Origin of the sequence: Synechocystis salina LEGE 00031 (assembly GCF_015207985.1) — a bacterium.
Classification (GTDB): Bacteria; Cyanobacteriota; Cyanobacteriia; order Cyanobacteriales; family Microcystaceae; genus Synechocystis; species Synechocystis salina.
In genome coordinates, this window is sequence record NZ_JADEVV010000005.1 from 57,672 (window position 1) to 109,695 (window position 52,024).

At 47.7% G+C, this 52,024-nt stretch carries 50 protein-coding genes, 1 tRNA gene and 2 pseudogenes (1 of these 53 running past the window's edge); 30 read left to right on the forward strand and 23 right to left on the reverse strand.

The genetic code is table 11. The features are described from left to right. Positions 1–145, reverse strand: partial view of a PBP1A family penicillin-binding protein gene (locus tag IQ217_RS02685; protein WP_194018829.1) — the 5' portion only. It extends 2,105 nt beyond the left edge of the window; the window shows 145 of its 2,250 coding nt (coding positions 1–145); its start codon is at positions 143–145; the stop codon falls past the left edge of the window. A 156-nt stretch (positions 146–301) separates the two neighbouring features. Between IQ217_RS02685 and IQ217_RS02690 the strand changes: the two genes are divergently transcribed. From IQ217_RS02690 to IQ217_RS02700, 3 genes are all read left to right on the forward strand, one after another. Beyond that, positions 302–919, forward strand: coding sequence for a hypothetical protein (locus IQ217_RS02690; RefSeq protein ID WP_228024083.1), 618 nt, complete (start codon positions 302–304; stop codon positions 917–919). Positions 920–1,081: 162 nt separating this feature from the next. Next, positions 1,082–2,023: a hypothetical protein gene (locus tag IQ217_RS02695; RefSeq protein ID WP_194018831.1), complete on the forward strand. Its 942-nt coding sequence runs from the start codon at positions 1,082–1,084 to the stop codon at positions 2,021–2,023. A gap of 70 nt (positions 2,024–2,093) precedes the next feature. Then, positions 2,094–3,470, forward strand: coding sequence for a helix-hairpin-helix domain-containing protein (locus tag IQ217_RS02700; protein ID WP_194018832.1), 1,377 nt, complete (start codon positions 2,094–2,096; stop codon positions 3,468–3,470). Between the two features lie 198 nt (positions 3,471–3,668). On the opposite strand, the gene IQ217_RS02705 is transcribed toward IQ217_RS02700, so the two are convergent. The 4 genes from IQ217_RS02705 to IQ217_RS02720 form a co-directional block, all read right to left on the reverse strand. Further along, entirely contained in the window at positions 3,669–4,934 is a 1,266-nt protein-coding gene (locus tag IQ217_RS02705) for a M23 family metallopeptidase (protein WP_194018833.1), read from the reverse strand. A 123-nt stretch (positions 4,935–5,057) separates the two neighbouring features. Continuing rightward, the gene (locus IQ217_RS02710; RefSeq protein ID WP_190597726.1) at positions 5,058–5,252 is read right to left on the reverse strand and encodes a heavy-metal-associated domain-containing protein; all 195 of its coding nucleotides are present in this window, start codon (positions 5,250–5,252) and stop codon (positions 5,058–5,060) included. Between the two features lie 53 nt (positions 5,253–5,305). After that, on the reverse strand, positions 5,306–6,313 hold the full coding sequence (hpnA, locus tag IQ217_RS02715; RefSeq protein WP_194018834.1) for a hopanoid-associated sugar epimerase: 1,008 nt from the start codon (positions 6,311–6,313) through the stop codon (positions 5,306–5,308). A gap of 130 nt (positions 6,314–6,443) precedes the next feature. After that, complete coding sequence (locus IQ217_RS02720; protein ID WP_194018835.1) at positions 6,444–7,310, reverse strand: aspartoacylase; 867 nt, start codon at positions 7,308–7,310, stop codon at positions 6,444–6,446. Between the two features lie 237 nt (positions 7,311–7,547). On the opposite strand from IQ217_RS02720, the gene IQ217_RS02725 reads away from it, so the two are divergent. Both IQ217_RS02725 and IQ217_RS02730 read left to right on the forward strand, forming a co-directional pair. Next, on the forward strand, positions 7,548–7,991 hold the full coding sequence (locus IQ217_RS02725) for a hypothetical protein (RefSeq protein ID WP_194018836.1): 444 nt from the start codon (positions 7,548–7,550) through the stop codon (positions 7,989–7,991). 73 nt (positions 7,992–8,064) lie between these two features. Beyond that, complete coding sequence (locus IQ217_RS02730; RefSeq protein ID WP_190597722.1) at positions 8,065–9,630, forward strand: serine/threonine protein kinase; 1,566 nt, start codon at positions 8,065–8,067, stop codon at positions 9,628–9,630. A gap of 261 nt (positions 9,631–9,891) precedes the next feature. Here IQ217_RS02730 and nblD read toward each other — a convergent pair whose 3' ends face one another. The 3 genes from nblD to IQ217_RS02745 form a co-directional block, all read right to left on the reverse strand. Continuing rightward, the gene (nblD, locus tag IQ217_RS02735; protein ID WP_190597721.1) at positions 9,892–10,092 is read right to left on the reverse strand and encodes an NblD family protein; all 201 of its coding nucleotides are present in this window, start codon (positions 10,090–10,092) and stop codon (positions 9,892–9,894) included. Between the two features lie 179 nt (positions 10,093–10,271). Then, positions 10,272–11,102, reverse strand: a complete 831-nt coding sequence (locus tag IQ217_RS02740; protein ID WP_194018837.1) for a hypothetical protein — start codon at positions 11,100–11,102, stop codon at positions 10,272–10,274. Positions 11,103–11,279: 177 nt separating this feature from the next. Further along, the gene (locus tag IQ217_RS02745; RefSeq protein ID WP_190597719.1) at positions 11,280–11,498 is read right to left on the reverse strand and encodes a hypothetical protein; all 219 of its coding nucleotides are present in this window, start codon (positions 11,496–11,498) and stop codon (positions 11,280–11,282) included. A gap of 854 nt (positions 11,499–12,352) precedes the next feature. Between IQ217_RS02745 and IQ217_RS02750 the strand changes: the two genes are divergently transcribed. The 5 genes from IQ217_RS02750 (at position 12,353) to IQ217_RS02770 (ending at position 15,727) form a co-directional block, all read left to right on the forward strand. Then, positions 12,353–12,871 carry a phycocyanin subunit beta gene (locus IQ217_RS02750; RefSeq protein WP_010871861.1) on the forward strand — a complete coding sequence of 173 codons (519 nt, stop codon included), beginning with the start codon at positions 12,353–12,355 and terminating at the stop codon, positions 12,869–12,871. A gap of 110 nt (positions 12,872–12,981) precedes the next feature. After that, the gene (gene cpcA, locus IQ217_RS02755; protein WP_010871860.1) at positions 12,982–13,470 is read left to right on the forward strand and encodes a phycocyanin subunit alpha; all 489 of its coding nucleotides are present in this window, start codon (positions 12,982–12,984) and stop codon (positions 13,468–13,470) included. A 114-nt stretch (positions 13,471–13,584) separates the two neighbouring features. Further along, a complete protein-coding gene (locus tag IQ217_RS02760) occupies positions 13,585–14,406 on the forward strand; it encodes a phycobilisome linker polypeptide (protein ID WP_190597718.1) in 822 nt (273 codons plus the stop codon). A 45-nt stretch (positions 14,407–14,451) separates the two neighbouring features. Beyond that, positions 14,452–15,327, forward strand: coding sequence for a phycobilisome rod-core linker polypeptide (locus IQ217_RS02765; RefSeq protein ID WP_190597717.1), 876 nt, complete (start codon positions 14,452–14,454; stop codon positions 15,325–15,327). A gap of 148 nt (positions 15,328–15,475) precedes the next feature. After that, positions 15,476–15,727 (forward strand): phycobilisome linker polypeptide, encoded by a 252-nt coding sequence (locus tag IQ217_RS02770; RefSeq protein ID WP_190597716.1) that lies wholly within the window; start codon positions 15,476–15,478, stop codon positions 15,725–15,727. A 225-nt stretch (positions 15,728–15,952) separates the two neighbouring features. Here IQ217_RS02770 and serS read toward each other — a convergent pair whose 3' ends face one another. The 3 genes from serS to IQ217_RS02785 all read right to left on the reverse strand — a co-directional run bounded on the left by serS (position 15,953) and on the right by IQ217_RS02785 (position 18,382). After that, the gene (gene serS, locus IQ217_RS02775) at positions 15,953–17,245 is read right to left on the reverse strand and encodes a serine--tRNA ligase (RefSeq protein ID WP_194018838.1); all 1,293 of its coding nucleotides are present in this window, start codon (positions 17,243–17,245) and stop codon (positions 15,953–15,955) included. Positions 17,246–17,335: 90 nt separating this feature from the next. After that, the gene (locus tag IQ217_RS02780) at positions 17,336–18,085 is read right to left on the reverse strand and encodes a DUF1995 family protein (protein WP_194018839.1); all 750 of its coding nucleotides are present in this window, start codon (positions 18,083–18,085) and stop codon (positions 17,336–17,338) included. 33 nt (positions 18,086–18,118) lie between these two features. Beyond that, positions 18,119–18,382: a TIGR02450 family Trp-rich protein gene (locus tag IQ217_RS02785; RefSeq protein WP_190597713.1), complete on the reverse strand. Its 264-nt coding sequence runs from the start codon at positions 18,380–18,382 to the stop codon at positions 18,119–18,121. Positions 18,383–18,524: 142 nt separating this feature from the next. Here IQ217_RS02785 and IQ217_RS02790 point away from each other — a divergent pair, with 142 nt between their 5' ends. From IQ217_RS02790 to IQ217_RS02805, 4 genes are all read left to right on the forward strand, one after another. Continuing rightward, positions 18,525–20,105 (forward strand): polysaccharide biosynthesis/export family protein, encoded by a 1,581-nt coding sequence (locus tag IQ217_RS02790; RefSeq protein WP_228024064.1) that lies wholly within the window; start codon positions 18,525–18,527, stop codon positions 20,103–20,105. A gap of 88 nt (positions 20,106–20,193) precedes the next feature. Next, positions 20,194–23,541 (forward strand): DEAD/DEAH box helicase, encoded by a 3,348-nt coding sequence (locus IQ217_RS02795; RefSeq protein WP_194018840.1) that lies wholly within the window; start codon positions 20,194–20,196, stop codon positions 23,539–23,541. A gap of 177 nt (positions 23,542–23,718) precedes the next feature. Further along, positions 23,719–25,362, forward strand: a complete 1,644-nt coding sequence (locus tag IQ217_RS02800) for a BRCT domain-containing protein (RefSeq protein ID WP_194018841.1) — start codon at positions 23,719–23,721, stop codon at positions 25,360–25,362. Between the two features lie 297 nt (positions 25,363–25,659). Beyond that, positions 25,660–26,088, forward strand: a complete 429-nt coding sequence (locus IQ217_RS02805) for a (2Fe-2S) ferredoxin domain-containing protein (RefSeq protein ID WP_194018842.1) — start codon at positions 25,660–25,662, stop codon at positions 26,086–26,088. Between the two features lie 129 nt (positions 26,089–26,217). Here the strand turns inward: IQ217_RS02805 and IQ217_RS02810 are convergent, their stop codons facing one another. Next, entirely contained in the window at positions 26,218–27,072 is an 855-nt protein-coding gene (locus IQ217_RS02810) for a DUF1350 family protein (RefSeq protein WP_190597709.1), read from the reverse strand. Positions 27,073–27,235: 163 nt separating this feature from the next. Between IQ217_RS02810 and IQ217_RS02815 the strand changes: the two genes are divergently transcribed. The 4 genes from IQ217_RS02815 to IQ217_RS02830 all read left to right on the forward strand — a co-directional run bounded on the left by IQ217_RS02815 (position 27,236) and on the right by IQ217_RS02830 (position 32,674). Next, positions 27,236–28,396 (forward strand): SpoIID/LytB domain-containing protein, encoded by a 1,161-nt coding sequence (locus IQ217_RS02815; RefSeq protein WP_194018843.1) that lies wholly within the window; start codon positions 27,236–27,238, stop codon positions 28,394–28,396. Between the two features lie 12 nt (positions 28,397–28,408). After that, complete coding sequence (locus IQ217_RS02820; RefSeq protein ID WP_194018844.1) at positions 28,409–29,047, forward strand: alpha/beta hydrolase; 639 nt, start codon at positions 28,409–28,411, stop codon at positions 29,045–29,047. Positions 29,048–29,056: 9 nt separating this feature from the next. After that, positions 29,057–30,007 carry a 7,8-didemethyl-8-hydroxy-5-deazariboflavin synthase subunit CofG gene (gene cofG, locus IQ217_RS02825; protein WP_194018860.1) on the forward strand — a complete coding sequence of 317 codons (951 nt, stop codon included), beginning with the start codon at positions 29,057–29,059 and terminating at the stop codon, positions 30,005–30,007. Between the two features lie 189 nt (positions 30,008–30,196). Further along, positions 30,197–32,674, forward strand: a complete 2,478-nt coding sequence (locus IQ217_RS02830) for a plasma-membrane proton-efflux P-type ATPase (RefSeq protein WP_194018845.1) — start codon at positions 30,197–30,199, stop codon at positions 32,672–32,674. Positions 32,675–32,722: 48 nt separating this feature from the next. Here the strand turns inward: IQ217_RS02830 and IQ217_RS02835 are convergent, their stop codons facing one another. The 3 genes from IQ217_RS02835 to IQ217_RS02845 form a co-directional block, all read right to left on the reverse strand. Then, a complete protein-coding gene (locus IQ217_RS02835; protein ID WP_194018846.1) occupies positions 32,723–32,863 on the reverse strand; it encodes a hypothetical protein in 141 nt (46 codons plus the stop codon). After that, positions 32,853–34,079, reverse strand: a complete 1,227-nt coding sequence (locus IQ217_RS02840; RefSeq protein ID WP_228025670.1) for a Fic family protein — start codon at positions 34,077–34,079, stop codon at positions 32,853–32,855. Before IQ217_RS02840 ends, IQ217_RS02835 begins: the two co-directional genes overlap by 11 nt. Before the next feature lie 104 nt (positions 34,080–34,183). Continuing rightward, on the reverse strand, positions 34,184–35,260 hold the full coding sequence (locus tag IQ217_RS02845) for a glycosyl transferase (protein ID WP_194018847.1): 1,077 nt from the start codon (positions 35,258–35,260) through the stop codon (positions 34,184–34,186). A gap of 103 nt (positions 35,261–35,363) precedes the next feature. Between IQ217_RS02845 and IQ217_RS02850 the strand changes: the two genes are divergently transcribed. Beyond that, entirely contained in the window at positions 35,364–36,017 is a 654-nt protein-coding gene (locus IQ217_RS02850) for a TetR/AcrR family transcriptional regulator (protein ID WP_199309616.1), read from the forward strand. A 125-nt stretch (positions 36,018–36,142) separates the two neighbouring features. On the opposite strand, the gene IQ217_RS02855 is transcribed toward IQ217_RS02850, so the two are convergent. From IQ217_RS02855 to IQ217_RS02865, 3 genes are read right to left on the reverse strand one after another with little or no spacing between them, the layout of a single operon-like run. Further along, positions 36,143–36,655, reverse strand: a complete 513-nt coding sequence (locus tag IQ217_RS02855) for a GNAT family N-acetyltransferase (RefSeq protein ID WP_194018849.1) — start codon at positions 36,653–36,655, stop codon at positions 36,143–36,145. Positions 36,656–36,690: 35 nt separating this feature from the next. Next, complete coding sequence (locus IQ217_RS02860) at positions 36,691–37,116, reverse strand: salt stress protein, Slr1339 family (protein WP_194018850.1); 426 nt, start codon at positions 37,114–37,116, stop codon at positions 36,691–36,693. Positions 37,117–37,132: 16 nt separating this feature from the next. Continuing rightward, positions 37,133–37,735, reverse strand: a complete 603-nt coding sequence (locus tag IQ217_RS02865; RefSeq protein ID WP_190597699.1) for a vWA domain-containing protein — start codon at positions 37,733–37,735, stop codon at positions 37,133–37,135. Positions 37,736–38,016: 281 nt separating this feature from the next. Between IQ217_RS02865 and dcd the strand changes: the two genes are divergently transcribed. Then, the gene (gene dcd, locus IQ217_RS02870) at positions 38,017–38,598 is read left to right on the forward strand and encodes a dCTP deaminase (protein ID WP_190597698.1); all 582 of its coding nucleotides are present in this window, start codon (positions 38,017–38,019) and stop codon (positions 38,596–38,598) included. A 19-nt stretch (positions 38,599–38,617) separates the two neighbouring features. On the opposite strand, the gene cax is transcribed toward dcd, so the two are convergent. Further along, entirely contained in the window at positions 38,618–39,736 is a 1,119-nt protein-coding gene (cax, locus tag IQ217_RS02875; protein WP_194018851.1) for a calcium/proton exchanger, read from the reverse strand. A 185-nt stretch (positions 39,737–39,921) separates the two neighbouring features. On the opposite strand from cax, the gene IQ217_RS02880 reads away from it, so the two are divergent. The 8 genes from IQ217_RS02880 to IQ217_RS02915 all read left to right on the forward strand — a co-directional run bounded on the left by IQ217_RS02880 (position 39,922) and on the right by IQ217_RS02915 (position 45,867). After that, positions 39,922–39,994: transfer RNA gene (locus IQ217_RS02880), tRNA-Ile, on the forward strand. Between the two features lie 217 nt (positions 39,995–40,211). Next, positions 40,212–41,021 (forward strand): 30S ribosomal protein S2, encoded by an 810-nt coding sequence (gene rpsB, locus IQ217_RS02885; RefSeq protein ID WP_190597695.1) that lies wholly within the window; start codon positions 40,212–40,214, stop codon positions 41,019–41,021. A 153-nt stretch (positions 41,022–41,174) separates the two neighbouring features. Further along, positions 41,175–41,831, forward strand: coding sequence for a translation elongation factor Ts (gene tsf, locus IQ217_RS02890; protein ID WP_194018852.1), 657 nt, complete (start codon positions 41,175–41,177; stop codon positions 41,829–41,831). Between the two features lie 225 nt (positions 41,832–42,056). Continuing rightward, the gene (ndhN, locus tag IQ217_RS02895; RefSeq protein ID WP_190597693.1) at positions 42,057–42,542 is read left to right on the forward strand and encodes an NAD(P)H-quinone oxidoreductase subunit N; all 486 of its coding nucleotides are present in this window, start codon (positions 42,057–42,059) and stop codon (positions 42,540–42,542) included. A 200-nt stretch (positions 42,543–42,742) separates the two neighbouring features. Continuing rightward, a complete protein-coding gene (locus tag IQ217_RS02900) occupies positions 42,743–43,675 on the forward strand; it encodes a cation diffusion facilitator family transporter (protein WP_194018853.1) in 933 nt (310 codons plus the stop codon). Between the two features lie 101 nt (positions 43,676–43,776). Further along, positions 43,777–43,959, forward strand: coding sequence for a photosystem II assembly protein Psb34 (gene psb34 / locus IQ217_RS02905; RefSeq protein WP_190597691.1), 183 nt, complete (start codon positions 43,777–43,779; stop codon positions 43,957–43,959). Positions 43,960–44,057: 98 nt separating this feature from the next. After that, a complete protein-coding gene (locus IQ217_RS02910) occupies positions 44,058–44,501 on the forward strand; it encodes a DUF29 domain-containing protein (RefSeq protein WP_190597690.1) in 444 nt (147 codons plus the stop codon). A 16-nt stretch (positions 44,502–44,517) separates the two neighbouring features. After that, positions 44,518–45,867: a GTP-binding protein gene (locus IQ217_RS02915; protein WP_194018854.1), complete on the forward strand. Its 1,350-nt coding sequence runs from the start codon at positions 44,518–44,520 to the stop codon at positions 45,865–45,867. A gap of 64 nt (positions 45,868–45,931) precedes the next feature. On the opposite strand, the gene IQ217_RS02920 is transcribed toward IQ217_RS02915, so the two are convergent. Next, a complete protein-coding gene (locus IQ217_RS02920) occupies positions 45,932–46,453 on the reverse strand; it encodes a photosystem I assembly protein Ycf3 (protein WP_190597688.1) in 522 nt (173 codons plus the stop codon). Between the two features lie 107 nt (positions 46,454–46,560). After that, positions 46,561–49,422: a cation-translocating P-type ATPase gene (locus IQ217_RS02925; protein WP_194018855.1), complete on the reverse strand. Its 2,862-nt coding sequence runs from the start codon at positions 49,420–49,422 to the stop codon at positions 46,561–46,563. A 152-nt stretch (positions 49,423–49,574) separates the two neighbouring features. On the opposite strand from IQ217_RS02925, the gene rpe reads away from it, so the two are divergent. Next, positions 49,575–50,267 carry a ribulose-phosphate 3-epimerase gene (rpe, locus tag IQ217_RS02930; RefSeq protein ID WP_194018856.1) on the forward strand — a complete coding sequence of 231 codons (693 nt, stop codon included), beginning with the start codon at positions 49,575–49,577 and terminating at the stop codon, positions 50,265–50,267. Positions 50,268–50,412: 145 nt separating this feature from the next. Here the strand turns inward: rpe and IQ217_RS02935 are convergent, their stop codons facing one another. Next, positions 50,413–50,742, reverse strand: a complete 330-nt coding sequence (locus IQ217_RS02935; RefSeq protein ID WP_190597685.1) for a MoaD/ThiS family protein — start codon at positions 50,740–50,742, stop codon at positions 50,413–50,415. Between the two features lie 331 nt (positions 50,743–51,073). Between IQ217_RS02935 and IQ217_RS02940 the strand changes: the two are divergent. Next, positions 51,074–51,796 (forward strand): annotated as a pseudogene (locus tag IQ217_RS02940) (DUF4007 family protein); the annotation flags it as partial. A 39-nt stretch (positions 51,797–51,835) separates the two neighbouring features. On the opposite strand, the pseudogene IQ217_RS18775 reads toward IQ217_RS02940, so the two are convergent. Beyond that, positions 51,836–52,024 (reverse strand): annotated as a pseudogene (locus tag IQ217_RS18775) (IS1 family transposase); the annotation flags it as partial.

The window sequence follows — 52,024 nt, forward strand, 5'->3', positions numbered from 1 at the left end:
GGGAATCTTTGCCCGATTCCTGCAGACGAATTTTGGCCACCCTCGATCCTTTTTTGAGGGCCACCTTTTGGCTATTGCCGCCCTGGGAAAGGTTAGTTTGACTTTTTTTAGGGACAGAAGGGGCTTTGCGGGAACGGGTAGCCATGGCAAATTAGGGCAAAAGCAGTCCAATTTTAGACCGAATACAGTGGTGAAATCAGAATCAACTATTTCTATGCAGACGCATTTATTGCCAAAAAAGGTTGCCTCCTGGATTGCAAGCTTCAGTCTGGCGGGGCTCTCCATTCTAGCCTTAGACCCTATGGCCAGCCGGGCCGATAGTCCCCTGACTTCCACGGATCTAGCCGGGGCCTACTCCGATATTGCCGCGGTGGCATGGGCCCAGCAGTATCGCATCATGTCCCCCCTCATTGTAGATTTTCTCCTTGGCGATCGCCCTTTGGGGGAAAAGGCCGCAGTGATCAACGCCATCGGATGGAATATTGACGGCACTAATAACGCCGAACAATTTTTAGTGGCCCTGGCCAGAAAAAAGGGAAAACCCCCCACCCACCTTGATTTAGGAGATTTAACCCCGGAGGAGTTATTCCTGGTCGGTTATCTGCTGGCTTTGGACGATTATCTAAATCTCGGCCCCCTCAGTGCCCAGGGCGGCAATGACCTCTGGCGATCCACCCCAGTGCAATTGCTTTCTAAGGCGGCCTATGCCCTGCCGGAGAATTTCACGGTGCAATTTGTCCGCTCCTTGGTGACGGGGCAGGCCTGGTTTGGTTCTTCCTGGTGCGCCCTGTATCTAGAGCCGGCCAATGTGTTGGCGAATTTTTCCCCGGAAAAGCGTAATTTACGTCCCCAAGCGGTGCAAAATGCCATGGAATACCTGAATTTATACGAATCCTATTGTTTACAGGGAGATATTTAGTTATTTGCCCACTGCCCACCATCGGGAAAACGGTTTGTAAAGTTTTGAGAAAATTTTAACGACGTTGGCGGATTATCGCAGTACCTCACCGGGGAATTTTGCCGATATTCCAGGTGATCGGGGTAGAATCCAAGCAATAGTTCCTGTATTTTGCTCGCCGTTATGTCTAAGCAACCTTCCCCCGGTGGCCTAACTAGCCTCAGCGTTGGTGATGTGGTTTCCGGTGGCCTAAGGGTTTATCGAGACCATTTCAAATCCTATCTCTGGCTGGCTGGTCAAGCTTACCTTTGGTTGTTGGCACCATTTTTGATCACAGTTTTAGGAGTGACAATTCTGGCCGGACTGGCGGCGATAATGGAACCGATCGCCTTAGCAGGGCTGATCATTTTGGCGATCGCCATTTTGTTGGTGCCCTGGGGTTATTGCCTGGGCAAATTCTTCGCCGTCCAGGGGGTATTAGCTAGGCTAGTTTTCTTTGAAGTAGGGGAACAACCGGAAACGGTGGCGGCGGCCAAAATTCAGTTGATGCCAAGATTTTGGCGATTTCTCTGGGTTAGTCTGCTCACGTCCCTAGTGTTTTTTCTGTTCCTCATTCCGATTATGTTGGGCTATGGCGTTGTCTTTGCCGTGTTTGCCTTTCTCTTCACCGCTAATGACCCTGGTGTGGTTTCTATTCTGTTGGCGGCATTATTAACAATTGTTTGGAGCCTAATCTCCCTTTACATTTACATTTGGGCCTTTGCCCGCTTAGCTTTGGTGGACGTTTGTTTGGCGTTGGAGCCTACCCTTAGTCCCCTCAATGCCGTAGGCCGCAGTTGGGCTTTAACTAAGGGTTATGTTTTGAGCTTACAGCTAATTTTCTTCCTCGCTTTTTTGATTACTCTGCCCCTTTCCATGGTGACCAATCTTGGTTCCATTACCACCCTCATTCTCGATATTGACCCGGTTTGGGGATCGGTAATTGATGTTCCTTTGAGTTTAATTATCAGTGTTTTAATTGTACCTTTCTGGCAAGCAATTAAAGCCTTGGTTTATTATGATCTCCGTACCCGAAAAGAAGGGTTAAATTTATCATTAGATTTGCCGACGATGGATAGTTTTTAATCATATTGCTCAGAATTGAAAAAAGTTTCCTTAAATTTTAAACACAAGATTTGACATAATTGCTGTCCCCATGGTTAAAGTTATCGGCCGTCGCTCCCTCGGAGTGCAAAAAGTATTTGATATTGGTCTCCCCCAAGACCACAATTTTCTCCTAGCCCATGGGGCGATCGCCGCCAATTGTTTTAACAAATCCCATTCCACCGCCTACGCCTACGTCACCTACCAAACGGCTTACTTAAAAGCTAATTATCCGGTGGAGTACATGGCCGCCCTACTCACCGCCAGTAGTGATAGCCAGGACAAGGTGGAAAAGTATCGGGAAAACTGCCAGAAATTAGGCATCACTGTCGAACCACCGGATATCAATCGTTCCCAGCGCCATTTCACCCCCCTAGGAGAATCTATTTTATTTGGACTTTCCGCTGTGAGAAATTTGGGGGAAGGGGCGATCGAGCAAATTATTACCGCCCGGGATAATTCCGAACAAAAACGCTTTAAATCCCTAGCGGATTTCTGCACTCAAGTGGATTTACGGGTCGTTAACCGTCGGGCGATCGAAACATTAATCATGGCCGGGGCATTCGATGGCGTGCAAACCAATCGCAACCAACTTCTCCATGATTTAGAATTGGTCATTGCCTGGGCCCAAAAGCGGGCTAAGGAAAAAGAAACAGGACAATTAAATATCTTTGACAGTCTAACCGCAGGGGAATCGATCAAAGCTCAAGAAGCCGCCAATAATGGTTTTGAACAGGAACCTTCTGCTCCCCCAGTGGCGGAATTTTCTCTACAAGAAAAGCTGCAACTAGAAAAAGAACATTTGGGCTTTTACGTATCGGAACATCCCCTCAAATCGGTACAACGTTCTGCCCGATTACTATCTCCAATTAATTTAATTGATTTAGATCAATATAAAGTCCGTCAGAAAGTTAGTGCAGTGGCAATTTTGGTGGCAGTGAAAAAGATTATTACCAAAAAAACTGGTCAACCCATGGCATTTTTGACATTGGAAGATATGTCGGGACAATCGGAGGCGGTGGTGTTTCCGTCCAACTATGAACGTTTACAGGATGTATTAATAGAAGGCAGCCAACAAATGATTTGGGGCAAAGTTGACCGTCGGGATGATCAATACCAGTTAATTGTGGAAGATTTGGAACCAGTGGAAGAGGTAAAAATGGTCATGCTCGATCTCACTCCCCAGGAGATTACCAACACCAGTACCCAAGCCCAACTGAAGCAAATTTTGCAAAGCCATTCCCCCCAAAGGGAACAGATGAGAATACCAGTGGTGGCCTGCATCAATGAAGGGCCAACTAAACATTTCATTCGTTTTGGGGAAAACTACTGGGTGAATGACTACGGTGCTGCGGTGGCATCCCTCCAGGAATTGGGTTTTCGAGCCCGGTTGGAGCCATTGTTACCCCAAAGCCAGAGTGTTGGTTAGCAGTAATTTTGTGGCTGATTTAATTGAAAATAAGACGAAACTGCTGGCTAAATTTTCTGTCGACTTAAACAAATTACGGCAAATTTTGAATCAATCATGGTCAAACAAAAAATCCCCGAGTTGGATGCACTCAGGGAATTGAAGCTGAAACAATGGGAAATAAAATAAATCAGCAGTTTTACTATGGTTGTTCGTTGTCTAACTTTGGGGATGTGAATCAGTTTGGGATTGGGCGTATTTTTGGGCCGCCATCAAATTAGCTAAAGCGGCTTCCAAATGGGGCCCTGCATCAACTGCCACCCAACCATCGTTAGTCAGGTGTCGCCATTCAAAGTGTAAATGGGGCCCAGTGGAGAACCCCGTGCTACCAATCCGGCCGATCACTTCGCCCCGAGCCACCTGCTGTCCAGTTTGTACAAAGGCTTCCGATAGGTGGGCATAACGGGATTCCTGGGTTCCATCTAAGTGGCGCAGGGTAACCATCAAACCATAGCCGCCGGACCATTGGGACGCTTCCACTATGCCGTCATAGGCCGCCAGCACCGGAGTGCCCATGGGAGCGCCGATGTCAGTGCCATTGTGCATACGCCCTTGACCACTGATGGGATGAATGCGCCAACCAAAGGCGGAGGTAATGGGATTAACACCAGCAACGGGGAACATGAGGTCAGTACCTTGACCCGGCTCACCTTGGGGAGAGTACAATCCCGTGGCCCTACTGTATTCCGGTAGCGGAGCTAGGGCGATTTGAATGCCCCGATTAGCCATGGGATCAAGGCTGAAAACTTGATTGGCCCCCACGGGCTGCCCGATCGCCAGGGAACTGATTTTGGGTTGAATATTGAGGGGATTGAGGGGAGCAACGGAGCTATTAGTGGGAGCCGTATTGCGGGCATTGATCCTCTGGCGACGGGAAGTTAGCGTCGTGGGGGGATTAACCGGACTCGATTGCTGACGGGCCACGGGGACACGGTTGCCTGTATTGCGATTGGCAGCGGGATAACGGGTGTTGAGGGGGGCCTGTTGCCCAGAGCGGGGAATGAATTCCACCTCCGTCCGAGTGGGCAAGTTGGGGGCCGCCGCAGTGCCTTGGGGAGCAGCATCAATATAACTATTCTTTTGCAAACCTTGACGTATTTGGGCCGGTTGGCTGGATACGGGAGCTGGGGGCAAAATGGTCGGTGCAGCCAGTTTGGGAGCTGCCGGTTTTGTGGCCGCCGGAGCGGGGGCCGGAGTAGATTTACTTTGCACCGGAGTGGGCGCCTTTACCGGGGCTGGGGGAGCGGCGGAAGTTGCAATGGGGGCTGAGCCTGAACCCTCCACTTCCAAATTTCCCGTAGTGCTACCGGGTAAAGACCAGATCAAACTACCAAGGACGATCAGCCCGCCTAGGGACAGATTGTAGAGGCTGTAATCTCGGCAGGGCTTACTTTTTAGGTCTTTCACCTTCCATTGGGACTGCATTGTTCAGATCCTCACACACATACGGGTTGCAAAATACTCCCTCGATTGTAGAGGGTTGGGTTATAAATGCAAACCAGAACAGCCAGAACGAAAAATTGTCACTGTCTGGATCGCCACCAAATTTCATTCAACTTCGTGCCCCGCCGAGGCGATCGCCGCCCGCAGTAATTCCTCTGTCACCGCACTGGTGATGGTAACTTGCTTGCTGGCCACATCCACTTGCACCGTTGCTTGGGCATCTTCATTTTGCACAGCTTTAGTGACGGCTGCGGCACAGGCTTCACAAACTATGGTGGGTACAGTTAGTTGAATGGTCATGGAAAGTTATGAAAAAGTTATGAAAATTTAAATCGATTATGGGGGGGAGGATGTCAATGCGGCTCAACATAGCCCTGGTCTTGGAACCAATGCACCGCATCTGCCAAGGCCTGGTTGATGGGGGACTGGGGTAGACCCAATTCCCGCACCGCTTTACCAGCATCGTAATACATCTCTTGGGCAGACATTTTAACCCCGTCCATGGGCACCGACGGCGATCGCCCCAGGGGAGCAAGAACTTTTTCTTCCACCCAGGCCACCGCCAGGGGTAACCAAAGGGGCACTGTATTTTTGGGAGCTGACAACCCCGTAATGGTGGCTAGGTGGGCCAAAATGCCCTGGAGACTGATATTTTCGTGCCCGAGAATATAGCGATCGCCCCTGGTCAGAGCAGTTTTTCCCTTTTGCCAAGCTAGGAGATGCCCCGCCGCCACGTCCCGCACGTCAATTAAATTTAAACCAGTGTTAACGTAGGCTGGCATTTGTCGCCGCAGAAACCGCAAAATTATTTCCCCCGTGGGGGTGGGCTTAACGTCCCAGGGGCCAATGGGGGTGCTGGGGTTAACAATGACAATATCCTGTCCCTGCTGGGCCGCCGCCAACGCCTCCTGTTCCGCCCAATATTTCGACTGTTTGTAAGCCCCGATTAATTTTTCCACCGGACTTTGATAGGTTTCGTCGGCGCTTTGCCCTGCCCCTTTCACACCGATCGCCGCGACGGAACTGGTGTAGACGGTGCGCTCAATGCCCGCCTTTTGGGCACAGGCCAGGATATTTCTGGTGCCTAACACATTGCTGTGATAAAGAGTCTCCCGGTCTTTTTGCCAAAGGGAATAGTGGGCTGCCACATGGAATAGACCCCGACAGCCCTGCATTTGCCGATGGAGATCAGCATCATTCAAATCCCCCACCACCCAATCGATGGGTAAATTTTGTAAATTATCGGGACGACTGGAAGCCCGCACCAAAGCCCTTACTTGATAACCCTGGGCCAACAGATGCCGGACTAAATTGGCCCCGACAAAGCCAGTGCCCCCAGTGACAAAAAAACAATCCACCATGGCTATCCAGTGATTAACATGCCCATAATGCCATCAAAGGTTAGCCTATATTCCCCACTCCGTCGATCGCCGGGATAACTTCTTGCTATTTTTTTAACCTAACCACTGCGCAAAAATTATCATCAAGCCATCAAATAGCAATGGTTTTCCGCTGGGTTAAGGCCATGGCGATACCCTTTTCCACATAGGCCGCTTCGCCAATGAATACAGGGTAAACCGTTGAAGCTCCCCGATAGGGAGTGACATTACCCCGACGATGGTAAAACAATGGTGTGCCCGGTTTAATCGCCTGGTAATCCCGGATATGGGGCGCAATTTCCGCCACAATTTGCCCCTGGGCATCCCTGGGGTAGTCGATGGTTTCTATCTGTTGATAGACGGTGCAATTATCCGCCGAACGCACATTACCGGAGGTTAATGCCTGGAGATAGGCCAAAATTCTGGTTAGAGTCCGTTGGGTTTTGGCGATCGCCCCTTGGTCATAAACTCCCTGGGGCACGGGGCCAAACTCAATGGTTAAGCCTAATTCACACAGGCCACGAATATAGGGCAAATCCTTTTGGGGGGCGTACTGCAACACCCGAATTTCCTCATCCTGGGCGCTGAGGTGGGCCGCTAGGTTGAGGAGCAGAGGATGGGGGCAGTTTAAGATTAAAGTGGTGCCCATGGCCGCCGTAGTGGTGTGCAAATCCACAATAAAATCAATGCCCGCCAGGGAAATTTGATGGGCCAGCTGCCGGGCCCGCAACTGTTCATAGCCCATCAGATAGGGGTTTTTGCGGTCCTGGGGCCGAAAGCAACGGTTCAAATCCTGGTGAATATACCTACGATTAGCGGCGATCGCCCGGGGATTAGCCAAAAAATAATGACACTTCAATGCCGGAAAATACTGAGCAAAATCTTTCTCCTGCCACCGACGCACCACCTCCACCCCTGTTCGTTCATTACCATGCACCCCCCCCACAATGGCTAGGGAGCGGACTGCTGAATTTATCATTCCCCACTTAGTCCTATAAAAACTTAAGATCCAATAAAATGTCCTTATATTGTAACTTTGACTACTGTTCTAAAACAACAATATCATTGTTTTTATCTGTTTTTTAACAGTTTTTAACTAAACCGGGGATGACCAAGCTAAAGGTCGGCAATTGTAGTGTGGATTTTTTGTAATATTTCCTTAGGTCACTGCCAGAATTAGGGACAATGGAGTTGCATAAAACAGGAGAAAAACACCTTGGCCCACACTTTCCTATTGGAGCCAGGCCGATGGCATCTAGCGGGCTTTTGGCTGGAGCGTGATCAACCCCCCCTGGAAATCAAGGGAGGTGCCCTGATAGCCTGGAATCAAGAAGATTGGTTTACCATGGTGACTAAGTTTAGCTTTCCCGGCGGTGGCCACCAAGATATATCCTGTCAATATCGGGGTCGCCTCAACGGTGGGGAGTCCCAATACACTTACGTTTTGCAACACAGTCAACTAGGTAGAGTAGAAGGGGAAGGCTGGATTTCCAACCATGCTATTGTTCAGCGCTATTGGGTCCTAGGCGATCGCCAGCGACAGAGTGGCTTTGAAACCTTTTACCGCTTCAGTGATCACCGTTATTATTTAGCTAGTGGAATGCTCACTGGCCACTACTTGACCAGTACAATGGAAGCCACCCTGGAAAGACAGGGCTGAGGCTAGGGATCCAGACTAAATTGCTTGTTGCTCGAAAATTAACGTCACCGCTCGTCGCTGAGATATTTGCGCTATGACCCCTGACTCCCGTCACCGCCGCCTATTGGCCAATCGCTATCAACTGGTTGAGTTGGTGGGTAGTGGAGCTATGGGCCAAGTTTACCGAGCTGAAGATAAGCTCCTTGGGGGAGTAACCGTCGCAGTCAAATTCCTTTCCCAAGCCCTGCTCAACCCCCGCATGAAGGAACGGTTTGAAAGAGAAGCTACTATTTCAGCCCTATTGGGGGAAAAAAGCATCCACATTGTGCGGGTGCGGGATTACGGGCTGGACGAAAAGGAAATCCCCTTCTACGTTATGGAGTACCTGCAGGGGGAAAACATCAGTGACGTAATTAAATACCGACCCCTCAAGGTGGAGCGCTTTTTAAAAGTAGCTAGGCAGATTTGCTTTGGTCTGGATTGTGCCCATAAGGGAATTATTTACCAAGGAGAAGCCTGCCCCGTTGTCCACCGGGATATTAAGCCCAGTAACGTACTCTTGGTGGAGGATCCAGCCCTGGGGGAACTGGTTAAAATTCTCGATTTTGGTATTGCTAAACTAGTACAAGCGGCGGAGGAATCGAAAACCCAGGCCTTCATGGGGACCCTCGCCTATTGTTCCCCGGAGCAAATGGAAGGCAAGGAGTTAGACAGTCGTTCGGACATCTACAGCCTGGGAGTGATGATGTACGAAATGCTAACGGGGGAAATGCCCCTGTTCCCCGACAATTCTTCCTTTGGGGGTTGGTATGAAGCCCATCACCACACTAAGCCCCATCCCTTCTCTGCCCGCTATAAAATTCCCGCTTCCCTCGAAGCCTTGGTGATGAACTGCCTGGCTAAAAGTCCCAAGGGTCGTCCCCAATCGGTGGATGTGATTATCCGAGCGATCGATGCCATTGAAACAGAAATTAAAGCTCCCCCCATTTCCGATACAGAGAAAACCCAGATTGCGCCCCATTTATTAAACAGTGACATGGAAGCCACGGTGGTGGCCCAACGGGGTACGGGAACAGCTCCAGAAAAACGATTGCCGCCAGTGAGTGAACTCTATAAGCAATTAGACTGGCCCTCTGACAAACCAAAACAAAAAATTGTTTTTCCCCATGTGCTCAACGCCGCTGAAGGAAAATTGGCCAGTTTGTGGGTGATGTTGAATCAAGAGGATATCCTCACCCGTATGTCCAGCATCCGCTACAACCAATTTTTGCTGATGACTTCGCCCCATCCCATGGTGCTGTGGATTACGGTACTCTATCATCGGGAATATGGCCCCCGTTGGTTGCCCTGTTACCTTGATTTAAAGACCACATCGGGTCAAAATTTTGCCCAAATGTTGGGGCAATCCGGTACCTATTGGTTGCTATTTTTTGCCTTGGAAAATCCCACTCGCTGCCAGCACATGTTGACCGCCACCGTTGCTCCCAATCAGTGTAAGTTGCTCAAGGAGTGGGCCCAGTCTAGTCAATCTCTGCCCGGCGGTAAGCCCCAGGTGACTAAACGGTTGCTCAAACAGGAGTTGGACCGGCTTAAACCTAAAATTGAGGCGAAATTGTCCCAGGTTAAACCATCCTTCAACAAAGAAGTGTCGGGACTGTAGGGCGATCGCCAAAATTACAATTTCCCACGGCCCAGAATGGGTCAAATTGTATCTATATAAAGCCCTTTGCCATAGAAGGCTGCCTGGGCCCACATCTAGTCAGATTGACCATATCCCCCACAATCAGCAAGGCCATAGCAGACCAATATTCAAACGAGAGCCCAGCTCCCCCACAGCCAAAGCTAGACACAAACATGGGAAAACTGGGCAAGATTTGATTTATTTATTCGATCAAAAACAATCCGGGCGCAAAGAAAAGCACTAATCGTAATAATCTTGGCTGGAAACATTACCGATCGCCGCTTCATCTTGATTGATGCAACTGGTGTTACGGGCAAAGTTGCAGACCCTGGCCCAGAGCCGGGCCCTCGTTCCCGCTGGCCCAGAAGAAAAAACCACCTTAGAGCCATTTTCAATGGTGACGCCACATACGGGACAGGTTTCTGCGGGGAAAACACTCATGAGTATTTATTCCTAGTGAATGAATTAGAAGCTACGTTAGGGGATTTAACCAGAGTAGACCGTCACAAATGTTACTGTTTACCCGATTAATTTTAAGAAATTTTAAGTTATATTGACAAAAATGTCACTTTATATTCCAAAAGTGACAATCCATACGAGGTTATCTGGTTTGGCGCTACCTACCAACTAGCACTGCGCCAGTTGCCGTTGCCGTTGTTGTTAGTGGGCACCGTTTGCCCTTGACCATTGCCGATGCGGAGGGGCGATTGCAGCATCAGGGTCAAATCTCGGCTGGAAACAGTTAACAACTCCTCTGTGCCACCACCAAGAATGCCTGCCGTGGGTAAGCCCCAACCGGCCAGGGCCCCCGCCGCTGCTCCCCCCAACACTTCCAGGGGCGTAATGCGGCGATCGCCAGTGGTGCCGGAAATGATCGTCGCCGTGCCAGCCCCAGCCAAGGTTCCCATAATTACATCGGAAGTACTCGCCCCCTTATTGACCGTTTGAAAACCTACCAGTTCACGGGAACGGGCATTGATGGGAATATACTCACCGGTATTGAGCACCAACTGCTGGGCCACAAATTGCATTGCATTGCCATTGGCGATCGGGCGGAACTGACCAATAATTTCACTGCCAGCGGGAATAACCGTAACACCGTCGGATTGACGGAGGGCCGTTGTAGTGCGGAGACTGACTGCCCTGGTTTCTCCCCTTTTTAAAGTGATCTGTCCTTGGTCAACCGCCACAGGAATCATCGTTTGGGCCGGCACTTCCACATTGTAGAGTTGGCCGATGTTATAGCTAGAACGAGGAGCGTAGGGATAGGGGTTATTGTCATTCCATCGCTTGGAATTTTGGGCGGCATTGCCACGATTGGGACGGGGACGGGCTTCCACTGGGCTAGTGAAACTAGTAACCAATCCCCCCATTAATAAAGCAGTAGTCAACAAAGCAGTGGAGCGACGGGCTTGCCAATGCAGCTTAGGGAACGAAAAACTATTAAACATCCTAATTTCCTCACCTGATTGCGGATATGGGTTGTGGGAAAAATTTCCCTCACTGCATCCAGATTAGGTAAAGGAAAAAGGAATGTCAGTCCCCGTTAACATGGAAGCGTTGAGTAGAACATTGAGCAGTAAAGTGGAAAAAAAGGGAGTTCTCTACCCAGGCAGGCCCATCACTCATCAACCACGCTTTTGTTTGACCTGCCCCATCGATAGGCGGCGGACATAGGTTATTCTTCCCATACGGCTGGCCACAGAGCGAACAATTTCGGCCCTAGTTTCCTGGTCAACCGTCAGCTTATTCGGTACAGAATTTAATGATTTTTCCAGGTCGGCAATTTTACGCTTGAGGGCAAGATCACCGGGCAGACTAAAACAATCAGCAGTACAATCAAACATGATTAAAAAAAGACTTGAATGTCACTAACTACATCCAGTCTTTGTCATGACCAGTCTTTCCACCAGAGAAACTATCACATTGGCCAAGTGATTTAGGTCACAGACAAACCCCAGGGTCGTTACTTATATTCAATTATTCAATGCCATAGGATAATTTGCTCTGGCGATCGGACTGGCAATTCCTCCAAGCCCCAGAAAAAATAGAGTTATAGCCGCGGTGGAGTTATTTAACCCATCAGCAAGGCAAATCAAACACTGCCCCTACTTCATTGTAAAATAAACTTAACAAAACTATCCCCACCCACAGAAGCCAGTAATTGGGTATCAAGACGAGGAGAAAAGAAACAAAAAAATAAAGCAGACCCTGATTCCATAGAAAGCTATCTTCTTTGCCTCGGCGGAAACTAAAAACGAGAAAAGTTCGCACCGAACATCAATCATAGAATTTTAGCCCTAGAACATAAGCTGAACAGAAATTGTTGTCCTCTCTCCGCATCCAGGACAAACTGAGAATCGCCTGCAACATTACTTAACAAAAAAGCAGGAATAAAATTAACAAGACGTAACAGACAGAAGTCCCATCAGCGTTGTATAAAGTTAACTGTGGGATCGCAAAAGCATTCAAGCCTAGGCGTTGAGCTGTTTGAGCATCCCGGTGGCCCTATCGCTGCCTCCGTGTTCCTCCCTGGATTTATTTAGGTAATATCTCTCATAAATCCCCGGGTGGTTAACGAAAGTTCATGGAGATCAGTAACAATAACTCCAGGGTCATTACTTTGGACTCCCTCAGTTTATCCGGGGGAATTGTGTTTAAGAAAATCCCAACTCATAAAGTCAAGTAGGAGATTAATTCAATGTTCGACGTATTCACTCGGGTTGTTTCCCAAGCTGATGCTCGCGGCGAGTACCTCTCTGGTTCTCAGTTAGATGCTTTGAGCGCTACCGTTGCTGAAGGCAACAAACGGATTGATTCTGTTAATCGCATCACCGGTAATGCTTCCGCTATCGTTTCCAACGCTGCTCGTGCCTTGTTCGCCGAACAGCCCCAATTAATCCAACCCGGTGGAAACGCCTACACCAGCCGTCGTATGGCTGCTTGTTTGCGTGACATGGAAATCATCCTCCGCTATGTTACCTACGCAACCTTCACTGGCGACGCTTCCGTTCTAGAAGATCGTTGCTTGAACGGTCTTCGTGAAACCTATGTTGCCCTGGGTGTTCCCGGTGCTTCCGTAGCTGCTGGCGTTCAAAAAATGAAAGAAGCTGCTTTGGATATCGTTAACGATCCCAATGGCATCACCCGTGGTGATTGCAGTGCCATCGTTGCTGAAATCGCTGGTTACTTCGACCGTGCTGCCGCTGCCGTAGCCTAGTTTGGTTATTTTAAAAACCAACTTTACTCAGGTTCCATACCCGAGAAAATCCAGCTTAAAGCTGACATATCTAGGAAAATTTTCACATTCTAACGGGAGATACCAGAACAATGAAAACCCCTTTAACTGAAGCCGTTTCCACCGCTGACTCTCAAGGTCGCTTTCTGAGCAGCACCGAATTGCAAATTGCTTTCGGTCGTCTACGTCAAGCCAACGCTGGTTTGCAAGCCGCCAAAGCTTTGACCGACAATGCTCAGAGCTTGGTAAATGGTGCTGCCCAAGCCGTTTACAACAAATTCCCTTATACCACCCAAACCCAAGGCAACAACTTTGCTGCGGATCAACGGGGTAAAGACAAGTGTGCCCGGGACATCGGCTACTACCTCCGCATCGTTACCTACTGCTTAGTTGCTGGTGGTACCGGTCCTTTGGATGAGTACTTGATCGCCGGTATTGATGAAATCAACCGGACCTTTGACCTCTCCCCCAGCTGGTATGTTGAAGCTCTGAAGTATATCAAAGCTAACCATGGCTTGAGTGGTGATGCCCGTGACGAAGCCAATTCCTACCTCGATTACGCCATCAATGCTCTAAGCTAGTCAGTTTTTAATTCTAGCTGGCCTGGAAGGGTGGGGAAGTGTTAACAACTGGTTGACAATATTCCGCTTTTCCAGGTCTTGTCGTATTTATTGACACTTATCTAGGAGAATAAAATGACTAGTTTAGTTTCGGCCCAGCGCCTGGGCATTGTGGCAGTGGACGAGGCTGTTCCCCTCGAACTTCGTTCCCGTAGTACAGAAGAACAAATAGATGCCGTTATCCTGGCGGTTTACCGTCAAGTTTTGGGCAACGACCATCTCATGTCCCAAGAACGGCTGACCAGCGCAGAATCTTTGCTCCGGGGCAGGGAAATTTCGGTCAGGGATTTTGTGCGGGCTGTGGCTCTGTCGGAAGTGTACCGGCAGAAATTTTTCCATTCCAACCCACAAACCCGTTTTATCGAGCTTAATTATAAGCATTTATTGGGACGGGCTCCCTATGATCAGTCGGAGATTGCTTTCCACACTGATCTCTATCACCAGGGAGGCTATGAGGCGGAGATCAATTCCTATATTGACTCCCTGGAATACACGGAAAGCTTTGGAGATTGGGTTGTTCCCTATTTCCGTGGTTTTGCTACCCAACGCAACCAAAAAACCGTTGGTTTTAGCCGTTCTTTCCAGGTGTATCGGGGCTACGCCACTAGTGATCGTTCCCAGGGGAATGGTTCCCGGTCTCGATTGACGCGGGAGTTGGCTCGCAATACGGCTTCTCCGGTTTATTCCGGTTCCGCGGCCGAGAGTTTGCGGGGAACTTCGGCGGGCAGTCGCAACCAAATGTATCGTTTGCAGGTGATTCAAGGGGCGGCCCCTGGTCGTGGTACCCGAGTGCGCCGTGGTAAAGCTGAGTATCTAGTTTCCTACGATAATTTGTCTGCCAAATTGCAACAAATTAATCGCCAAGGAGATACGGTCACAATGATTTCCCTTGCCTAGAATCAGGATTTTTTGTCAACCTAGTTAGTAAAAGGAGATTATTTAGTGGCAATTACAACCGCAGCCTCCAGATTGGGGGTGGCTCCCTATAACGAGTCCCGCCCTGTGGAGTTACGCCCTGACTTTAGCCTTGATGATGCCAAAATGGTGATTCGGGCTGTGTATCGTCAGGTTTTAGGCAACGATTACATCATGGATTCCGAGCGCCTCAAGGGTGCCGAGTCTCTTTTAACCAATGGCTCCATCAGTGTGCGGGAATTTGTCCGTACCGTGGCCAAGTCCGAACTTTATAAGAAGAAATTCCTTTATAACAACTTCCAAACCCGGGTCATCGAACTCAACTACAAACATCTGTTGGGCCGTGCTCCTTTCAGTGAAGATGAGGTGATTTTCCATCTCGATCTCTATGAAAACCAGGGTTTCGATGCGGATATCGATTCTTACATTGATTCGGTCGAATACCAAGAAAACTTTGGGGAAAATATTGTTCCCTATTATCGTTTTAATAATCAGGTAGGCGATCGCACTGTGGGCTTCACCCGCATGTTCCGTCTCTACCGTGGTTATGCCAACAGTGACCGCTCCCAGTTAGAGCGCACCTCTACCCGTTTAGCGACGGAGTTGGGGCAAAATACTGTTTCGGCGATCGTGGGACCCAGTGGCAGTAATGCTGGTTGGGCCTACCGTCCTTCTCGGGCGGGCAATACCCCGGCAAAAGCGTTGGGCGGTACTGTTCCCTTTGGTCAAGCAAGCAGACTGTTCCGGGTGGAAATTACGGCCATTTCTGCGCCTGGTTATCCCAAAGTGCGTCGTAGCAATAAGGCAGTGATTGTTCCCTTTGAACAACTCAACCAAACATTACAACAAATTAATCGTTTGGGGGGTAAGGTTGCTAGTATTACCCCAGCTAGCTTGAGCTAGATTTTTGTTTAGTTCAGGAGGAGAAGTGGCTTGACTTTATTTTCCCTCTGGGGAGTAACTTGGGGTCGCTTCTCTTTTTTTATTTTTGTAGATGATTTTGCAAACTAGCAAATTAAAAATTTAGTGTTTAGGAGTTTTTAGAATCGCCATGTTAGGTCAATCTTCTTTGGTGGGTTATTCCAATACCCAAGCAGCTAACCGTGTCTTTGTCTATGAAATTAGTGGACTCCGCCAGACCGATGCCAGTGAAAACATCAACCATGATATTCGTCGCAGTGGCAGTGTGTTTATTAAAGTTCCCTATGCCCGTATGAATGAGGAAATGCGCCGCATTTCTCGTTTGGGGGGAACAATTGTTAACATCCGCCCCTATCAAGCCGATAGCAACGAAGACAACTAGGTTATTTTGTTAACTGCGATTTGGGCTGGGTATGAAATATTTTACTTAGTCAAAAGCTCTAACTAACAATGACTAATCTGTTTTTCTGATTGAACTCCAAACTAAAATAGCCTTCAGGTCAGTCCATTTATTTCATTATTAATGAAAATTTGTCAGCGGTGGTTTATCAATAGGTAGTCCACCGCTTTTATTTTGGCAAAGAATAATTAGAATGCAGCGATGGAGTCAAAGATAATCTCGTTTGAGGAAATCCTGTAGGACGACGGGAACCTTAACTTGGCCGGTGCTGGGTTCGTAATAATTTTCCAAAATTGCCGCCATGGTGCGCCCGATCGCCAAACCAGAACCGTTGAGGGTATGAACAAATTGGGTGCCTTTTTTGCCTTTTTCTTTGTAGCGAATGTTGGCTCGGCGAGCTTGGAAATCATGGAAGTTGGAGCAACTAGAAATTTCCCGGTAGGTGTTGGCTGATGACAACCAAACTTCTAAGTCGTAGCATTTAGCTGCCCCAAAACCTAGGTCACCCGTGCATAGTTCTACTACTCGGTAGGGTAATTCTAAAGCTTGGAGAATGGCTTCTGCGTCGGCCACTAGGATCTGATGCTCGACAGCGGACTCCTCTGGTTTAACTAATTTGACTAATTCGACTTTGTTGAATTGATGGAGACGAATAAGCCCCTTAGTGTCTCGACCATAGCTCCCAGCTTCCCGCCGAAAACAAGGGGTATAAGCACAATGTTTGATGGGCAGTTGTTCCAGGTCTAAAATTTCATCTCGATAAAGGTTGGTCACCGGTACTTCGGCGGTGGGAATGAGCCAGAGGTCATCTTCCCGGCATTGAAAACTTTCTTCGGCAAACTTGGGCAATTGCCCCGTTCCCAGCAGAGAGTCGCTGTTAACTAAAATGGGGGGCATAATTTCCTGGTAGCCCACCCCGATGTGCCTTTCGAGCATGAAGTTAATCAAGGCCCGCTCCAAGGCGGCCCCGGCTTTCATGAGAGAAATAAAACGACTCTGGGCTACCTTGACTCCCCGCTCACTGTCAATAATGCCTAATTTTTCGCCAATTTCCCAATGGGGTAAAATACCTTCTTTTTCTGCTCTTAGATACTGATCTCCCCAACGTTTTACCTCAACGTTATCGGTTTCGTTAGCCCCTATGGGGGTGGTTTCACAGGGTAAGTTTGGTAGTTCCAGTAACAGCTTTTGCAACTGCTCTTTGAGGTCTTTTTCCTGCGGTTCCAAATCCGCTAATTGAACTTTGAGATTATTGCCTTCTTCCCGCAAAGTTTGAATCTCTGTGCCCTTGGGATCAGCTCCTTGGCCAATTTTTTGCCCAATTAATTTGCCAATTTCATTACTACGACTTTGGAGCAGGGTTCGTTCACTTTCCTTGGCTTTCTGTTCAGTGGCGATCGCCAAAATGGGTTGGAGATCATAATCAGTGCCGCTTCCCCGTTGATTGAGACGATTTTGGACAGCGGTGGGATTTTCACGAATTTGCTTAAGGTCTAACACGAACGAACTCTACTTAAAATTCTGAATTTTTTGAACCATTAACGGCCAACCCCATACAGTTTAAAACGTCGGGGCGGACTTCTAACCGGACTATTGACTGAGGGCTTTGAGAAAACGATTCAGATTGGCCATGATGCCCCCCCGTTTAGGACTGGGGCCCGTACTTTCCGAGCCGGGCTCCTGGGGATTGTTACTTTCCATTAGTAGGCGCTCCAAAGCTTCTCCTACCGGTTTTTCGGGTAATTCTGTTAAAAGTTCGTACTCTTCTCCCTTTTCCAGCAATACCTGCCATGGAGAAGGGTGGGAGCGCAACACGATTGCCCCTTCCAGGGGACGGAAATAGTAGGCACTGAAGAGGGTGCTTAAAAACCGTTGCCGCAGTTGTCGGGCTGCATAGCCAATGCCAACAATGGAAACATCTTCAAGTTGGGGAATGAGCAAAATCACCGGGCGATCGCCGGCCAATTCGCAAAGTTTTTCCACGCTCTGAACTTCCACCGCAGAGGGGGACACCACCAAAAATACCTGGTCAGATTCAGCAATTTTGCGGTCGATGGGGGTGTAACGACTGCCTAAATCGCCGATCTGGAAAGAAACTTCGCCCCAGTCCCGTTTGGCTAGGGCTGCCGCCCCGGTGTCGGGAAAAATGATCCGTAGCCCCAATCCTTGGTCGGCAAACAATTGGCTAAATTCCAAGGCAATGGCCTGGGCTTGGAGGGCAATTTCCGGCACTGATAATTCCACCTGGATGCGGCGGTAACCGTCATCTAGGGCCCTTTGGGTGGCGGCGATCGCCTCGGTGATGGCCTCGTCAATGGTGGAGGGAACGGGGAGGGACATGGTTAGGGGCGGTGATGGTTAGTGACTCGCAGGCTATTTTAGCGTTATCTGATCTTCCCCATCCTTTTCCATGGCTTGGAGAGGTTGCCAGCCCGATCGCCAGAGCAGATCATCTTTAAGTTGTTGGGCATTAAGCCAAAAGCGGACTTTGGGATCACAACTAGCCACCATTTCCGCAAAAACCCACCGACCTTCCTGCCGGCGATTGGCCACCTGGAAGTGTCGCCAGCCCCAGGTTTTTTGTTGAGCTGTCCATTTGGAACCGAGGAGATGGGGAAATTTTTGCTTGCGGGCCATGGGGAAAGTCAACGAAAAGCTGGAGGACAATTTTCACGGTGGTTTCCCCAACATATAATATGTACCTACGATATGCCCAGGCCATTGGGCTAATCCACCCCAAATGGAAACTAAAAAGGCAATAATTGTTTCTTGTAGTGGGATGAAAAACTTACTTTTGACTGCTTTGGAATTTTCTCCATTGGTGAATGCGATGCTTCCCTTGAATGTGCTTAATCCCAGTCAATCTTTACCCTCGAAGTTAGGCGGCGCAGCATTATTAATTGCCGCGGCCTGGGCGGGTTTGGGGACCCCGGAAGCATTGGCCCAAATTGGTAGTCCTGCCCCTGGTCAGTTACAGCAATTTACGTCCCAAAATACTCCTTCAGTGCTGCCTCCAGAGAGTGAATATACCCTCGGCCCGGGCGATCGCCTTAGGGTGGACGTTTTTCAGGTACAAGAATTATCGGGGGAATATCAGGTTCTGGTTGACGGCACAATAGGTTTTCCCCTTATTGGTACGGTCAGGGTGGCCGATCTCACCATCCCAGAGCTGAATCAACTTTTGGCTAATCAGTATGCCAGATATATTCGCCGTCCCCTAGTTACGGCCATTCTCACCAGCCCCCGTCCCCTCAACATTACCCTTTCTGGTGAAGTCAATTCCCCTGGGGCTTATGCCTTGGCGATCGAAGGCGGACAGAAATTTCCCACCCTCACCCAGGTCATTCAACAGGCCGGTGGTCTCACTCCCGTATCAGATATCAGTCGAGTACAACTGCGTCGACAAAAGGGTAACTACCAAGAAAACTACAGCATTAACCTGTGGGAACTGCTACGGGAAGGCAACTCCCGTCAAAATGTAACCCTGCGGGACGGGGATATTGTGGTTATTCCCAGCAAAACTGCCACAGATCCCAGGGAAGTCCGACAATTAGCCGACGCAAATTTTGGTATTCGTTTTGAACAGGAAATTAACGTAGCGGTGATTGGGGAAATTTTTCGTCCTGGTTCCTATAAACTCTCCCCTGCCATTCGAGCCTCTAGTATCACCGAAGTGAGTGGTGACAACACCAACACCAATAGAAACACAACGGGTAGCCGTGCCAACGTAGAAAATACACAACCAGTGCGTTTGACCCAGGCAATTCAGGAAGCTGGAGGTATTAAATCCCAAGCTGACATCCGTAACGTGGAAGTGCGGCGGGAAAATCGGGATGGAAATTTTGAGTTAATTGTGGTTAATCTCTGGGAACTGTTGGACGAAGGTAACCTAGATAAGGACGTTATTCTCCAAAATGGCGATGTCATTACTGTTCCCCAAGCTAAGGAACTATCGCCAAATGAATTTGAGGCGATCGCCACCGCTAATTTTTCGCCCCGGTCTATCACGGTCAATGTTGTGGGAGAAGTTCGTCGGGGAGGGGCTATTCAACTCCAACCTAATTCCACTTTGAACCAAGCAATCCTAGCAGCCGGCTCTTTTGATCCGGTGAGAGCTGATAAGGCCAGTGTTGATTTAATCCGTTTAAACCCCGATGGTACAGTTACGAGGCTTAATATTGCTCCAGATTTTAGTCTCAACATCAGTTCGGATAGAAATCCCACTCTGAGAAATAATGACGTGGTTTTAGTTAATACCAGTGGTTTAACCCAAGCAACTGATACGCTCAGAGAATTGTTTAGCCCCATTGGTGCACTTCTAGGAGGAGGAATTCCTAGTCTCATCAATATTCTCAATTGATAACTTAATGTAAGTATCTTGGCAATTTTTCTTGTAATCTTCTGTTTTGCAAAGATGCTTGAGACTCATTAAGTCCGGAAATTATGCTATGAATGAAAATGACAGAATTACAGAAATATGCCAAGGATTACATGCAATTGGTCGTTCGAGAGTAATCTTGCAGGATGACTTTTTCACGATTTCGACATTTTTTTATCAGTCGGTCAAAGCATTGACTGATTCAGAAAATATAGTCTTTAAAAATTTTTATGCCAGGTTTAGATATTGTCTTAGTAATCTAAATTTAGATGGGCAGGATGTCAGTAATCTTGATGCTTTTCGCCGCTTTATCCGCAGGGGGTTTTCTGAGAAAGTCAATCAAATGGCAATTGAACAGGGAATTTTATTACTCCAAAGAGTGTGTTTAGCGGCGGTCAAAAATTCTGAATTGCTAGAATTTACTATTGACAATAATCAATATAACAATCAATATTTCACAACCCTTTCCCAAGCAAGGCGATCGCCCCGGATAAAATACCTAAAACTTTTATACACTGGGCATCATCAGAGTAAATCCCGACGAGCCTTCCGTCTCTATGGCTTTAGCTTAGATAATCTGCAAACAAGCATTACCCTAGAGTGTGATTGGTTTAATGCTCCCCACTTATTTTATTTAACAGATTTATTAAAGGAAGATACGTTAATTGCTTGCCATAATTTAGTACCAGTAGCCGAAAACAAATACCAAGCTAATTCAGAATCATTAATCGTCATTGAGCCAGACTTTTTGGTGGATGCCAGCGCCATCAGCGAATGTTTTGGCAACAAAAATACGAGTAGCGATATTTTTTGGCTCAATAAATTAGTAGGAGAACTGGCTGGAGCTCCAGCTTTTAAGGGGACTATTGTTGGTTACTACCTAGATGAACTGGTCAGAAATGAACAGATTGATATTGCTAAAATTTTTGCAGATTATAAGAAATCAGATGCTTTAAGGTGTGCCTATCTTGGGGAAATAGAAATGGTCGATATTCAAACATCCATCACCCAAGAACATCTGCCTAATATTGCTAGTTTAGTCAAGAAATTACATCAAGAAAATCTTAGTATTTGGATTGAGCCAACTTTTTTTTCACAGCATTATGGTTTGCAAGGACGATTAGATTTATTAACTATCAATCCAAAGGGCTCTAAAGATATTATTGAGCTTAAAAGTGGTGGCGCTCCCTATCCAGGCAGAGAATGGAAAAATCATAAAATGCAAGTGGTGGCATATAACATGATGCTGGAAAGCACCTATGGTAATTATTTAGGAAATAAGGAAATATTTTATTCAAAATCAGACCAACCCCGTAGAAATATTGTCAGTGAATCCCAAGAAAAAAATGAATTGATTAAAGTCAGAAATGAAATAGTTAGTAAAATTTACCAACTAGCCAAGGGCGATTTTACCAGCTTAGATAAACTTAAAACTAATGGGGCGGGAGAGTTACCAGAGTATAATCAACGACGTTTAAACCGTTTTCAACAAGGCTATCAACCGGGTAGATTAACCACAAATTATTATCAACAATTAATTTCCTTTACTCTCAGGGAATTAATTAACAACAAAACATCAGATTATCAACAGTCTGAATTGGAGGATAAGCATCAATCGTCCACAGGATTTGCTAGTTTGTGGTTGGACGATTTTAATACCAAGCAAAGTAACTATCAACTACTTTATGATCTTAGAGTAATGGAAGTTGACAAACGGAAGAGCTATCTTTCTCTGGTACTGACCCAGTCCGATATAGCCCATTCATTTCGAGCCGGTGATATGGTAATTATTTACCCTAAAATAAACGGGGAGTATGAACCTTTGAAGCAGCATATTTTTAAAGGTTCCATTAAAATCATCAACCAAGAACAGATTGTAGTTTCTTTATTTAATAAACAAACTGATTATTCGTTTATTGAAAAATATGACTTTTGGGCTTTAGAGCCAGATATTTTTGAGCGTAACTATTGGAGTAGCATAGCTTGCCTCTTAGAAGTGTTAGCCTGCTCCATGGAGAAAAAACAACTGCTTTTAGGGCACTTGGAACCGCAAATATTATCGATAAATTATCAAGAAAACGATTTTTTAACTAGTAATCAAAATCAAATTATTTGCCAAGCCCTCGAAGCTAAACATTATTATTTACTCCAAGGTCCACCAGGCACAGGAAAAACCAGCATATTTTTGGTCAACTACGTGCAAAATTTACTCAAGTTAGACAAGAAAAATATATTCATCTTGGCTTTTACCAACAAAGCCGTAGAACAAATATGTAAGGCCCTTAAAAACCCACGCCATGAGGAGCCCATAGATTACCTCCGTTTAGGCAATAAAACCATAGTTGATGAAAATTTAGTCGCTAAGAAATTAACTGGTAACAATGCGGATCAATGGCGGAAATTTCTGCAGGAAAGTCGGATTTTTGTTGCCACTGTTTCAACTTTTAAAGATAAGTATTTATTACTCAGGGAATTTGTTGGTGAATTTGACCAGCTAATCGTTGATGAAGCTTCCCAACTAACAGAGGCTGATGTGGCAGGGATAGTGGCACTGTTCAACAAGTTTGTGCTGATTGGCGATCAAAAGCAATTGCCAGCAGTTATTACACAAGGTGATAGGGATTGCCTAGTTAAAACAAAAGAATTCTTACGTTACAACATACATTTTACAGATTTAAGAATGTCTTTGTTTGAAAGATTAATTACCAATGCCAAAAATAAAAAATGGGGTCATTGCTACGGTCAGTTAACTGAACATTACCGTATGCATAGAGATATTGCTTTGTTAATCGCCCATCATTACGATCGCCAGTTGGTGGAGCAACGGGGGCAACAGAGGGAAATGGAGCCGGACTATGGAGTTCATGGAAATTACTTATTAAAAGAATTAAGTAAAAGCAGAACCGTTTTTGTGGAAACGCCATCCGAAATCGGTCTGCAACGGAAAAACACTAACGAAGCTATTATTGCGGCGGAAATTGTTAAAACTTACTGGGAAAATAATCTTTTTTCTGCGGCAGAAATTGGTATTATTGCCCCTTTTCGAGCTCAGGTGGCAGAAATCAATCAACAGTTGGAAAGAATTTTCGGTAATGCTGATTTACCAATTGTTGTTGATACAGTGGAGCGATTTCAGGGGGATGAACGGGAATTAATTATTTTTTCTACTACCATTTCCTGGTCCAAACAAGTAAAAAATATCCAAAGCATTGCTGACCACGATCGCCAAAATACAGACCGTAAATTATTAGTCAGTATTTCCCGTGCTAAAAGCAAACTAATTATTTTAGGCAACTCATCCCAGTTGCAATTTGCCCCCGCCTATAGGGAACTAATTAAACACATTGAACAAACTAACGGACTGATTGATCTGGCAGTAGGAAGGGAAATAATAACCTGCTCTGGCTCAAATCCCTAGCATAGGGACGAAGTTGGGTAAGTTCAGGCCAGGGCCCCCTTTTGACGGCACCTCGATTAAGTTTTGCGACTATTTCTCCCCATCCCTCCATAAAAGGTTCCCAAACTTGCTATAAGAGGATCTAGAGTCCAGTCCAGTGACGATTGGCATTGATGTTCTTGATCGAGGAGACGGTGGATGACCCCATTGGAATTGAGCTACCCCTTAAGCGGATTGGTTTTGGCCCTAGGCAGTGGCATATATGTCTGGAATAGTCGTCGTGCCCTGGAAAAAAAATTGGCCCAGTCCCAACCTGCCGATCAACCGTCAACCATAACCGCCAGCTCCCCAACTCCGGCGATCGCCAAGGAAGTCAGCTCTAACCATGACGATGGCGAGGAATCTCCGGAGGCCATCATCCATACCAAGGGGAAACTGCGTCGCCTGGAGAAGGATTTACAGTCCATCCAGAACAGCTTACAAAACGCCCTGGCTGAAAGGGATCAGTTGACAGAAAACTACCAAGCCCAGGAGAAAATGGTGGCCGCTCTGCAACATCAGCTGGCCCAGTACGATGACATCCAGACCGAAAAATTGGTGGGCCTGCAAAAGATCAATCAGGAATTGCTCCAGGAAAATACCAACCTGTCCGATCGCCTCAAGCAAGCGGTCAATGAAGTGGCGGAAACCCGTCCTAAATTGGTGCAGTTGCAGTCCCTAGTGACCAGAAATCAACAGTTGAGCGACCAACTCACCCATGTAGAACAAAATCAGGCCAAGGCGATCGACCAACGCCTAGCCTCCCAGGAAAAGCTCTGGCAACAAAAACATCAAGAAGAGCAAGCTCACTGGAACAGTCGAGTTTCCCAGTGGGAGCAGCAGGTGTGGCAACTGACCACTGCACGGGATCAGGCTCAACAGGAATTGCAGACTGCAAGGCAACAAAGCCAACACTTCCAGAGCCAGGTGGAAAATTTACAAGCCGACCTTGATCGCCTCAGTCAACAGGAAGAGCAATGGCAAGGGGAACGGAGTCAACTCACCGTTAAACTACATCAACTGGAAGAAGCGCAAAAAGAACTAGCCCTAGCCAATGCCGAATTAAAAGTCAAACTGGAAACCACCCAGGCCGAAGGCGATCGCCTTAAAGCGGATAAAAAAGAACAGGCTAACGCCCTGCAATCTGCCCAGGGGGAAGTGACCCAACTGCAAGAGGAATTGGCCACCTTGAAAGAGGCCATAGCCAAAACCCAGTCCCTGACTCCGGAAGTGCCTGCTAAAGCTAAAGTCGCCGCAACTAACCCCGCTCCGGTAAAACCGGCCGAGCCCCCCACCTCAGTGGCCGTTGCAGTTGAGCAAGAATCAGCCAAACCGGCCAAGGCTGAAAAAGTTGACCCTACCCCCGCTAAAACTGCGGCAAAATCCGAACCCCAGCCCGCCAAAGTTGCTAAAGCGACCGTGTCCCAGCCATCTGAATCAAAAACAAAGTCTAATTCAGAGTCAGAGTCTGTAGAAAAAGCCCCGGTTAAAGTGGAAAAAACTCCGGTAGAGGCACCCCAGGAAGAATCGAAATCAGAGCCGACCCCAGCGGAAATTGACCAGAACGGAGTCCATCCCCTGGCCGAGAAAAAAGTTGTCATCCTCGGTACCCTCAACGCCATGAACCGGGAGGAAGCTAAAACTAGACTCCAAAATGTGGGGGCTGAATGCACTGGCACTCCCAGTGGTAAAACCGATTATGTGGTGGTAGGCAAGGCCCCCGGCGCGAAACTAAAAAAAGCTCAGAAGCTCGGCATTGCCCAATTGTCGGAAGCGCAATTCTTGGAACTGTTGGGCGAATAGGGCAAAGTTCATAGGTGGCCTTGGATTACCCAGTAAATTCCCCAAACATGGTCGATTAAACCTGTTACCTCCCCTAGTCGCTCTAATGGATCTTTGGGAGGTGTGGGGCCACTCGCAAAAAAATCTCAGAGTACAAACCAAATGACCGCTAAACCCAATAGGGTCAATAGCATCATTAAATGGTTCATCCAGTCATCAAAGTTCCAATCTTTAAACATAATAATTTGGGGGGGTAAGGCCATTGAGCTTAATTCCCTCCAACTATACGGTGATTATTCAGTTTTGGCCCCCATTTCCATGGACAAGTCCGCTTCCATAACCTCCCCAGAAACCATCGTTGATAGTTGTCAACGCCTCGGCATCGATCGCATTCAACGGCACCTGTTTCTTTGCTGTGACCAGACCAAACCGAAATGCTGTAGCAAAGAAGATAGCCTCGCCACCTGGGATTATTTGAAAAAACGCCTACCGGAATTGGGGCTGGATTGCGCCCAGGCCAGTCAAACAGGGCATATTTTCCGCACCAAGGCGAACTGCCTAAGGGTTTGCCAACAGGGGCCGATTTTGCTGGTGTATCCCGATGGGGTTTGGTATCGCAATGTTACCCCCACCGTGATGGAAAAAATTCTCCAAGAGCATATTGTGCAAGGTCATCCGGTGGAAGAATACCGTTTTTTCACCCATGCACTTCCGGTTTCTGAAGACAACGATGGGACTGGCCATTGAGCTTGGGGACTGGGCTATGCTGACCTTTCACTTTGGCACCCCTAGGACATAGCCCGACCAGGAAGAATTATTGGATATTGCAGTCTAAGTGCTAACTGAAGGAGACTAGGAACTTTCGAGCATCATCTGTCAGTTACTAGAATTGTCAAAATGACTATAAAAACGAGCCGGTTCTAGCCAACGGAGAATTTCCTTTTGCAGTCGCCTTAAATCCTGGGAAAGGGAATTTTTTAACCATTGCCCCACCGCATCCAGGGGGGAAAATTCTTGACCCGTTTCCCATTGAATGTCTTGCCCTAAAGGGGTCAGGTGGTTACCTGGAAGGGGACAATAGGCCACTAGGTCGGCGGTTTGCTGATTTAAAATCGGCCGGAGCCCCAGGGTTTGGTCAATGTCATCGTTGGAAAATTTGATTAATAAATTCCGTCGCACCCGGTAGCTTTCCGCAATTAAAAGGTTAGTTTCCTCCGGCGATGGGGTAAATTCAAAGTTTAAATCCACCTGGAGATTGAACTGTCTCAGTTGTTTTTGCACCCCGGTGAGGAATTTATCTAGTTGCAGTTGGGCTAATTGCTCCCCAAAGGGAATGGCCTGTTTAACCGGATAGTTATTAAATGCAACGAGGATATTACCGGCCCGTTCCACTTCATACAAACTGCCAATGAGCAAATGGAGCTTACAACCCAGGCTATGGCCTAAGCCGTACACCGGCAATAAACCATTGGTGATTTCCCCCTGTTTTCGCAGTCTTTCCAAAATAATTTCAAAACGATTCAGCACACTGCGGGCGATCGCCTGGTGGTCGAAGGTGTTGAGAAAAGGGGTGGCCACCACCACATAACCAGCTTTGCCCAGTTCCGTTAATAGCCAACGATAGGCCACATTGGGGGCAGTACCCACAAAAGCTCCCCCGAGAAAATGCACCACGGCGATCGGTTGGGGTGGCACTAGAACCCAACTGCCGGAAATTTCACGCCATTCCATCGAAGTCTATTTCCTCTACAAAAAACTTGCCCAGTGGATAACCACCGTTATTTTAACGATCTTTCCCCCTTTGGTCGGCACTGTAACTGGCTTGGCAAAATCCCCGGCAACAGCTACCTTGGTTAGGATTGACCGGTAGATTGTGCTGTGAGGAAAATTTGTCATGGAATTGACGACAAAAACAGGGGGTTCCCTGCCGACAAACTTACGGGCTCTCCTCCCCTGGTTACAACTAATTGGTAAATCTAGTTTTTTCGGTTTAATTATTTCCCTGGCTTGGACTTTATCCGCCCAGGCGATGGAATTACGGGTTGCCATTAATAAAGGGGTGAGTAATGTCAGAGTGGGCAGTTCCACCCCGGCCCTGGTGAAAAATGGTGGGGGGGCCACCATTGGTCGCTTGGATTCCCTCGTCCCCGCCAATGCCACTGCCTCTGGTCGCAACATTAACCTAGCTGGCATGCAAGCTTCCCAAATCACCATTGAACCCAGCGGTGACGGCCGCATTTGGATCGGCGATCGTTGGTATCGGGGTAAGGTGCGTTTAATCCGCCAAGGCAATGGGGTAAGTGCCGTTAATCTGGTGGATATTGAGGAGTATTTGTACAGCGTGGTGGGTTCCGAAGCCATTCCATCCTGGCCTCTGGAAGCCTTAAAGGCCCAAGCCGTGGCCGCCCGTACCTACGCCATTTACCAAACCAGCAAAGATAGTAACCGTTACTATGACCTGGACACCACCACAGCCACCCAGGTGTATAAGGGGGTCAATAATGAATATGTCAGCACCGTGGAGGCCGTAGAAGCCACCCAGGGCCAGGTGATGACCTACAATGGCAAAGTAATTTTGGCTGCGTTCCATGCCGCTTCTGGGGGCCATACGGAAAACGTTGAGGATGTGTGGATGTCGCCCCTGCCCTATCTACGGGGGGTAGTGGACTACGACCAAGGTTCACCGGTGTTTAGTTGGAACCAGACTTTTAGTAACCGTGATTTGAGTCGTCACATTGGCGGCATCGGCACTATCACCGGCCTGACTCCCCTAAAAGTTACCCCCAGGGGTCGCATCGCTTCCATCCAAGTCAATGGTACCGGGGGGCGCAAAACGTTAACGGGCAATGCCATTCGTCAGGCTTTGAAACTCCGGAGCACCCTGTTCACAGTGTCAAAAAATGGGGATAATTTCACTATCACCGGCCGTGGTTCTGGCCATGGCATCGGTTTGAGTCAGTGGGGAGCCTACGGCTTAGCCCAAAAAGGCACCCCCTACCAACAAATTTTGTCCCATTATTACCAGTCCGCTAGTTTGACCCAGTTAAATCGCTAGGACTGTCCTGCCATGGCTTTAGATTTTTCAGCCCATCCCGCAGCGGATCTCTCGGCGATCGCCTATCCTGACCGAGGAAGTTCGCCGTCGGAGTCTGACCGTTTGTTGGTGATGCTCCATGGTTGGGGGGCCGATGCCAGGGATTTGGCAGATTTAGCCCCCATGTTGGACTTGCCGAATTATCAGTGGCGCTTTGTCAATGCCCCCTTTGCCCATCCCCAAATTCCCGGCGGGCGGGCTTGGTATGATCTGGAAAATCAAAGTTTTGCAGGACTAGCCCAGGCAAAGCAGAGTTTAAGGGCTTATTTGTTGAGTTTAGAGGCAGAAACGGGTATTCCCCTAGCTAGAACCGTGTTGGGGGGCTTTTCCCAAGGAGGAGCCATGGCCCTGGATGTGGGTTTGACCTTACCCCTGGCAAAGATTTTCTCCCTGAGTGGTTATCTCCATTTCCAACCTGAAACTCAACCCTCCCTCACTGCCCCCATTTTGCTCATCCATGGCAGTGCCGACCTAGTGGTACCAGTGGCCATGGCTCAGCAGACTAGGGCCGAACTAGAACGGATTGGAGCGGCAGTGGAATACCAAGAGTTTCCCATGGGCCATGAAATTCCGCCAATGGTGTTGGCTCGGTTGAAAGCTTTTTTGAGTTGAAAGTTGAACTTGCTCACCATCACCTACAGTCCCGCCCATACCCTGGTGCCCACCTACGAGTGCTTTAACCGCTGTAGCTACTGTAATTTTCGGCGGGAGCCAGGGGAAGATAGCTGGTTAACCATGGCAGCGGCTCAACAAAAACTCCAACAGTTGGCCGGTCTGGGGGTGAGGGAAATTTTAATCCTAGCCGGGGAAGTGCATCCCCAATCCTCCCGCAGACAAGCTTGGTTTGAACTTATTTATAACCTGGGCAAAATAGCTCTGGATTTGGGTTTTTACCCCCACACCAATGCAGGGCCCCTCAGTCGGTCAGAAATGGCTCGTTTAAAGGAAGTTAATTTTTCCCTGGGGTTAATGCTGGAACAGATTTCTCCCCGCCTATTAACTACAGTTCATCGCCAAGCGCCGAGTAAAGACCCCCAACTCAGGCTAGAACAGTTACAGCTAGCGGGGGAATTGGCCATTCCTTTTACCACTGGACTGTTATTGGGTATTGGGGAAACTGACCAGGAAGTGGCCGACAGTTTAATGGCGATCGCCAAGGTGCAGCGACGATATGGCCATATTCAAGAAGTGATTTTGCAGCCCCACAGCCCTGGGCAAAGACAAACGGATGGTATTCCCGCCTATGGCAGCCAAAAATTGGTGGAAGTGGTGACCCTAGCGAGGGAAATTCTACCCGCAGAAATTACTTTGCAAATTCCGCCTAATTTAGTGGCAAATTTTAGTGCTCTACTAGCTTGTTTAGCCGCTGGGGTCAGGGATTTAGGCGGCATTGTTCCCATTGATGAAGTTAATCCTGATTATCATCACCGATCAGTGGAGCAACTAAGCCAGTTGCTAAAAGAGAATAGTTATAATCTTGAACCACGATTTCCAGTCTATCCCGCTTATTTCAATTGGCTAGATCCCTCTCTACAAAGATGTTTGCCCGACTCAGTGGCAGCCAAGGGCTAAAAATAAATGTTTGCTAATTATTAGCATTGTTAGCGATCACAGCAGAGAAACAATACCCATTTAGGCTCAAAATTCCCATTTAAATATCTTCACAAACAGTTATCAAAATTAACTTTTCTATTAATTTTTCCCAGTCATAATCGTCAATAATAGGTTCATAGTAATTCGGTCTTTGACCTTAAACGAGCTATGACTAATTCCCCGGCGCAGACTAAGTCTCCTTCCCCCGAAGAGATTTTAAGTAAATTGAATACATCCTCCCAGGGATTAAGTACCGCCGAAGCCCAGAATCGTCTCTCTCAATACGGTTACAATGAATTAGCCGAGAAAAAAGTTAGTAATTTAGAATTGCTGTTGTCCTACTTTTGGGGCCCCATGCCCTGGATGATTGAGGCGGCGATCGTTCTCTGTGCCTTGGTGGGGGACTGGGTAGATTTTTTCATTATCTTTGCCTTGTTAATTGGCAACGCCATGATAGGTTTTGTGGAAGAGAAATCAGCAGGGGATGCGGTTTCAGCCCTCAAGGCCCAGTTGGCCCTCAATGCCAATGCCAAGCGAGACAATAGGTGGCAAACCATACCGGCGCGGGAATTGGTGCCTGGAGACATTGTCCGCATTAAAATTGGTGACGTTTTACCGGCGGATCTTGAACTCTTAAATTGTGATAAGGTCTCCATCGACCAAGCGGCCCTCACGGGGGAATCTCTGCCGGTGACTCGTTCAGCCGGGGAAGAAGTTTATTCCGGATCAATTCTGAAGCGGGGTCAGGCAGAGGCAGTGGTCAGCGCCACGGGGGTAAATACATTTTTTGGTAAAACCGCTAAGTTGGTGGCGGAGGCGGAAAATACGGATCATTTACAGGAAGCGGTCCTCAAGCTTTCCGATTATTTAATTATTGTTAATCTCTTCTTGGTGGCGGCCATTCTAGTGGTGCGGGTCCACGAAGGGGATAATTTTATTCGGGTTTTGAAGTTTTGTTTGGTGCTGACGGTGGCTTCCATTCCCCTGGCGACCCCAACGGTGCTAGCGGTAACCATGGCCATTGGCTCCCAACTGTTGGCGGCTAAGAATGCCCTGGTTACCCGTCTGTCGGCGATCGATGAGTTGGCGGGGGTGGATATGCTTTGTTCCGACAAAACCGGCACCCTCACCCTCAACCAACTGAGTTTGGGAGATCCCTATCTGTCGGAGGGGGTGGATAATCAACAACTTTTGCTAGCGGGGGCTTTGGCTTCTAGTCGGGAAGATAATGATCCCATTGATTTGACTATCATCAACGGCTTAGCTAATCAGGATATTCTCCACGATTTTACCGTTGGCCATTTCATTCCCTTTGACCCGGTGAGTAAACGCACCGAAGCAGAAGTAACTGATGGGGAGGGTCGCACATTTAAAACCAGCAAGGGAGCCCCCCAAGTCATCCTTGATTTAGATGCCAGGAATCAGGCCTTTGCCGGGGTGGTTAATCAGGAGATTTTAGCTTTGGCCAAACGGGGCTATCGAGCTTTGGGGGTGGCCCGCACCGATGACCAGGGAGAATGGCAATTTCTGGGCATTATTTCCCTATTTGACCCGCCCCGGCCAGATTCCCAAATAACCATAGAAAATGCTAAACGTTTGGGCATTCCCCTCAAGATGATTACGGGGGATCAGGTGGCGATCGCCAAGGAAACCTGTCATCAGTTGGGGTTAGGGCAAAATGTATTGAATGCTGAACTGTTTCGCCAGACCCCGGCCAGTCAATTGAGCCAACTGGGGGCGCAGATCGAAGAGGCCGACGGCTTTGCCCAGGTGTTTCCTGAGGATAAATTTCACATTGTGGAAACCTTACAAAAACGGGGTTTCATCGTGGCCATGACGGGGGATGGGGTCAATGATGCTCCTGCCTTAAAACAGGCCAGTGCTGGTATTGCCGTTTCTGGGGCTACGGATGCCGCCCGGGCCGCCGCCGATATTGTCCTGCTGACACCGGGTTTGTCGGTGATTATTGACGCCATTGAACTGAGCCGCCAAATTTTCCTGCGGATGAATAGTTATTGCATCTATCGGGTGGTGGAAACTGTACGGATTTTGATTTTTATCACCATGGCAATTTTTGTCTATGGAACCTATCCGGTGACAGTGATTATGTTGGTGTTGCTGGCCCTAATTAATGACGGCTCCATGGTAACCATCGCCTATGACAACACAAAAATCCCTAAAACTCCCCAGCGCTGGAATATGCCCTACATCATTAGTCTCGCTACGGCGATCGGATTGGTGGGGGTGGTGGAGACCTTTTTGCTTTATTACTACACCGAAAAATATCTGGGACTTCCCCATGAAATGGTGCAAACCCTCATTTATCTCCATCTAGCGGTGGGGGGCATGATGACCATTTATGTGACCCGAGTACGGGGCCCTTTCTGGTCCATTCCCCCGGCCCCCAAGATGTTGATGGCCACAGGATTATCCGTTGCCATTTCCACCCTTATGGCCTGTTTTGGTATTCTTATGACCCCCATCGGTTTGATGTGGACCCTAGCCAGTTGGGGCTATGCTTTCCTTTGGTTTTTAATCTTTGACTGGGTGAAATTATGGCTTTATCGTCTGCTAGATTCTAAACAGGTGGTAATTTTAGGTTCCCGTTATCTCAAACGTTGGCAAGGGTTAAAAAACCGTTCCTAAGCATGGTTTACCAAAATCCCCTGACCTTTTCCGAGTTGGGGGGCAAACTCAACTAATTTGGGCAACAATTTTTTCCGCAATCTGGCGACCCCAATGTTGCTGGCGATCGCCATGGACGATTGCAAAAGCACAGAGGCGCTTAGGGTTGTTAGGTTGCAATATATGCATTGACTCAGTACTAATCGCCATAGGCAATTTCCAAAATATTTGAGGCGAAATAGATTTTTGGACGTGCCTGAATGTCGGATTCCATAAGAACATTTGCACTCACCAAGCGTTCTATGTCTGCGCGTGCAGTGTTGTAGTGTATTCCACACATTTCCGCAAATTGAGAAATGGTAATGGCTGGTGATTCAAATAAGTGATCGATGAGACGATTAAGTCGAATATTTCCCCCTGCTTGATTTAGTAGATCCATATACTGACTACGAAGTGTAAGAAGCTTATCAAAGCGCCTGAGTGCATCCTTTGATTGTTCAATTGTTCCACGTAGACAAAAGGCAATCCAATCTTGCCAATTTCCCTTAGTACTGACTTGAAATAAGAGATCGATATATTCATCCTTATATCTATCAAAGAAAGCACTTAGATATAGCCAAGGTCTACTGAGTTTACACTGCTCATGAATCATTAGCGATAGTAAAAGCCTACCTACTCGACCATTTCCATCAAGGAATGGGTGGATTGCTTCAAACTGGTAATGTACCATGAAACACAGAATTAGAGGCTCAGTATTTTTTTCTTTATGGATAAATGTTTCCAGATCATATAGGCATGGCATAACTTCATTGGGTGGAGGGGGGATGAATCGCCTATCCGAACCTATATGAACCTGAGAACGACGAAAATTACCTGGATCTCTTTGAAATCCACGAACCCCTGATAGGAGTGTCTGATGCATCTCTCGAATCAAGTTCAGACTAAGAGGTCTTAATTCTAAAAGGCGCAAGGCTAATTCTAATGCTCTGTTATAGTTCCAAACCTCCTGCCAAGAGTTTACTGGGTCGTTAACTGACTTTGGCTCTCTAGGCTCAATCTCAAACAGCAGCAGTTGTTGAGGCGTAGCATATGTCCCTTCCAAACTAGATGATCGCAATGCTTCACGCCTCTGCAATGGACGCAACAGTAAATTGTAATTTGGCATGTACCTACCAACCCCATCCAGTCTGGCTAACTCCTCTCTCGCTTGAAGCAACAAAGCCCAAATATCGGGAGAAACCGTCCACTCATCAGGTAATGGATCGGGAATAAATGCCCAATCTTTATTGTTTTCCACTGAAATCTCTAAAAGCCTACCGGGAGCGCTTTCAGTAAAGGTAGATCTGTCCATAATTGCAATATTACACCAAAAATTGAAATTGAATCGATTGAATTTTAATTTTTGGCACTTTTTTGCAATTCGCAAGTCTGAATTTCAATTTTGAGTTGCCAAGAGCTCTCTGGCTGAGGTTAACCCCAGGTTTATGGTTTAACAAAATTCCCTGACCTTTTCCGAGTTGGGGGACAAAATCAACTAATTTGGGCAACAATTTTTTCTGCTATCTGGCGATCGCCGTGTTTGTCTAACTTCTGAGTCAACCTAGGTTTTTTGGGGTTTTCCAACAAAAAATCCCATTTCCCGGCAAAAAACTGCTGGTGGGGCACAATTTGGTGCTCTCCGTAGTTCTGTAAACCTGCCAGTAAAACCTGCGCTTCCGCAAAACCATCCCTGGTGAGGGAAATAATGGGCACTTCCCATTTCAAAGCCTCGGCAAAGGTGCCAAAACCAGGCTTGGAAAATATTCGCCCACAAAGGGGCATTAGATCCACGGGGCGATAGGTTTTGTCCTTGATAATGATCAGGTTATCTAACCTAGGGGCTTGGGCGTCAAAGGTAATAAATTGATAGTCAGGAAACTTTGTTAACACTTGATAGGGAATAGCTTCTAAACCTAAACCGCCAAAGGTTAGCAAAATAGTTTTGTCTTTGGTAGTTTTAATCGCAAACTTTTCCTTCAATATTTGCTCGCTGTAGCGGGGATCTCCCCCTAGTAATCCTGTGGCAATTTTCCTGGGAAAAATTTCCATTGGTTCGGCTAAAGGTAACTGAAATAATAAATCACATTGCCGATAATCCCGTTCAATTTTTTCGATAACTTCCCCAAATTCATCGCCCCAGTCCCGATAAATAAAATTCCAACCGAAATTACTACTCATCCAACAGGGCAGATCCGCTCGATGGGCGATCGCCACTGCTAGGGCTGGAATGTCCGCCAGCACTAGATCCACCCGATTATTCCGTAAATAATTAGACTCCGTGGCCACCAGGGTATTTTCCCGGCGATAAATATTCTCTAAGGCTTGTCGGGTAGCGTTTTCATCCATTTGTAAACTGTCGGCCTGCACCACCCCCACATCAAAAGCCACGGGACGGTGGATAAAGGGTTTTTCCAGATAACATTCCAGCAACCAACGGGGGCTACGGGTGGCCATAATTACCAACACATCAGGGCAAAGTTCCTGGACCCGGCGGGCAATGCAGGCAGTCCGCACCGCATGGCCAAAACCATGGCCCGTAATTGCACAGTAGAGGGTGGGACGTTTCATGCAAAAAGGTGAGAATTATGAAGATTTCTGTTGACCAGTGGGGCGATCGAGATTTTTCCCGCACAATAACAGTAATAGCTGGGTGAGTTTAGAGGTAAAGTCCATGCAGAGCAAAAAGTATTACACCGCCCCATCAACCTTTACCAATCCGGCTGAAGCTTCCACCCATGATCGCATTTTGAAGGGAGCTTTGAAATTATTTGGCACTAAGGGCTATGAAGGTACCACCACCAAGGATTTGGCCCAGGCGGCCAATGTGGCCGAAGGGACTTTGTTCCGTTATTTCACCAACAAGAAGGCCATTTTGGTGGAAGTAGCCACCGCCGGCTGGATAGAAATTCTCACTGACCTGCTGACGGAATTAAGTGAGATGGGCAGTTACAAGGCGATCGCCCAGGTAATGAAACGGCGTATGTTCCATTTACGAGAAAATAAATATTTATTGCAGGTCTGCTTTGTGGAAGCCCAATACCACCCTGAGCTACGGGAAAAAATTCAGTCGGAAATTATCGACAAAATGACCGATGTGGCGGAGGCATTTTTCCAAACTGCCATGGACCGGGGCATTTACCGGCGGATGAATCCCAAAATTGTGGCCCAGGTTTTCTTAGGCATGTTTGCAGTGGCGGGTTTTTCGGAACAAACGGTAATTGACCCCCACGCGTCCCCCCAGGCTTTGCAGGAAATGGCGGAAGGGTTAGCTGATATTTTTCTCCATGGAGTATTGACCAAAGGCGAAAAAAATACCAGCCATTAATGCAATACAGCAATAGCTCTCTTTTATCAGTCTAGGTGTATAAAGTGAAGATACAGCTACCGTTTCTTTGGCTTTACGGGGAACTACCATCTGCCACTTCTAGCTTTCCGCTCTTGTCTTCTATTCTATCTTCCCTTTTCTGATAAAAGAGCGATATCTGGTAACTTTTTTTGCCAAAATAATGCTTTACCCATTTGGGGGTTTAGCTCGTAGCTACCAAAGCCAAACGACCTGTAAGCTGATTGGGCAACATGATTTCCTTCAAGTACTTCTAAGGTGAGTTTACAACAGCCTAAATCTAAGGCAATGGCTTCTACTTTTTGCAACATTAGTTTTGATAATCCCTTACCACGATAGGGCAAAGAAACAATAACATCATGAATATTTAGTAATGGCTTACAAGCAAAAGTAGAAAATCCTTCTAGACACACAATAAGACCAGCAGGCTGAAAATCAACAAAGGCAAGAATGACATGGGCAGAAGGTCTTTTGGCAAGTTCTACAGGCAGATTTGCTTTAACATAATCAGATAATCCTTCTCCTCCTCCCATGGGATCACGGGCATATTCATCTATCAATTGAATCATTGCTTCCGCATGGATAGTTAAATTAAGGTCTGCTTTTACAATGTCAATCATTTTTGTGATTTTAATAATACAAGACTATGTTAATTTTAGGTTGATTCGTTATTTAATAAGGCAATGGCCGCGGCTAAGGTAGATGGATAATGCTTAGCTAAATCTGCAAACCAAATTCCCTCACCGGACAGTGGGTCAAGTTGGTCTAGCCATTGTTGTGCTTTTTGAGCAATGATTGCCTGTCTTTGTTGCTCTTGGCGATCGATTAAATTTTTTAGTTCTGGATTTAAAGCTTGGGGCGATCCTTTGATTATAGTTGGGATTTGATCCGTTTTTTCAGGAAAGTAATTAATCTTAAAACCTTGCTTTAATTCATTTAAAATTTTATCTAAAGTTGGATGCTGTTGCTCTTTACTCAAGGTAGGGTCTATCGTTGGATTATTAGATATTATGTCTGGTTCTTGAATATATTTTTGGCGGAGGTCAGCCAGTATAGAGTCAATGGAATCGGAGTCGTTCATAATAAAATCTCTAGTTTTAATCCTCAATAGCGTTTAATAAAACTTCAGTTAATGTTAAATCTTCCATTTCATCAAAAGTTACTGTATCGACGATATCAAACTTGGCTCCTACTTCCATTAATTGATCATCAAGGGCTTGAAGAAATTTGGTAGCACTGGGGTCATTACCGATTTGCATGAATGAAATGGCCAATTCTTCATCTGCATCTAGACATTTGCTGGCTTGGATAATGATTTCAAACACGGATCTACGATCATTCGGTTCTCCATCCGTAATCACTAAAATAGTTTCACCTATTTGGGCTTGATTAGATTTTTTTCGTTGTAAAAAATTATTGATCGCATCCTGTAGCACGGCGGTGAGATTAGTGCCCCCTACTGGCTCATTTTCTTGGAAAATTTGCTCTACTTTAGATGCGTTGACGTTATCGTAACGACGAAATTTACCGGAGAAGGTGTACACGGTGATCCCATCATCATCTAGCTGATCACACTTTCTGGCTAGGGCGAGGGTTGATTCTTGAACTAGCTCCCATCGGCTTTTTTGGAATTTTGGCTCGATGATAGACATGCTACCGCTTTTATCAATAATGAGTGTGTAATCCCGTTGGTTTGGCATCTTGAACCTGCTTGTGAAATGAACTTGTTGTCAATTATAGAAATTTTTCAGTCTGTCAGTAGCATAATTTTGATTTTTCTACGACTCTACCAATAAATTGGAGCATTCAAAATTATTTGATGAACTCAGAATTTACCAAGGATGATAAACATTTTTAGCCTTTTTGATGATTAATTATTCCGTTGACCACATCACGACAAAACTAGCTTTAATTATTCTCGTCGGCGATCGCCATTGATCCGGCTATAATGATTGCCGCTTTATTTCCTTGAACTTTGTCCATGATCAAAAATGACATTTGGATCCGCGCCCAGGCCGCCCAAGGCATGATTGAGCCTTTTGAACCCCAGCTAATGCGGCAAATAGAGGGGGAACCGGCTATTTCTTTTGGTCTAAGCAGTTTTGGTTATGATATTCGACTTTCGGCGGCGGATTTTCGCATTTTTCGTCATATTCCGGGCACTGTAGTTGACCCCAAAAACTTTAATCCCCACAATTTGGAAGCAACCCAACTCCACAAAGATAGCAGTGGCAGTTATTTCATTTTGCCGGCCCACTCCTATGGCCTAGGGGTGGCAGTGGAAAGATTAGCGATCCCCGCCAATGTCACTGTGCTTTGTATCGGTAAAAGTACTTACGCTCGGGCTGGCATTATCGCCAATTTAACTCCGGGGGAAGCGGGGTGGTGTGGTCACCTCACCCTGGAATTTTCTAATTCCTCCAGTGCCGATTGCCGTATTTACGCCAATGAAGGCATTGTGCAACTGCTCTTTTTTGAAGGGGAAAACTGCGACATTAGCTATGAAACCAGAAGGGGCAAATATCAAAATCAGCCCCAATCGGTCACATTACCCCGGGTTTAGGGTTGCCAAAAACTACGCACTAGATCAGGGTGGGATGGAAGTAAAAAGCTAGGGCCACAATGGCATAGGTGGCCAGCAATAGGACCCCCTCTAACCAATTGGAACTGCCGTCACCACTGATGGAGTTGACAATCAACACCGCCACCAATACCGCCACCAACTCGAAAGGATTGAAATTTAAGTCCATGGGTTGACCGATCGCCCAGCCGACGATGACCAGGACTGGTGCCACAAAAAAGGCAATTTGCAGGCTCGATCCCATCACCACAGACATGGAAAGATCCATTTTGTCCTTCATGGCCACAGTGACGGCGGTGGCATGCTCAGCGGCATTACCAATAATAGGTAGGAGAATTACCCCAGTAAACAGGGCAGTTAATCCCAGGGACTCTGTGGCCACTTCAAGGGAGCCCACCAGTAATTCCGACTCCACGGCTACCCCCAGGGTGACGGCCAGTAAAACCCCCGTCCAAAGCCAAAGATTTGGTTTTTCCTCTTCTGTGGGAGGGGACGGTTCCGCCATGGTTTCGCCGAGTTCCGGCATTTCCATATTTTCAGCCAAACCCACATCGTACAAATAGGCGTGGGTTCCCATGGAAAATACCAGAGAAAGCAAGTAAACCCCGATCAACACTACGGCTACGGCCACGGACAAATTTTGCAAAACCGTTTCCGTCACCCCTGTGGAGGTATATTGCAACGCTGTGGGCAAAAGAATGGCCACTACGCCCAAATTCATGGTGGAGGCATTTAAACGGGCGGCGATCGGTTGGAAATTCTGTTCCTTATAGCGCAATCCCCCCAGGAAGACGGCAAAACCCATTACCAGCAGTAAGTTGCCAATAATTGATCCCGTCAGGGTGGCCTTAACTACATCGATCAATCCCTCCTTGAGGGCAATGTAAGCCAAGATTAGCTCCGTGGCGTTGCCGAAGGTAGCATTGAGCAAGCCCCCCGCATTGGGACCGATGACCACAGCGATTTCCTCCGTGGCGGTGCCCATGAAGGCTGCTAGGGGCACAATGGCCAAACCCGCCAAAATGAACACCGTCGTTTCCCCCCACCCCAACCAGTGGGCGGCGAAGGAGAGGGGACAAAAAACTAACAGAACAAGAAAAATCTTACTTTTGGTGGACATAACCTGGCGATCGCCATTGCAATGGTTTTTTGGATAGCTCGATTCATTATGCCCCAGGAAATTTCAAAATCATCTTGATCTCAAAAGATTAAATAATCGATCCCGAGGGAAATTATTGATTGCTCTCCTGGGGGGTAGGCCGTGGTTTAGAATATATCCCTGGGTGTTTCCCCACAAACCGATTACCAGGGTTGGCCGAGCGGTTGAGGCAGCGAACTCATAATTCGCCCTAGACAGGTTCAACTCCTGTACCCTGGACTTAGATTTAATCCATTGGGTTTTTGGCAGTCACCCTAAGCATTGTCATCAACTCAAGTGAAAGGTCAGGGAGGCTATGTTCCAGTGGTAACCATGGCGATCGCCTGCTAGACTAGAAAGGTTGTCAAAAATTCGCACATCCAAGCTTTCGGGTGTTTCTGCAACAAGCTGAAATTCCCTTGGATGAAGGATAAACCCGAATAGGAGAAAATTTAACATGCCCGTAGTTTCTCTCGCAGATTTGCTAGAGTCTGGTGTTCACTTCGGCCACCAAACCCGCCGCTGGAACCCCCGCATGGATCAATATATCTACACCGCCCGCAATGGTGTACATATCATTGACCTAGTGCAAACCGCCCAACTGATGGAAGATGCCTATGAATATGTGCGTTCTTCCACCATCAGCGGCAAAAAGTTTTTGTTCGTCGGCACCAAGCGCCAAGCCGCTGGCATCATTTCCCAGGAAGCCCAACGCTGTGGAGCCCATTACGTTAATCAACGGTGGTTGGGGGGCATGCTCACCAACTGGGAAACCATCCGCAAACGGGTCGATCGCCTGAAGGAATTGGAAGCCCTAGAAAGCAGTGGTGCCATTGATCGTCGCCCCAAAAAGGAAGGTTCCATGCTCCGGCGGGAATTAGGCAAACTACAGAAGTACCTCGGCGGCATCAAAAATATGCGCAAGCTCCCTGACGTGGTGGTAATCGTCGACCAACGACGGGAACATAACGCCATCCACGAGTGCCAAAAACTAGGCATTCCCATCATCGCCATGTTGGATACCAACTGTGATCCCGATGTGGTAGATGTGCCCATCCCCGCCAACGATGACGCGATCCGTTCCATCAAACTGATTGTGGGCAAATTAGCCGATGCCATCTATGAAGGTCGCCATGGTCAGCCAGATGTCAGCGATGACTACGAGGAATTTGACGAAGGTTTAGATGGGGATAATCTGGAAGTAGAAGCCGCTGAAGAGGTGGAGGAAGTGGCCGAAGCAGAAGCTACGGCAACCCCAGAAGCTTAAATTTTGTCCCTTTTTCCCTTTGTCCTCCCGATGGACCGAGGGAAACCCCGTCCCGGTGCTAGGGGAACATCTAGCTGGTGTTGGCCATCACTTTTTTCCCTTAGCCCAATAATTACCGTGCAATCATAGAAAAACTGATTAGGAACGATAACCATGGCAGAAATTACCGCTCAACTCGTGAAGGAACTGCGCGATAAAATCGGCGCGGGCATGATGGATTGCAAAAAAGCCCTAAAGGAAAATGAGGGTAATTTAGAAAAGTCCATTGAATGGCTCCGGCAGAAGGGTATTGCCTCCGCTGATAAAAAATCTGGCCGCACCGCCGCCGAAGGTTTGGTCCACAGCTATATTCACTTTGGTGGCCGCATTGGCGTGTTGGTGGAAGTTAACTGTGAAACTGATTTCGTGGCCCGGGGCGATCGGTTTAAAGATTTGGTTAACGATGTGGCCATGCAGATTGCCGCCTGTCCCAACGTGGAATATGTCAGTGTGGCTGATATTCCCCAGGAAATGGTGGCTAAAGAGAAGGAAATTGAAATGGGGCGCGATGACCTGGGCAAAAAGCCTGCCAACATCAAAGAAAAGATTGTCCAAGGCCGCATCGACAAACGCCTGAAGGAGTTATCTTTGCTGGACCAGCCCTACATCAAAGACCAAAACCTCACCATCGAAGAATTGGTCAAACAGGCGATCGCCGAATTGGGGGAAAACATCCAAGTTCGTCGCTTTATTCGCTTTAACCTTGGCGAAGGCATCGAAAAGGCAGAAACTAACTTTGCTGAAGAAGTGGCCGCCGCTGCTAAGGGCTAATAACTCAGATCTGATCACCAAGCTAGTTATTAGCTAAATTTGAGAACCCGTTACACCCAGATTTCCACCGCCACAGGCCAGGGGAGATTTGGGTTTTTACTTTCGATATCAACTCCAGAAAATCTTGGCCGCCTATCTTTGCTTTGCCCGGAGAGTGTGTCAAAATCGTGGATAACTTAGTCTGTCCTAGGCTTCCATAACCTTATAACTATCGCCATCATTGCTATGTTGCCATTGCCATTAATTGCTAACGGAAAAGGATTTATCCGCGCTTTAGAAAACGACGGGGCTTTGGCAGTATATGCCCCCCTAGAAGGTGGCTATGAAGGTCGTTATCAAAGACGTCTGCGGGCTAACGGCTACACCAGTGTGTCCCTTTCCGCTAGGGGTCTGGGGGATGTGGAAGCTTATTTGATGCAGGTCCATGGGGTACGCCCAGCCCATTTAGGTAAGAAAAACATTGCCCAGGAAGGGGCAGTGGGGCCCGTTTATTTTGCCCAGCCGATCGCCGGTTACCAATTAGAAAATTTACCGGCCCAAAGTAAAGGTTTGGTGTTGTGGATTTTGGAAGGTTATATTCTCTCCCAAACCGAAATTCAAGATTTAATTAGCCTCACCAAACGGGAACCCAAACTGAAAGTGGTACTGGAAATGGGTGGCGATCGAGTTTTCCGCTGGCAACCGTTACTAGATTGCCTCCAGGCGGCGTAGGTGGTAACTTTCCGGCTGCCGGACAATTACTAATACATCAATGTGGATAAAGTCCCCTGACCGGCTGGGTTATGGGGATTTAATTATTTGCTATGCTGCAGGTTGCTCCAAGTTGGGGGATCTGCGAAAGTTTTCTTCAAAAGTCGAAAGCTCATTGCCTGCCCTATTGTGAACTCTGATTTTTACCTTATTAAACCCTGATGACTGCCCGTATTGCCCGTCCCTACACGGTTTTGTCCATTGGGGCGGCCCTGGCCACCATGGGTCTCAAGCTGGCAGCCTATGCCATTACCGATTCTGTGGGGCTGTTGTCTGATGCCCTGGAATCTACGGTTAACTTGGCTTCGGCGATCGTTGCTTTTTGGGCTCTCTCCCTAGCAGCTACCCCGGCGGATTCAGAACATCCCTTTGGCCACAATAAAGCAGAATATTTTTCCAGTGGGCTAGAAGGGGCTTTTATTCTCATTGCGGCCCTGGGTATCGGTTACAGCGCAGTGGAACGTTTATTTCACCCCGAACCCTTGGAACAAAGTAGCCTGGGCATTGGTTTGGCGATCGCCGCGGCACTGCTAAATGGAGCGGTGGCTTGGATCCTTTGGCGGGCAGGAAAAAGATTAAATTCCATCACCTTGCGGGCCGATGCCCAACACCTGCTAACCGATGTTTGGACTTCGGTGGGGGTAGTGGTGGCAGTGGTGCTAATTTTCTTCACTGGTTGGGAATGGTTAGACCCCCTCATTGCCCTGGGGGTAGGACTGAATGTGCTTTGGACTGGCATACGTTTACTGCGAGAAACCTTTTCGAGTTTGATGGATAAATCCTTGGACTCTGGGCAATTGCAAAAAATCACCCACTGCTTTGCCACCTACGAGGACCAGGGAGTGCGCTTTCATTTATTGCAAACTAGGGAAGCCGGGTCTCAGTCCTTTATCTCTTTCCATGTTCTGGTACCGGGGCATTGGACTGTGCAACGGGGTCATGACCTCTGTGAATCGGTGGAAACGGCGATCGCTCAACGCATTGCTGGCTCCCGGGTAACTACCCATTTAGAACCCCTAGAAGATCCCAAATCTTGGCAGCATGGCGATGATTTTCCCCCATCTCCCCCTTTAGGTGAGGGCAAGCCCGATTAGATTTTGGGGTATTATGCAAAAACTTGGGCTCGGCCTCCGCCGGTTCAAGCTTCCATAAAAAACTTTTTGTCATTTGTCAAGACAGGAGAACTCTTAAAAATATGAACTATACCAAAGACGACGATGGACGGCTGAATAATTTTGCCGTTGAACCTCGGGTCTATACAGCAGATGCCCCAAGCAAAGCCGATAGAAGGAATTATTTGATCATGGCCGCCATTGCCGTTGTCCTTGTGGCCGGGTTAATTGCTGTGGCGGTGGCAGCTTCCGGGGCCAGCACTTAGTTTTCTCCTTAAATTAAAAAGGGATGGCCATTGTTGCTCTCTGGTGACGATGGCCAGTTGGCTTTTACAATTAAGTTGAGGTGAAGGGGAAAAATAGCATGGAACAACAAACCACCACTCTCTACGACACCGATTTTAATCTTTGGATTGAGCAAACTGTGCATCAGCTTAAACAGGGCGATTTACAATCCTTAGATTTAGAGAATTTAATTGAAGAAATAGAATCCATGGGCCGCAGTGATAAACGGGAAGTCTATAGTCGCCTGAAAGTTCTTTTCCTACACCTGCTCAAATGGAAATATCAAACCCAGAAGCGCACTGGTAGCTGGAAAAATACCATTGATGAGCAACGGGATCAGCTTAATTTAATTCTGGCCGATAGCCCCAGCCTAAATCCCTATTTGCAAGCTATATTTGCCGATTGTTATCTTAAAGGGAGGAAGGGCGCAGTCAACGAAACTAATTTACCCCTCTCAAACTTTCCAGTGGATTGTCCCTTTTCCTTGGCGGAAATTCTTGATGCTGAGTTTTTCCCCGATTAATCTGTTTCCAAGCTGAATGACTTCCCCTGCCCCTGATCCGGCCCTCTCCACGGCGATCGCCAGCATCCAACAATCGTTAAATTGGTATGCTAGCCAGCGCCGCCATTGGAACTATCCCCCTAATCTGGAATTGCAGGGAGCAGTACGCCAAGATATTCAAGCTATGCACCAAGCCCTGGCCAAACTGGAGCAACGGGTATTTAAAATTGCGGCCTTTGGCTTGGTCAGTCGGGGCAAATCCACCGTGATTAATGCGCTGTTGGGGGAAAAACGCCTGGAAACGGGGCCACTCCACGGGGTAACCCAATGGCCCCAATCGGTGCGGTGGTGCAATAATGACAAAATTCAAATTGATCTGATTGATACGCCGGGGCTAGATGAAGTTGCCGGGGGGGCGCGAGCTGCCATGGCCCAAACCGTTGCTCACCAAGCAGATCTGATTTTATTCGTCATTGCTGGGGATATTACCCAAACCGAATTTGCTGCCCTCCAAACATTGCGCCAAGCCCAAAAACCCCTACTGTTAGTATTCAATAAGATTGATCTATATCCAGAACAGGATCAACAACAAATTTTTGCCCAGCTACAGTCCCTCACTCCTGACGGGGAAGATAGTCCCATTTTTTCCGCCGAGGACATTGTACTAGTGGCCGCTGAGCCTCCCCCCATAATGGTGCGGGTGGAATATAGCCCTTCCCCCACAGGTTCCCGACCAAGCCCCCCTCCAGAGGAACGGTGGGAAAAACCGGCCCCCCAACTGGATCAACTGCGCCAAAAAATTTTTACCATTCTGAACCGGGATGGCAGTCAACTGTTGGCCCTCAATGCCCTGCGTCAGGTGGAAGAAGCCGAAAAGAATATTGCCACCAAAACTATCGAAATTCGCACTGCCGAAGCGGATCAGCTCGTTGGTAAATATATGCGCTACAAGGCCCTGGCGATCGCCGTTAATCCCATCGGTCTCTTGGATTTGGGAGCTAGTTTGATCACCGATCTGTTGTTGATTCGGGGTCTAGCACGGCTCTATGGTTTGCCTATCACCAGCTACGAAGCGGGCCGCATCTGGAAAAAAGTGGTAATTGGTGCCGGTGGTATTTTACTGAGTCAATGGGTGTCAGCTTTATTTTTAGGCTGGCAAAAAACCGCTGGTATTTTTGACAATCCTGGCAATCTAGGGGCCTACGCTGGGGGCGCTGCGCTGCAGGGGGGAGTGGCTGCCTACAGCACCTATATTGTGGGGGAAGGCGCAAAAATTTACCTAGCTCAGGGGGCCAGTTGGGGCCATACCGGTACCAGCACGGCGATCGCCAAAATTAAAAATAGTGCCCCCCCAGAAAGCCTGATCCAGCGCTTGGATAACCCTTAAGAACCTTTTGGTCTGCTCCTGCATTTGGGGGGAGATTTGAAAACAAATTCCTAGGGGATAGGGGCTAGAAAAACACATCCATTTCTGATCGCCCGGTAATTTTAAGCCAGTTTTGGGCCTCAATGTAATTGTTGGGGGCCAGACGTATGGCCTGTTTCCAATATTCCGCTGCTTTATCAAATAGATTCTCGGCGTCGTCTTCCTGTCCCGCCTCCTTCGCCTTTTCCCCTTGGAAATGGTAAATCACCGCAACATTATTCAACGCTGAAGGCATTTTGGGGTTGAGTTCAATGGCTTCTTGGTAAAGCCCCAGGGCCTTTTCATGGTCGCCGTTGCTGGCGTGGATTAGGGCCATGTTATAGAGAATGTAACTGCGGTCATTGGGATTTTCCTCCAACCGTAACGCTTCCTCGTAGTTATCCAAAGCCTCAGCATATTCCCCGTCCGCCTGGGCCGACATACCGTCGCGATAATAAACAAAGGCTTCCTTCGCTTTTTGGTTAGTGGGCAGAATTTTCAGGATAATGTCCGCCATAACGGTAAAGGACTTATCAATGAAATTATCGTTACGTTGGGTGCGGGGCATAGTAATTAAATAATCTTATTTGGTCAACCATTCTAACTTTTCTCGTAGCGTCGGCAAAACTCTCCTTTTCCCCATTGCTTATTTGGGGAATTTGATGATGGCCAAAATTATCTCGTCAACCGGGCAAATAATTTTTCCAACTCCACCCAGACGAACATTAAACTGCTAAAACCAAAACAAATCAGTAGTTGCTGGGGGCTGAGCCAATCAGTACCAAAGAAATTTCTCAGAGGTTCAACGTACACTAAGCCCAATTGCAGCATGGTGGTGACAATTACGGCTCCCCAGAGGTAGGGATTGGTTAAAGGGTTCATTTCTATGGTTAAACGGTGGCTGGAACGCACCGCAATGGCATGGCCCATCTGGGCAATACAAAGGGTAGTGAAGACCATGGTTTTCCAACTGCCAGGCACACCGGCTAGCTCAGTGGTGTGATAGGCCAAGAGCATGAGGGTGATGGTAACCACGGCAAAAACCAGACCGATGCGGATAATATAGGCCCCCAATCCCCGCGAAAAAATACTTTCCTGGGGACTAAAGGGGCGACGCTGCATAATGTTTGGTTCCCCCGGTTCCATGGCCAAAGCTAGGGCCGGTAAGCCATCGGTGACCAAATTCATCCAAAGGATTTGTAGGGGGGTGAGGGGCACCCCAGACAACCCCAGCAGGGGAGCGGAAGCAATGGTGATCACTTCCCCCACATTGCTGCCCAGAATGTATTTGATGAAGCTACGGATGTTGTTATACACCACCCGCCCTTCCTCGGCGGCGGCCACAATGGTGGCAAAGTTGTCGTCCAACAAAACCATGTCGCTGGCTTCTTTACTGACATCGGTGCCAGTGATGCCCATGGCAATGCCAATGTCGGCTTGTTTGAGGGCCGGGGCATCGTTGACCCCATCGCCGGTCATGGCCACAAAACGATTCCTGGCTTGGAACGCTTTGACAATGCGTAGTTTATGTTCGGGGGAAACCCTGGCAAAGACACTCACCTCTTCCACCTGGGCTTCTAGGTCGCTTTGTTGTAGCTGTTCTAATGTTTGCCCTGTCAAAAAACGATCGCCGGCTTGGTTAATGCCCAGATCCTTGGCGATCGCCAGGGCGGTGAGGGGATGATCGCCGGTAATCATCACAGTGCGAATGCCAGCGGCGAGGGATTTTGCCACTGCTAGCCGCACCTCTGGCCGGGGCGCATCCAACATGCCCACCATGCCCAACCAAACCAAATTTTCTTCGGCGGCAATAAGATCTGGGGTGCTGGGAATCTGGGCCAGGGATTTACAGGCAAAACCCAATACCCGTAACCCCCGACTGGCCATGAAATTGTTATCACTCAAAATTTGTTCTTGATGTTGGGGGCTAAGGGGCACCCCATGGCCAGCGATGTGAATCTGGTTGCACTGGGACAGTAGCAACTCCGGCGATCCTTTGGAAAAAATTAAGTAGGGTGCCGACGGTGAAGCCAAGGTCTGCAAAATCCTCGATAAATCCGGTAAATGGAGATCCTCTTCGCTGGGGACTTCCACCACCACTCCCATGCGTTTACGTTCCGAAGAAAAAGGAAATTCTCCCCGGCGGATAAAACTAGGCCGCAGTTGTGCCTGGTCAAAGCCAAATTTCCTAGCCAGAGCCAGTAATGCGCCTTCGGTGGGGTCGCCAATAACTTGCCACTGCACTTCCCCAGGATTGCAGCTCAGGTCAGAATCGTTGCAGAGGATGGCGTTGAGACACAGGAGTTGCAGCGCTGGGGGCCATGGCCCGGAGGTAGTCCTCTGTTCCCCGTCCGATAGGTTGATAATGTTGCCCTGGGGTTGGTAGCCTTCTCCGCCAATACTGAGGCGATCGCCATGGGTCAGCACCTCCCGTACCACCATTTTATTTTGGGTGAGAGTGCCAGTTTTATCGGAACAAATCACATTGACGGATCCGAGGGTTTCCACTGCCGGTAACTTGCGGATCAGGGCGTGACGTTTAATCATTCTCTGGGTACCCAGGGCCAGGGTAACCGTAATCACCGCCGGTAAACCTTCTGGCACCACCGCCACCGCCATGCTCAGGGACGTTTCCACCAACTGTCGCAGTTGTCCCCAGCCACTCTGCCAAACCCCCAGAATAATTACCACCGCCACCAACATGAGGGAACCAGACACCAGGATGCCGGCCAAATTTTCCATTCGTTTTTGGAGGGGGGTGGGTTCCGGGGCCACGGTCTGTAACATCTGGGCGATTTTGCCCAATTCGGTGGCCATGCCAGTGTTGGTAATCACCGCTCTGCCCCGGCCTTGAATAACTTCGGTGCCGGAAAAGACCATATTTTGGCGATCGCCAAGGGGGGTATCTAGGGGTAAGCCGCTCTTACTGACAATTTTTTCCACCGGCTGGGCTTCCCCGGTCAGGGCCGATTCCCGCACCAATAAATTAGCTACTTCAATCAGTTGCCCATCGGCACAGAGTTGACTGCCCGCCTCCAGTAAAATAATGTCCCCCGGCACCAAGCTGGCCGCTTTAACTTCCTGGCGATCGCCGTCCCGTACCACCTGTACCTTGGGAGAAGCCATTTTTTTCAGGGCTGCTAAGGCCTTTTCTGCCCGACTTTCTTGGAAATAACCCAACAAACCATTAAGAATGACAATGGCAAAAATAGCGATGGTATCCTTGAAGGGCAAACCCTCCGTCTGGGATTGTTCTAGCCGTAAACTGAGCAGGTCTAAAACCCCGGAAATAATTGCCACCCCGATCAGCATCAACAACATCACATTGGTGAACTGGTCAAGCAAAATTTGCCAATTATTACGACCGGCGATCGTGGCAATTTCATTCAGCCCATGGGTACGTCTTCGTTCCACCACAGTCTTTTCTGCCAACCCCCGATGGGGGACAGTGGTCAACCGGCGTAGGGTTTTTTCGATGCCATAGCTATACCAAGCCTCGGCCTTGACTGGGGAGACGGACACATCAGGGTCAGACATTAAAAAGTCAGCTTAAATTTGGCTTCTAATTTGTTCTAACGGACTATTTTCTATTTTAAAGGCCGGCTTTGGGGGCCTACTACAATTGACCGTAATTGTTTACACTGAATTTCAAGCTTGTTTATGAGTTGAAATACTTAGAGACCCTTCCCATGCCCAAAAATATCGTCGTTGCTCCCTCAATTTTGTCAGCGGACTTCAGCCGCTTAGGTGAAGAAATTAAAGCCGTGGACGAAGCTGGGGCTGATTGGATCCACGTTGATGTGATGGACGGCCGCTTTGTGCCCAATATCACCATTGGCCCGCTGATTGTGGACGCTATTCGTCCCTTGACCAAAAAACCCTTGGACGTTCATTTAATGATCGTTGAACCGGAAAAGTACGTCGAAGATTTTGCCAAGGCCGGTGCTGACATTATTTCTGTCCATGTGGAGCACAACGCTTCTCCCCATTTGCATCGTACCCTTTGTCAAATTCGGGAATTGGGTAAAAAAGCCGGGGCGGTGCTCAATCCCTCCACTCCCCTGGATTTTCTTGAGTATGTATTACCCGTCTGTGATCTAATCTTGATCATGAGCGTCAACCCCGGCTTTGGTGGTCAAAGCTTCATTCCCGAAGTGTTACCCAAAATCCGTGCCCTACGGCAAATGTGTGATGAACGGGGTCTGGATCCCTGGATCGAAGTAGATGGTGGGCTTAAACCCAATAACACTTGGCAAGTGCTAGAGGCCGGAGCCAACGCCATTGTGGCCGGTTCCGCTGTGTTCAATGCCCCCGATTACGCCGAGGCGATCGCCGGAGTGCGAAACAGCAAACGTCCAGAACCCCAACTGGCGACGGTGTAAGTCTGCACCCATGGACAAAATAGGGAAGCTAGGGGGGCAATATCAAACCCCCTTTTCCTGCCATAACAAAAACCCAGGAAGGAGTCCCCGGGCCAGTTTTGAGGTGGATTACACTTTTCACCTCCATTTGATCTTTAGGCGATCGTTAACCCCCAGCTACGGCGGGCACAATACTTACTTCATCCCCTGCACTCAGGGTTGTGTCTGTACCTTCTAAAAAGCGGATGTCTTCTTCGTTGACGTAAAAATTGAGAAAGCGGCGGGGTTTGCCTTCTTCGTCGCACAGCCGGGCCTTAATACCGGGACAACTAGCTTCTAGAGCTTCAATCAACTGCCCTACGTCAGCGGCCTCACAATCAATGGTGGCTTGACCACTGGTGAACTTTTGTAGCGGAGTCGGAATAAGAACTTTAACCGTCATGATATTTGCAAAAAAAAGAGGATTGCTCAACCGGGGCAAAGCCGGTGAAACCACTAGATCGATTAGACCGCTAAAGTCCCTTCAACGTCAAGTTAGTCACTGTGAACCAATTCCATCCTAGGATACTAGATTTGGAATTGAAAGCAGACTTAAAGTGGTTCATTATAGCTAATGTGGCTTGCCGCAAAAAATGTTAAGGTTAATCACTTGATCGACAAGTTAAAGAATTGTTGCAAGTCTTATTTTCTTAAAGTTATTTTGTGAGTGGGGAATCAATAAATTTATGTTATCTCCAGGTTTTAATTTCAAACCCGTAAGTGATTTTTTATTTACTTTAACAAGATTAACAATATCAATAATAGAATTTTAAGTTAGTTGTATGACTATGAGAGTTCAGCTTGGTCTTGATATTCCAAAACATCAAAATCAATTAAAGCCTATCTTTGCAAGACATGAGACATTCCATCCCCGTTTTGGTTGGCTAAAAAAAGGATTTGATCGTGCAAAGGCTAATTCGCGTATTTTCTTGGCAGAAGATGCAGCAATGTTGCTCGGAGTCGGGAAGAATATGGTGCGGTCAATTCGCTACTGGTGCGAAGCCTTTAAGTTGTTGGAAGATGATCAACCAACGATTTTTGGAGAGGCATTACTGGGAGATCAGGGATGGGATTCTTATTTGGAAGATCCCGCATCGCTATGGTTATTACACTGGAAGTTACTGGAAACGCCATGTTTAGCCTCGGCTTGGTGGTTCACATTTAATCAATTTAATCGTTTGGAATTTACCGACCGTGACTTCTTGGATGCGTTATTAGATTACAGCGATCGCCTATCGGGCAATATTGCTGAATCTTCTCTAAAAAAAGATGCCAGTTGTTTACTTAGGATGTATGCCAAGCAACCTAATGTTAAAAAATTTATTGCTAGTGAAGAGTCGTTAGATTGTCCTTTTGTGGATTTAGGATTGATTAGTCCAGCCGGTGGCAGTCATTATTTATTTCGTTTAGGATATAAACCCACCCTAGTCCCTGAAGTAATTTTGTATGCAGTCTTGAACTACTCTCAGCGAGTTAATGAAACGGCGCGGACAATTCCTTTAGCCAAGCTTCTTTATGATGAAGGGAGTCCGGGAATGGGCACTGTCCTTTTAAGGAGTGAAGTGGCAAAAGCCTCTACAGGTAAGTATTTCTGCAATTTCGACAGGGCGGTCAATGAAGCCCATGGCCATAGCCGGAGTGGTATTTTTTCCCAGACTTCCATGAGGACGGAACCAGTTGTGTAGTAACCTCTGCACGTTAAGGGCTCTCTGCAATCCCTCTAGTTCCTTGGCATAGTG

Excerpts from the sequence above, each read along its gene's own strand:
- IQ217_RS02690 (WP_228024083.1), top strand. The coding sequence starts at position 302 with ATGGCCAGCCGGGCCGATAGTCCCCTGACTTCCACGGATCTAGCCGGG.
- IQ217_RS02750 (WP_010871861.1), top strand. The coding sequence starts at position 12,353 with ATGTTCGACGTATTCACTCGGGTTGTTTCCCAAGCTGATGCTCGCGGC.
- IQ217_RS02760 (WP_190597718.1), top strand. The coding sequence starts at position 13,585 with ATGACTAGTTTAGTTTCGGCCCAGCGCCTGGGCATTGTGGCAGTGGAC.
- psb34 (WP_190597691.1), top strand. The coding sequence starts at position 43,777 with ATGAACTATACCAAAGACGACGATGGACGGCTGAATAATTTTGCCGTT.
- IQ217_RS02700 (WP_194018832.1), top strand. The coding sequence starts at position 2,094 with ATGGTTAAAGTTATCGGCCGTCGCTCCCTCGGAGTGCAAAAAGTATTT.
- IQ217_RS02805 (WP_194018842.1), top strand. The coding sequence starts at position 25,660 with ATGGACAAGTCCGCTTCCATAACCTCCCCAGAAACCATCGTTGATAGT.
- IQ217_RS02910 (WP_190597690.1), top strand. The coding sequence starts at position 44,058 with ATGGAACAACAAACCACCACTCTCTACGACACCGATTTTAATCTTTGG.
- IQ217_RS02845 (WP_194018847.1), bottom strand. The coding sequence starts at position 35,260 with ATGAAACGTCCCACCCTCTACTGTGCAATTACGGGCCATGGTTTTGGC.
- IQ217_RS02810 (WP_190597709.1), bottom strand. The coding sequence starts at position 27,072 with ATGGAATGGCGTGAAATTTCCGGCAGTTGGGTTCTAGTGCCACCCCAA.
- nblD (WP_190597721.1), bottom strand. The coding sequence starts at position 10,092 with ATGAGTGTTTTCCCCGCAGAAACCTGTCCCGTATGTGGCGTCACCATT.
- dcd (WP_190597698.1), top strand. The coding sequence starts at position 38,017 with ATGATCAAAAATGACATTTGGATCCGCGCCCAGGCCGCCCAAGGCATG.
- IQ217_RS02770 (WP_190597716.1), top strand. The coding sequence starts at position 15,476 with ATGTTAGGTCAATCTTCTTTGGTGGGTTATTCCAATACCCAAGCAGCT.
- IQ217_RS02920 (WP_190597688.1), bottom strand. The coding sequence starts at position 46,453 with ATGCCCCGCACCCAACGTAACGATAATTTCATTGATAAGTCCTTTACC.
- IQ217_RS02865 (WP_190597699.1), bottom strand. The coding sequence starts at position 37,735 with ATGCCAAACCAACGGGATTACACACTCATTATTGATAAAAGCGGTAGC.
- IQ217_RS02915 (WP_194018854.1), top strand. The coding sequence starts at position 44,518 with ATGACTTCCCCTGCCCCTGATCCGGCCCTCTCCACGGCGATCGCCAGC.
- IQ217_RS02695 (WP_194018831.1), top strand. The coding sequence starts at position 1,082 with ATGTCTAAGCAACCTTCCCCCGGTGGCCTAACTAGCCTCAGCGTTGGT.
- IQ217_RS02835 (WP_194018846.1), bottom strand. The coding sequence starts at position 32,863 with ATGGCGATTAGTACTGAGTCAATGCATATATTGCAACCTAACAACCCT.
- ndhN (WP_190597693.1), top strand. The coding sequence starts at position 42,057 with ATGTTGCCATTGCCATTAATTGCTAACGGAAAAGGATTTATCCGCGCT.
- hpnA (WP_194018834.1), bottom strand. The coding sequence starts at position 6,313 with ATGGTGGATTGTTTTTTTGTCACTGGGGGCACTGGCTTTGTCGGGGCC.
- IQ217_RS02795 (WP_194018840.1), top strand. The coding sequence starts at position 20,194 with ATGAATGAAAATGACAGAATTACAGAAATATGCCAAGGATTACATGCA.
- IQ217_RS02720 (WP_194018835.1), bottom strand. The coding sequence starts at position 7,310 with ATGATAAATTCAGCAGTCCGCTCCCTAGCCATTGTGGGGGGGGTGCAT.
- IQ217_RS02790 (WP_228024064.1), top strand. The coding sequence starts at position 18,525 with ATGAAAAACTTACTTTTGACTGCTTTGGAATTTTCTCCATTGGTGAAT.
- IQ217_RS02855 (WP_194018849.1), bottom strand. The coding sequence starts at position 36,655 with ATGATTGACATTGTAAAAGCAGACCTTAATTTAACTATCCATGCGGAA.
- IQ217_RS02710 (WP_190597726.1), bottom strand. The coding sequence starts at position 5,252 with ATGACCATTCAACTAACTGTACCCACCATAGTTTGTGAAGCCTGTGCC.
- IQ217_RS02730 (WP_190597722.1), top strand. The coding sequence starts at position 8,065 with ATGACCCCTGACTCCCGTCACCGCCGCCTATTGGCCAATCGCTATCAA.
- IQ217_RS02830 (WP_194018845.1), top strand. The coding sequence starts at position 30,197 with ATGACTAATTCCCCGGCGCAGACTAAGTCTCCTTCCCCCGAAGAGATT.
- IQ217_RS02745 (WP_190597719.1), bottom strand. The coding sequence starts at position 11,498 with ATGTTTGATTGTACTGCTGATTGTTTTAGTCTGCCCGGTGATCTTGCC.
- IQ217_RS02785 (WP_190597713.1), bottom strand. The coding sequence starts at position 18,382 with ATGGCCCGCAAGCAAAAATTTCCCCATCTCCTCGGTTCCAAATGGACA.
- IQ217_RS02900 (WP_194018853.1), top strand. The coding sequence starts at position 42,743 with ATGACTGCCCGTATTGCCCGTCCCTACACGGTTTTGTCCATTGGGGCG.
- IQ217_RS02820 (WP_194018844.1), top strand. The coding sequence starts at position 28,409 with ATGGCTTTAGATTTTTCAGCCCATCCCGCAGCGGATCTCTCGGCGATC.
- IQ217_RS02925 (WP_194018855.1), bottom strand. The coding sequence starts at position 49,422 with ATGTCTGACCCTGATGTGTCCGTCTCCCCAGTCAAGGCCGAGGCTTGG.
- rpsB (WP_190597695.1), top strand. The coding sequence starts at position 40,212 with ATGCCCGTAGTTTCTCTCGCAGATTTGCTAGAGTCTGGTGTTCACTTC.
- cax (WP_194018851.1), bottom strand. The coding sequence starts at position 39,736 with ATGTCCACCAAAAGTAAGATTTTTCTTGTTCTGTTAGTTTTTTGTCCC.
- IQ217_RS02800 (WP_194018841.1), top strand. The coding sequence starts at position 23,719 with ATGACCCCATTGGAATTGAGCTACCCCTTAAGCGGATTGGTTTTGGCC.
- IQ217_RS02740 (WP_194018837.1), bottom strand. The coding sequence starts at position 11,102 with ATGTTTAATAGTTTTTCGTTCCCTAAGCTGCATTGGCAAGCCCGTCGC.
- IQ217_RS02705 (WP_194018833.1), bottom strand. The coding sequence starts at position 4,934 with ATGCAGTCCCAATGGAAGGTGAAAGACCTAAAAAGTAAGCCCTGCCGA.
- IQ217_RS02780 (WP_194018839.1), bottom strand. The coding sequence starts at position 18,085 with ATGTCCCTCCCCGTTCCCTCCACCATTGACGAGGCCATCACCGAGGCG.
- rpe (WP_194018856.1), top strand. The coding sequence starts at position 49,575 with ATGCCCAAAAATATCGTCGTTGCTCCCTCAATTTTGTCAGCGGACTTC.
- IQ217_RS02815 (WP_194018843.1), top strand. The coding sequence starts at position 27,236 with ATGGAATTGACGACAAAAACAGGGGGTTCCCTGCCGACAAACTTACGG.
- IQ217_RS02860 (WP_194018850.1), bottom strand. The coding sequence starts at position 37,116 with ATGAACGACTCCGATTCCATTGACTCTATACTGGCTGACCTCCGCCAA.
- tsf (WP_194018852.1), top strand. The coding sequence starts at position 41,175 with ATGGCAGAAATTACCGCTCAACTCGTGAAGGAACTGCGCGATAAAATC.
- cpcA (WP_010871860.1), top strand. The coding sequence starts at position 12,982 with ATGAAAACCCCTTTAACTGAAGCCGTTTCCACCGCTGACTCTCAAGGT.
- IQ217_RS02850 (WP_199309616.1), top strand. The coding sequence starts at position 35,364 with ATGCAGAGCAAAAAGTATTACACCGCCCCATCAACCTTTACCAATCCG.